This window comes from Pseudomonas sp. BN415 (assembly GCF_029871195.1).
GTDB classification, from domain to species: Bacteria; Pseudomonadota; Gammaproteobacteria; order Pseudomonadales; family Pseudomonadaceae; genus Metapseudomonas; species Metapseudomonas resinovorans.
Window position 1 is genome coordinate 111698 of record NZ_SSOK01000028.1, and the last position, 57671, is coordinate 169368.

Consider the following 57671-nt stretch of genomic DNA (forward strand, 5'->3'; position numbering starts at 1 on the left):
GAGCTGACGCGCCACGGTCGCAAGGACGTGCTGCACAGTGCCGCCCAACTCGCCGGGCAGCCGCTGGGCGCCATTTTGGCCAGCCCTTATGTGCGGGCGCAGCAGACCGCTGAACTGGTTCGTGATGCCCTGGCCTTCAGCGGTGCCGTTGGCACTGCGCCCTGGCTGACCCCGGACAGCGACCCGCGAGAGGCGCTCGACTTCCTCGCCGAACGCAGCGAGCAGGACCTGTTGCTGGTCACCCATAATCCCTTCGTCAGCGAACTGGCCGGTCTGCTGATCCACGGCCATCGCCAGGAGCCGCTGCCCATGGGCACTGCCAGTCTGGCCGAGTTGGAGGGTGACCTGCTGGTCCCCGGTCTCATGTCCCTGCGCGCCGTCCATCACGTTCGCCATCACTGACGATTCGCAACATTTCTTAACTTGCGCCTCCTCCCAGGTGCGTGGAATAGTCGACCAAGCAAGTGCTTGGTTGTCCCCTAAAAAAAGAACAAAGGAGGAGGCCCTGTGGCTGATGCAGTCCGTTTGCCGCTTGAAATGTTTTTCGAGCGTGAAGCCCGTCACCCGAATACGTGCTACCTGGTCCAGCCGCTTGGCGGCGGACGGATCGAGGAGCTGACCTGGGCCGATGTGGGCGAGCAGGCCCGTCGGGCCGCCAGCTGGCTGCGGGGGCGCGACCTGCCCCAGGGCAGCCGTATCGCAATCATTTCCAAGAATTGTGCCCACTGGATCGTTGCCGACCTCGCCATCTGGATGGCTGGCCACGTTTCCGTTCCCCTCTATCCCAACCTCACCGCCGAGTCGGTGCACCAGGTGCTGGAGCATTCCGAGTCGGCCCTTGCATTCATCGGCAAGCTCGATGACTGGGCAGCCATGGCCAGCGGTGTGCCCCAGGGCGTGCCGACCATCGCACTGCCAATTCACCCGGCGGGTGAGTTCGACTTCAGCTGGGCCGACCTGCAGGCCGTCAACCCAATCCAGGACAGCCCCAAGGGCGCCCCGGATCAGCTCGCCACCATCATCTATACCTCCGGGACCACCGGTACGCCCAAGGGCGTCATGCACAATTTCAGCAACTTCGCCTTCGCTGCCGGCCATGGCGTGGAACTGTTCCAGACCGGAGAGGACGACCGTTTGCTGTCCTACCTGCCGCTGTGCCACGTGGCTGAGCGGATGTTCGTGGAGATGGGGTCGCTCTACGCCGGGCAGACGGTGTTCTTCGCCGAGAGTCTGGAAACCTTCCTCGATGACCTGCGCCGTGCCCGTCCCACCGCGATCTTTGGTGTGCCGCGTATCTGGACCAAGTTCCAGATGGGCGTCTATTCGAAGATGCCGGCGGCAAAGCTCGATCGCCTGCTCCGGCTGCCTGTCATCGGTCGCATCGTCGGCCGCAAGGTGTTGGCTGGCCTCGGCCTGGATGCCGTGCGCAATGCCCTATGCGGCGCCGCGCCAGTGCCCGGTGCGCTGCTGAACTGGTACAAGCGCCTCGGCCTGGAGGTCGCGGAGGTGTATGGCATGACCGAGAACTGCGGTTATTCCCACCTGTGCCTCAAGGGTCGGCACAAGCCCGGCTGGATCGGCCAGAACAGCCCCGGCGTGGAGGTCCGGATCAGTGAGGAGGGCGAAGTGCAGGTGCGCAGCGGCGCCACCATGCAGGGTTACTACAAGGACCCGGAACGCACGGCCGAGACCATCACCGAAGACGGCTTCCTGCGTACCGGCGACAAGGGCGAGCAGGACGCCGACGGCAACCTGCGCCTGACCGGTCGCATCAAGGAAATCTTCAAGACCAGCAAGGGCAAGTACGTGGCGCCGGCGCCCATCGAAAATCGCCTCGCCGTGCATCCGCGCATCGAACAGGTCTGCGTGGTGGGTGATGGCCTGCCCCAGCCCATGGCCCTCTGCGTGCTGTCCGATGTTGGTCGGCAGGAGGCGGCGAACAGTGCCCGCGCCGAGCTGGAAGTCAGCCTGCGCAACCTGCTGGAGGAGGTCAACGGCGACCTCGACAAGCACGAACGCCTGCAGGGGCTGGTGCTGGTCAAGGAAGTCTGGGCGGTGGACAACGGCTTCCTCACCCCGACGCTGAAGATCAAACGAAACATGGTGGAAGATGCCTACGGCAAGCGCTTCCCAGAATGGCTCGAACGCCAGGAAGCGGTTGTCTGGCACGAATGATCCAGCCGGGCCGGGACGCTTCGTCCCGGCCTCCCACAAGGAGTGACCCCATGGGCCTGTGGCGACAAATCCCCGATCTCGCTCACCTCAACGAAACCCTGACGAACACCATTGGCGAAGGCCTGGACATCCGCTTCGAGGCCTTCGACGAAGAATCGCTGACCGCCAGCATGGTGGTCGACCCGCGCACCCATCAACCCTACGGCCTGCTTCACGGCGGCGCCTCAGTGGTGCTGGCGGAAACCCTGGGCTCCACCGCCAGTTACCTGTGCATCGATACCGCGCGTTTCTACTGCGTGGGGCTGGAGGTCAACGCCAACCACCTGCGAGGCCTGCGTAGTGGCCGCGTCACGGCTGTCGCCCGCCCGGTGCACCTGGGCCGGACAACCCATGTCTGGGACATCCGGCTCTCGGGCGAAGACGGCAAACCCAGCTGCATTTCCCGTCTGACCATGGCTATCGTGCCCCTCGGCGCCGAGCCGCCGCGGCGCGGCTGACATGTAGGAGCGAGCTTGCTCGCGAAAGATCGTGCTCGGGCTGTTCGCGAGCAAGCTCGCTCCTACAGAACTTCAGGCTTCATGCTGCTAATCGGTGCATTTCAATCGTCACAGCTACAACGGTGGATCACGCTTCACCGATCCCCCATCGGAGCATGGGCGGGCATCGGACGGTGGAAATGAAAAGCGATTTCCACCCTACGGCACTCGGGACCAATCCTTCCGCAATTTTGTCCAAGAAGCGCACGGCGTCGCGGAGTAAAGTGACGCCCATGGACCAGACCAACCACATCCCCAGCTGCCTGCCGGGCGTCCGCCTGATCGACGCCCAGTACCAGCACTTCGCCTTTCCCCGGCACTTCCATCTGGAGTACCACCTGGGGCTGGTGGTGCGTGGTCGGCAACGCTACCTGCACCAGGGTGAAAGCCATCAGGCCGACACCGGGGACGTGCTGTTGATGGCGCCGGAGCAGATCCACGATGGTGCCGGAGTCGATGGCCAGAGCTATCAGATCCGCGTGCTGGCTTTCGACCCGCAATGGCTGGACGACGCCAGCCGCAGTCTGAGTGATGAGCGCCAGGGCGCGCCGCGTCTGACCACCAGTATTCTTCGCGACGCCACACTGCGTGGACAGTTGCAAGCGTTGCACGGTGCGCTAGCCCAGGGCTCGCGGCTGGAGCAGGAAAGCCAGCTCTGGCCGACCCTGGCCAACCTGCTGGGGCAGGGTTCCACGCTACGCATCCGTGAGCCGGAGCATGGCTTCGATGCCCGCACCTGGGCGCGCTTGCGGGAGTGGCTGGAGTCGCGTCTCGATGCACCGCCCTCGCTGGAGGAGCTGGCCGCGTTCTGCGGCCTCAGCCCCTGGCAGGCGTTGCGCCGCTTCAACCGCCAATGCGGACTGCCGCCTCACCAGTGGCTGACGCAGTTGCGCCTGGAGCGCGCCCTGCCAAGGGTGCTGCGCGGCGAGGTTCTGAGCGAAGTGGCGCTGGACCTGGGCTTCTACGACCAGGCGCACTTCTCGCGGCTGTTCCGCCGCACCTACGGCGTGCCGCCGGCCAAGCTGCGCAACCGCTGATCTGTCATCACCGCTGAATCCTCACGATCCTGGAGAACATCCATGCAGGAGACTTCCGTCTTGCTGTCGCTGGCGGCCGTGTTCGCCGTCGCCCTGGTCAGTCCCGGCCCCGATGTCGCGCTAGTCGTTCGCACCGCCGTGCATCAAGGGCGTCGAGCCGGGCTAATCAGCGCACTGGGCCTGGCCTGCGGCATCCTCGTTCACGGTACCCTGGTGCTGACCGGCGTGGCGCTGTTGCTCAGTCGTTCGCCGCTGCTGTTCGATCTGCTGCAACTGCTCGGCGCCAGCTACCTCGGCTGGCTCGGCGTCGGTGCCGTGCGCAGCTGGTTCCAGCGCGGGGAGGGCGCCAATGGGCAACTGGCCAGTGCGCTGCCGCCCTCGGCCCTGGGGCCCTGGCTGCGCGGGCTGGCCACCAACTTGTTCAATCCGAAGGCGTTGGTGTTCTTTCTCGCGCTGCTATCTGGGCTGATTCCGGCGGATATGTCCGTTGCCGGCAAGCTCGGTGCCGCCGGCATCCTTTTCGGCATGGGGCTGGCCTGGTTCAGCGTGCTGGGCCTGGCGTTGACCCGTGGCAGCGCCCAGCAGCGCCTTCTGCGCGTCGCGCCGGCCATCGATCTGGCCTGCGGGCTGGTGTTCCTGCTGGTGGCGTTGGCCATAGTCGGGCGGCTGTTGGCACCGGGGTTATGGCAGTAGCGCCATCATCACTGGCGGTTACAGTCATTGCCGCGTGAACGAGGCTGCCGGAGAATCCTCCGCATTCCCCGACGAGCTGGACGCCATGTCGCACACTATCTTCTTCGCCCACGCCAACGGCTTTCCTTCGGCCACCTACGGCAAGCTCTTCGCCGCCCTGGCCCCGGACTACCGCGTCGAACACCTGGAACAGCACGGGCACGACCCGCGTTTCCCGGTGAACGACAATTGGGAGAATCTAGTGGGCGAATTGATCCACCACCTGGAAAGACGCAGCGATCCGGTCTGGGGCCTGGGTCATTCGCTCGGCGGCGTGCTGCACTACCATGCCGCGCTCCTTCGGCCCGACCTCTATCGCGGCGTGGTGATGCTGGACTCCCCGGTATTGACCCTTGCCGATCGCATCGTCATCCGTGCGGCCAAGCGCTTTGGCTTTATCGACCGCATCACCCCGGCCGGCCGCACCCTGGGCCGTCGCGAGGAGTTCGGTGACTTCAACGAGGCCCGTGATTACTTTGCCGGCAAGACCCTGTTCCGCCGTTTCGACCCCGAGTGCCTGGACGCCTATGTCCAGCATGGACTGGCACGCCAGGGCGAAAGCCTGCGGCTGAAATTCGACGCCGCCACGGAAATCAGCATCTACCGCAGCGTGCCGCACCGCACGCCGGGCCGTCCGCAGCAGCTCAAGGTGCCTTTGGCGCTGGTGCGCGGACGCCACAGCAAAGTGGTGTTGCCGCACCATGCGCGGTTGTTGAAGCGGGTACCGCAAGGGGAATACCTGTTGCTGCCCGGTGGGCATATGTTCCCTCTGGAACGCCCGCAGGAAACCGCCGAGCTACTCAAGTCCGTATTCGGCCGCTGGGACGGCCGCCGTCAGGAGGCCAGCGCATGACTGCCCAGGTCGAAGAAATCCGCCTCAACCTGCCCCACATCGAACTGGCGGCGCACCTCTACGGGCCCGAAGACGGCCAGCCGGTGATAGCCCTGCACGGCTGGCTGGACAACGCCAACAGCTTCGCCCGCTTGGCGCCGCGCTTGCCGGGGCTGCGCATCGTCGCCCTCGACTTCGCCGGCCACGGACTATCCGCCCACCGCGCACCGGGGGCCAGCTACCTGCTGTGGGACTATGCCGCTGATGTGCTGCTGGTGGCCGAGCAACTGGGCTGGGAGCGGTTTTCCCTGCTCGGCCACTCCATGGGCGCTATCGTCTCGGTGATGCTGGCCGGTGCCATGCCCGACAGGGTCGAGCGCCTGGCCCTGATCGATGGCTTGATGCCCTACACCGGCGAGGCCGAGCAGGCGCCGACCAAGCTGGGTGAGGCGCTGCGCGCGCAACTGGCGCTGGTGGGCAAGCGCAAGCCGGTCTACGCCGCTATCGACCGAGCCGTCGAGGCGCGCATGCGTGGCACTGGAGGGGTCAGCCGCGAGGCCGCTGAACTGCTTGCCGAGCGCGGCCTGATGCCGGTGCCTGGAGGCTACACCTGGCGCACCGACAGCCGACTCACCCTGCCGTCGCCGCTTCGCCTGACCCGTGCCCATGCGCTGGCCTTTGCCCACGCGGTGAAGTGCCCCTCCATGCTGGTGCTGGCGGAGGAAGGGCTGCTGCATATGGAGCCCAAGTTCGCCGGCCTGCTGGAGGGGTTGCCATTCGACGTGCATCGCTTGCCTGGCAAACATCACCTGCACCTGGATGACGAGGCCGGTGCCCAGGCGGTAGCAGACTGTTTCAATCCCTTCTTCGCGATTCCTTGACTTGAACCTGCCAACCGGGAAGGCTGGCGGTTTTTGATCAGCGAGCAGCGGGATGGTCGAAACCGTTGTGCGGCGCGGCTCAATCCGTGGCAATCGGCAGGAAAAGGCCCGAAAGCTGGTCCAGACTGCTCACTCCAGGAACTATCGATAAGGACGCGCATGCGCCTCACCCTTCTTGCCGGCTTGCTGCTGGCAGCATCCGCTCAGGCTGCTGATCCGCCTGGCAGCCACGACCTGGCAGCGCTGCCGCGCTTCCCCCACGCCGAAATCGTCGATTTCCAGGAGCGTCCGGACCAGGAGCGGGTCTTCCCGCAAAGCTCCATCCGCCGCATCAGCAACAGGTTGCGCATGGAGCGCAAGGTTGAAGTAGAAGGGCGGCAGACCTCGGTGACGTATCGCCTCCCCGCCGGCCACAGTTCGGCCGACGCCTTCGACCGCGCCCGAAAGGACCTGCTGGCCAATGGTGCCGAGCTGCTCTACTGGTGCCAGGGACGCGACTGCGGCTCCAGCAGCCTCTGGGCCAATTCAATCTTTGGAAACGCAAAACTGTATGGCCCTGATGAGCAACAGGCCTACCTGCTGCTGCGTCTGGCCGAACCGCACCAGGACAGCCTTCTGGCCCTCTACAGCATCACCCGGGGCAACCGCCGGGCCTACCTGTATGCCGAGCAACTGGATGCCGGCACGCCCCTGGGCGAACTGCTGCCCACACCCGATACCCTGATGCGTGAGCTCAAAAGCAGTGGCGAGCTGCACCTGGCGCGCCTACCAAGCGAGCCGTCGGTCGCCTGGGCCACACTGCTGGGGCGCTGCCTCAACCTCGACAGCACCTTGCGCATCAGCCTGGCCGGCGCGGGTGCAGAGGCCTGGCGCGAAGCGCTGGTGGGGCAGGGCGTGCGTGCTGCTCGGCTGGAACTGGGCGAAGGCAAGGACCCTGGCCTGCACCTGAACCTTCTGCGCTGAGAAACGGTCAGGATCAGTCTCTATGCTTGTGCTTGCCGGTCACGCAATGCGGTCTGGCAGGCACGGTCTTTCTTATCTGCTCGCCGGAGTGATTCAGGGATGCTGAACAACGATCGCCTATTGGTGCAGATACTCCTGCTGACCTTGCTCGGCGCCTGCCTCTGGGTGCTGGCGCCCTTTGTCTCGGCGCTGTTCTGGGCTGCCGTGCTGGCCTTTGCCAGCTGGCCGCTGATGCGCCTGCTGTGCAACCTGATGAAGGGCCACGAAACCGCCGCCGCGGGTGTGCTCACGGTGGGATGGATGGTGCTGGTGGCATTGCCCCTGGCCTGGCTGCTGGGCAATTTGGCCGAGCATGTGCGCGACGCCACCGAACTGGTGAAGAATGTGCAAATGGAAGGGTTGCCGCCGCCGCCGGATTGGCTGCTGGAGATCCCCCTGGTGGGTGAGCGTCTGGTGCGAGTCTGGCATTCCATCGATGCCCAGGGAGCGGCATTTTTCGCCAGTCTCAAGCCTTATATGGGGCAGGCCGGCAACTGGATACTGGCGCGTAGCGCGCAGATCGGTGGCGGCATCGTCGAGCTGGTGCTTAGCCTGGTGCTGGTGTTCTTCTTCTATCGCGATGGCCCGCGCATGGCCTTGTTCGTCGAACGTGGCCTGGAGCGGTTGATTGGCGACCGTGCCGAGCATTACCTGGCACTGGTGGCCGGCACTGTTCAGCGGGTGGTCAACGGCGTGATCGGTACGGCCGCAGCCCAGGCCGTGCTGGCGCTGATCGGCTTCTGGATTGTCGGCGTTCCCGGTGCGCTCGTGCTGGCTATCGTCACCTTCGCCCTCAGCCTTATCCCCATGGGGCCACCACTGGTGTGGGGGCCGGTCACCGCCTGGCTGGTCTGGCATGGCGATTATGGTTACGCCATATTCCTCGGTATCTGGGGCATGTTCGTCATCAGCGGCGTGGACAACGTGCTGAAGCCCTATCTCATCAGCCGGGGCGGCAATCTCCCGCTGGTGGTGGTACTGCTCGGGGTATTCGGCGGCATTCTTGCTTTCGGCTTCATGGGGCTGTTCCTCGGTCCCACCCTGCTGGCGGTGGCCTACAGCCTGATCTCGGACTGGATCGGCGATGCGCAGCCGCAGGTGGTGGTTCCGCCGACGACCAAGGTGCAGGAGGATCAGCCGTCCTGAGGGGGCGGTGGCCATGAGTCATCGGCTCTGCCTGTGACGATCGAACATCCCTGATGTACAGGATGAAGCCGGATTGTCAGTAGCCCGGCTGCATCCGCGATGTTCCCTGGTAGGGAGCCATGGTCAAGTCCACGTTCTACGAACGTGGGTGTTTACTCGGCAGGGGAAACCCAGTTGTCCCATGGCTCCGGAGAAGAAACTTTCCTACCCGAAATGGAGCGCGCGATGGGGGGCCGCAGTCATTGTCTTCCGATGCCGCGCCATCAACGGCGCGTCGTGATGAGCGAAGACCCGTTTTGGATCGTTGTCTGGCGAAGCGGTTCCTACGGCCTACGTTTGGGCAGAACGAATCAAATTGCCTTGGCATCTTGTTGTTCAATTTCATGAATCGACGCCCGCCGAGGGCCAGGCGCCGCTAGACAGGTATCAGACCTCTGGTTCGGGGTGGCGAACCATCGCTTCAGCCTCCCTGGCCAGTTCCTCGCGCACCGCGGCGCAAGCCAGTGCGAGATCCGCCAGCAGGTCGGCGGTGTCCTCGATGCCCACGGAGATCCGCACCAGCCCTTCGGATATTCCAAGGGCCAAGCGTTCCTCTAAGGTGTTCTCCACGTGACTGGTGGTGCGCGCCGGACCATAGATGGTTTCCACGGCCCCCAGATTGCCGGCCCGATGGGCGTACTTCAGGCGCGGCAGCAGCCGCACGACAGTCTCCATGCCGCCTTTGAGCACAAAGCTGACGATGGCGCCGAAGTTGCGCATTTGCGCACGGGCGATCGCATGTCCGGGGTGCTGGGGCAAACCGGGGTAGTTGACCGCCTCCACCAGCGGCTCACCGCATAGGTACTCAGCCAGCGCCTGGGCGCTCGCCTGCTGCTGGCGCACGCGCAATGCCAGTGTCTTGATCCCGCGAATGATCAAATAGGCCGAGAATGGATCCAGTGACGCGCCGTTGATTTCGCGATAGTGACGCACCTGCCCCATTAGCGATTCGGCGCCGCAAACGACGCCGCCAAGCACGTCGCCATGGCCGGACAGGAACTTGGTGGCGCTGTGCACCACAATGTCGACACCCAACGTCAGGGGATTCTGGTTCAGAGGCGTGGCGAAGGTGTTGTCGGCCACCACCAGAGCACCGGCCTTTTTGGCCACAGCGGCTAGGCGCTGGATGTCCAGCACCTTCAGGGTCGGATTGGTCGGTGTTTCCAGATAGAGCAGGTCACATCCAGTGGAGATTTCCCGCTCGATGGCCTCAGTGTCCAGGGTGTCACATAGACAGACCTGCACGCCTATGCGCGGCAGGAACTCCTCGAAGATCTTATTGGTGCCGCCGTAGCTGTCGCGGGTCGAGACCACGCGCATGCCGCTTGTCAGGAAAGTGTGCAGTACACCACTGATGGCTGCCATGCCACTGCTGAATGCGACCGCCGACTCCGCCTGCTCCAGATCGCAAAGCTTGGCCTCCAGCGTTGCTACCGTGGGGTTGCTCATGCGGCTGTAGATGTAGCCCGGCTGTTTGCCCAAGGCGACGTCGTACCAGACATCAATGTCCTGATAGCCATAGGCCGCGCTGACCACGATTGGAGTCTGGGTCGCATTGTACGGATGCTGGACCTGCTCACCGCCCCAAACTACTCGGGTCTCGACGCTGGCGATGCTATTCCGCTCGACTTCCACTTTCTTGTTCATATCCGGTTCCCGCAACACTGAGATGACTTCACTGACCCGTGGGTCGGTCTGCAGGGACTATAGGGAGACGGCAGCGAACTGAAAAACGATGTAATCAGGGGCTAAGTAGTATGTTTTTTAATGGCTCCTACACAGAGGGTGTGCAGAAATTTGTGTACCCGGGGTTTGGGTTACTGCTGCGGCAGACTGCCTTCGTCGCTGATCGTAAAGCGCGTCAACGCCGTCTTCCAGTCACGGATCGACATCGTCTATTTCTTTCTGAAGTTGCGTAGTGCCCAGTAGAACAGTTTCAGCAGCGCCTCGCCGCTGGGAAACGAGCCGCGATTCTTGGTGATTTTGCGCAGACTCATGTTCACCGATTCGATGGCGTTGGTGGTGTAGATCACCTTGCGAATCTCTGGCGGGAAGTCAAAGAGCGGCGTGATACGTGGCCAATTGCACCGCCAGGACTGGCCAATCGGCAGATAGCCATGCCGCGGGCATACAGCTAGAGGATCTTGTCGTCGAACCCCGCCCAGCGGGACTGGTGTTTCTCGACAATCTGCGGATCGAAGGGGCCATGTCGGTCGCGAGGCACTTCGATGGGCTGCTCGCCGAACTCGGCCTTTAGTTTCTTCTTGCGGAAACCGTTGCGGGTGTTGCCAGTTGGATTGCTGGCCGGCTGATGCTTGCTATGGCTCAGGTGGTGGGTCAGCTCGGCATCCAGTGCACGTTCGACTCGCTTCTTGGTCAGTTGCTTGAGGATGCCGTCGGCACCGATCAGGTCTTCAGGTTTCTGGTGGTTGGCTAGGAGCTGAGCCAGCAGCTCGCCGGTGATGGGGTGTGGCGTCTTGCTTATGGTGTCTACGGTTCAGAGCGATAGTGTGGCTCATTAGCCGGTTACACAACATCCGGACACCTTCAACAGGTTTGCAAGTACTCGAACATTTGGATTTGTCCAGCGAGTATGTCGAGTTGAATTATAGTCGGCAGGCAAGCAGGCACGCCATTGCAGTTATTCATAGTAAACTTCTCCACGTAGATCAGAGTAACGTCCGTTAGCGGCGCATAGGGATTTGCGTTTCGATACGTTGAAACAGATGATTAATGATGATGGCCACAAAGATGAAGAATGCAGTAACCACAAGTAATGGTTCGTAGACGAGCAAGGTATCCTGCCGCACTTTGTAAGCCACAGCGTATAAATCCATTACCGTTACAGTGAATGCGAGTGGCGTAGCTTTGAGCTGTAGAACCACTCCACCCGCTAGCACCGGAAGCACATTACGGATCGCACGTGGCAACCAAATACGACGAGTTACCTTTCCCTTCGGCATACCAAAGGCGCGCGCAGCCTCCAGTTCACCTTTTGGTACAGAACATAGGGCGCCGCGCAACACCTCAGCCTCATAAGCTGCATAGTTGAGGGTAAAACTAAGAGCGGCAAAGAAAAAACCTTCGGTTAGAACTGGCCAAATAAAGCTGCCGCGCAGACCGGGAATCATCGGGAGAAGCGAGCCGATACCGTAGTAAAGCAGCCAAAGCTGAATAAGCAGTGGGGTGCCGCGAAAAAAAGTGCAATAAGCATTAGCCAACATCCTAAGTGGACGATTCTGACCAACACGCAGAAGTGCAATGCCGATTGCCAACGGGAAGCCAAGACCAATTGAGATGACAAGTAAGGCAAGCGTTTGCCCAGCTCCCCACAGCAGAAGCGGCCAGTAGTCGAAAATCCACGAGACACTCATATAAGCCTCACGCAACGTGTGGCAGACCGCGCCGGAAACGACGGTCAGCAAGTCTAAAAACAAAACTCGAAACTAACGAGATGATTAGGTAAACAAACGCAGCTGCAAGGAAGAACAAAAAGTACTCCTTGGTATTTCCCGCCGCGATACGCGCTGACAGCGCTAGTTCCTGATAGCCGACTACCGCAATTAGCGCACTGTCCTTGGTTACGTTCATCCAAAGGTTTCCCATACCAGGTAGAGCGTTGGGTATCAGCGCCGGTAACACCACGCGACGAAACCTTAGCAAAGGCGCCATCCCCACGGCCTTGGCGGCCTCGATGCAGCCCACCGGTATAGCCAGAATTGCCGCTCGCAAAACTTCGGTCATGTAGGCCCCCTGCACAATGCCCAGTACGATGACCGCTGCTAGGAATCCGTTGATCTCTATAGGAGAGAAATTGGCCATCGCCAGTAATCGATTCAAGCCATCGGTTCCCGCATAAAAGAGCCCAACGATTAGGACCAATTCGGGAATGGCTCGTACCGCGGTTGTATAAACGTTCAAGCCTACTACCACGGGTTTAAAGCCCGAGAGCTTCCCAAGTGCACCAGCGAGCCCAATCAGCACACCAATAACGTAGGCTCCCCCTGAGATAGCGAGCGTCGCAAACGCGCCTTCCAGCAAGACCCCCCCCCATCCGGGGGGGGTAGGCGAGAGTAGTGCAAGTTTTTCTATCAACCCCGACATACGTAAACCTCTTCGTCCTGCTAGCAGGGATTACTGGCCATAGGGGTCGAATTCGAAGTACTTGGCAGATATTTTCTGATAGGTTCCATTTTCGCGCAGAGCGTGTATCGCTCCATTGATTCGCTCGGCCAACTTATCCTCGCCCTGCCGAATACCACCACCAATGCCATTACCTAGAATCACTGGATCATCAGCCACATTGCCCTTGTCTTCGCAGCAGGACTGACCAAAATTAGTCTTGAGGAACTCCATCAAGGGAATGGAATCCCCGAAGACATAGTCAATACGACCGGCAGAAAGATCCTGGAAAGCTTCATCCAAGGTCGCATAGGTTTTCTGTTCCGCTACGCTGCTGTAATGCTGCGCGAAATAGTTGGATTGGATTGAGGAAACCTGAACCCCGATTGTCTTATTGGCTACATCCTCCGGCGTGGTACCAAGTGAACTGTCACGATAGCCAATCAATTTGGCTGGCGTTTTGTAGTAAGGAGCCGTGAAATCGATGGTTTTTTCCCGTTCGTCAGTGATCGACATAGAAGACCAGATCACGTCGAAACGTTTAGAAAGAAGGCCGGGAATGAGTCCATCCCAAGACATTTCAACTATTGAGCAGTCTTCTTTCAATTCGGCACAGACAGCTTCCATCAACTCGATTTCCCAGCCTACCCATTTACCGCTGGAGTCTTTAGTAAAGAAAGGTGGATAGGGTTCATTCATAAGACCGAACCTGATATCGGCGTGCGCCGAAACAGAAACAATCATTAACGCCCCGGCGAGTGCCTTGGATATCGATTTCATTTTTATGATGCTCACTTTGGTGGATGTCAAACGGCAAGAGCGCCAGTGAACTCGCGTACTCTTTCAGTTGTTGGCGCCCCGAATATTTGATCGGGCGTTCCCTCTTCCTCAACTTGGCCACGATGAAGGAACATCACATGGTTTGAAACGTCACGAGCGAACCGCATTTCATGAGTCACCAGCAACATAGTCCGGCCCTCCTCAGCCAGATCGCGGATGACTTTTAGCACTTCACCTACTAGCTCTGGATCAAGCGCCGAAGTCGGCTCATCGAAAAGCATAACCGCAGGGTTAACGCACAAAGCGCGCGCGATGGATGCGCGCTGCTGCTGCCCCCCTGACATAAACGCCGGGTAGGAATGTCGCTTTTCAAAGAGACCGACTTTGTGGAGAATCGCCTCTGCCTGCTCGGTAGCTTCAGCGCGCGAGCGTTTTAGGACATGGACCGGCGCCTCTATGACATTTTCCAGCACCGTCATGTGGGGCCAAAGGTTAAAGCTTTGGAACACCATGCCGAGTCCGGTTCGAATGCGTTCAATCTGACGAATATCTGCTGGATGCGCGCTTCCATCCCGACCAGTCTTAAGTTGAATTGTCTCGCCATTGACGACGAATCGGCCGCTGTCTGGCGTCTCCAGGAAGTTGATACAGCGCAGAAAAGTGCTTTTGCCCGAGCCTGAAGAGCCAATAAGCGATATCACATCGCCTTTGCGAGCCTTCAACGAAACACCTCTGAGAACTTCGAGATTGCCGTACCTCTTGTGGACGTTCTCTACCTCTAACGCGAATGCTGCCTCTTGATTCATGCGACGCCCCCCCCTAAATGGTTCTCACGCATTCTGTGCGCGGCAGGAAATCCTCGAAGATCTTGTTGGTGCCGCCGTAGCTGTCGCGGGTCGAGGCCACGCGCATGCCGCTTGTCAGGAAAGTGTGCAGTGCACCACTGATGGCAGCCATGCCACTGCTGAATGCGACCGCCGACTCCGCCTGCTCCAGATCGCAGAGCTTGGCCTCCAGCGTTGCTACCGTGGGGTTGCTCCTGCGGCTGTAGATGTGGCCCGGCTGTTTGCCCAAGGCGACGTCGTACCAGACATCGATGTCCTGATAACCGCAGGCCGCGCTGACCACGATCGGAGTCTGGGTCGCATGGTACGGATGCTGGACCTGCTCACCGCTCCAATGCACTCGGGTCTCGACACTGGCGATGCGACCCCGCTGGACTTCCACTTTCTTGTTCATACCCGGTTCCCGCAACGCTGAGATGACTTCACTGACCCGTGGGTCGGTCTGCAGGGACTATAGGAAGACGGCAACGAACTGAAAAACGATGTAATCCGGGGCTAAGTAGTGCTTTTTTTAATGGCTGAATCGCCACGGCTTTTGTAGACACTCGATGACCGCTTTTGGCCGATTCTGTTGAAAAAGTCGGCCTCTGAAAGAGCCGCTTCTTGGCAGCTCAAAAATCGCTCAACTCTGGCGTTGCCACGTAAAAACCAAGACAGCTCCGTCTTTTGAGTGACTCAGATTTCAACGTCGCTAACGCTCATTCATTGGCAAAAATCGCGACAGGACTTTTTCAACAGAATCGGCCGGTAGCTGCCAGTGCTGGGCTTAAGGAGAAAGCGAATTGCTGGTCGCGTTGGAGGATGTCGTTGGGGAAGTGGTGGAAAGAGTTGAGGCGCTGGAAAAGGCTTCACAGTCCTGCGTCAACGAGTAGATCAGAAGGTCTGCACTGCATGGCGCCCGCGATACGCGCAATGTTCAGGAACGTGACATTTCGCTTGCCGCGCTCGATGCGGACTTGCGGCCTGCCTTCGTGGACGAGTGTCAGGCCGGGTTCTATCAACTCGACCCGTTCCACCTGGCCTGCCAGTTCGGTCAGACCGATGGGTTGTACAGCATGCGGCGGCTGGCGCCTGAGCGCTTTCATACCACTGAGTATTTCCGCAGCTATTACCGCTATCTGGAGTTGGCCGAGAAGCTGGGTCTGATCATCACAGTGGGTAAGGGGAGCAGGGCCGTGCTGTCGCTGTTGCGGCGCAGAGGCGCGTCGCCTTCCACTGAGGAGGAGAGGCAGTTGCTACGTAACGCGGCGCCGGTGGCGGAGCAGGTGGTGCGCTTGGCCTGGGAGGCGCATCGGCGGGGTGAGCGGTGCGTTGTGGATGATCTGGACGACTGGATGGATGAAGCGTTTGAGCAGTTCGGCCGGAATGTGCTGACCAGACGGGAGCGCGAGGTAGCGCGGTTGCTGCTGGAGGGACACTCCAGCATCTCGGCGTCGCAGTGCCTGCAAATCAGTCCGGGTACGGTGAAGGTGCACCGGCGCAGCCTCTACGAGAAGTTGAGCATCGGCAGCCAATCACAATTGCTGGCGCTGTTCGTGCGGCGGCTTAAGAGACGGGATGAGGCATGAATCGCGGCGCGTTTTGTGAGCGCGGCGAATTAGCCTGGCTGCAACCCTTCGCCGCCCGTCACGGAGCGATCCACGAGGCGGATGCTGTCTCGTCCGTCCCGCTTGGACTCGTAGAGCGCGGCGTCGCCTTGCTCGATCAATGCCGCCAGGCTGGTCGGTGGCTGGTCGAACAGGCTGGCGCCGATGCTCAGGGTTACAGCCTCGGGGGTGTCGAAGGTCCGCGAGGCGGTTGCGTGGAACTGCTCCCGCAGTTGGTTGCCCAGCTCGAAGATGCATTCACGTGAGGCACGGCTCAGCAGGACGACGAATTCGTCGCCGCCCAGCCGGGCGGCGAGCGCATGCTCGGGCAGTAGCGAGCGGATCATCTCGCTGAGCGCCACCAGCAACCGGTCGCCTGCACCATGGCCATGCAGGTCGTTGACCAGTTTGAAGTTGTCGATATCGATTAGCAGCAATGCGCCCGGCTGAGTCTCACAGACCTCTTCCAGCAGGCGCGGTGCGCGTGCTTCGAGGGCGCGGCGGTTGTAGAGGGCGGTCAGGGGATCGCGCGCGGCCAGCCGGGCGATGCGTTTTTCACGCCGATGGCGCTCTGTGCCGGTCATTGAAAGGGCGATCAGCATGATCGCCATCGCACCTTCCACGAGCGAAATCTGGATGATCTCGCCCCGGAAGGCTGCCAGATCCACCAGCGTGCCGGGAACCACGGCCGTCATGGACTTGACCAGGTAGAAAAGGCCGTGGGCCAGCAGCACGTAGCGCAGTTGCACCGCGCCCACGCTCAGTGATTTGCCGTGGGGGCGCAGGAGGGCGCTGGCCCTGAGCGCCAGCAGGGCGACCAACAGCGAGTTGGCGAGGAACATGACCTTCGACCAATGCGGCCCGTCCGGCAGCAGCAATAGGGCCGCCCAGGCGACGAAGATCAGGTACCAGGCCCGGGACAGCCGCGTCCCGGTGAAGCGCGCGACCCCTAGCAGGAACAACCAGTGGGCTATCACCAGCAGGCCGTTGGCGAACCAGATGCCGATGAACAGAAGGCCGTTCCCGCGCAGCAGGGCCAGTGTCGAGCCGACGGTGATGGTGGCGAAGCCGGCGCTCCAGTACAACAGCGAGGGTTCACGAATGCTGCCCCATTCGACCGCCAGGTACAGGGCGGCGGCGGCCGCGAGCGCAATGGAAAGGGTCAGCATCGTGGGCGGATCGAGCGGCATATCCGAATTGGGCTGTATTGCGGCTGAAGTTAAGGATTGTATGCGCTCGGGGGGATCTTTCGCAGCGCCCGCCGGGCTTTTACGAACGCGGGTGAGGACGGGCCAATGAGTCGCCCGGGATTCCTTGCCGGATGGAATGGGTGAGCCGGCCACCCCGGAGGTGGCCGGCGCCTTCAGGCTGACAGGCTCAACTGGCTGCCCACGCGGCTGCTGCAGCCGGCTCCCGTTTCGTACTGCTTGAGCAAGGCCGCCATTAGGCGGCCGTACCCTGGTCTTCGGTGCTGCTCGCCGCCTCGTCGGTTTGGCCGAACGGCAGGCCTTCCGCGCCCTGGCCGGGCGGCGGTGGCGGGGTCTGGCCCGTCAGCGGCGGGGCAACGTCAATTGCGCCAACAGACCGCCGCCTTCCGGCGCGAGCAGTCACGCCCACCGCCTCGATATTGAAACGCGCCAGATAGCCGCAGAGCAGTTCACGGATGGGCGCGTCATCGTCCACGATCAGGGCGCGGACGCTCCAGCGGTTCCGGGGAAAGGGCGTGTCCGAAGCGGAAGTCGATTGCATGGCGAAGCTCGTGCCGAGGAGGAGGGCGTTTGGCGGCCCAGGAACTGCACGCGGGCGTGCTTCGGGTGGAGGCGCTACTTGGCGATGGACGTTGCGAGGCGCGGTGGGCTTTCTCACCTCCAGCCCTTCCCCATTCGGAGAAGGGCTGGGAGTGGGGGGATGCCTCAGCCTGCCCGAGCGAGAATGGCGCGCGCCACCCTCGATCCGTTCTCCTTGCCCAGCACCGCGCAGATGCGTTGCCCGGCGCTCACCAGCTTGTTCATATCGATACCGGTCTCGATGCCCATGCCGTTGAGCAGGTAGAGGACGTCTTCGGTTGCGACGTTGCCGGTGGCACCCTTGGCGTAGGGGCAGCCGCCGAGGCCGGCGACCGAGCTGTCGAACACGGTGATGCCTTCCAGCAGGCTGGCGTGGATGTTCGCCACGGCCTGGCCGTAGGTGTCGTGGAAGTGGCCGGCGAGGCGGTCGCGCGGCACACGGGTGCCCACCACGTTGAACAGGTGGCGGGTGGCGCCGGCCGTGCCGGTACCGATGGTGTCGCCCAGGGACACTTCATAGCAGCCCATGGCGTAGAGCTCAGCGGCAACGCTGGTGACCTGTTCGGCGGGCACCTCGCCCTCGTAGGGGCAGCCCAGCACGCAGGACACATAGCCACGCACGCTGATGCCGTGGGCCTTGGCCGCGTCCATTACCGGCACGAAGCGCGCCAGGCTCTCGGCGATGGAGCAGTTGATGTTCTTCTGCGAAAAGGACTCGGACGCGGCAGCGAACACCGCCACCTCCTTCACCCCGGCTTCCACGGCGGCTTCGAAGCCCTTGAGGTTCGGCGCCAGGGCTGCGTAGGTCACGCCGGCCTTGCGCTGGATCTGCGCGAAGACTTCGGCGGAGCCTGCCATCTGCGGCACCCACTTGGGCGAAACGAAACTGCCCACCTCCACATAGCCGAGGCCGGCGGCGGTGAGATCGTCCACCAGGCGCACCTTGTCGGCGACGCTGATAGGTTGTTTCTCGTTCTGCAGGCCATCGCGCGGGCCGACTTCGACCAGGCGAACCTTGCTGGGAATAGTCATTGCGTCATCTCTCGATTCGGGTGCTGGACCGTAGGATGGGTCGGGCGGCGTTCCGCGAGCGGAGCGATACCCATCAACTCCGCGATGGGTATCGCAGGCTCCACCCATCCTACAGAAGCGTCATGGCAAAGCCTCAGGCCTCTTCCAGGTCGACGAGGGCGGTGCCTTCGTTGACCAGCTCGCCTTCGCTGCAATACAGCGCCTTGACCACGCCGGCGTGGGGTGCGCGGATGCTGTGCTCCATCTTCATGGCTTCGAGCACCACCAGGGCGGTGCCGGCTTCCACTGTCTGCCCGGCTTCCACCAGGACGCGCACGATACTGCCGTTCATGGGCGCCGTCAGCCCGCCGTGGTGGGCGTGGCTGGCTTCGACTTCCTCGATCGGGTCGACGCGGCCGACGCTGCGCAGCTCGCCATCCCACTCCAGGTAGAGAGTTTCGCCCCGGCGGATCGCCAGGTGCTGGCGGCGCAGGCCGTCCTGCTCCAGGGTGACGAATTCGCCCTTGAGCTGGATCGGGCTGGCGGCCGCACCGCGCAGGCGTATGACCTGGCGCTCGTCGTCGCAGGTCAGGTGCAGGTCGGTCGCGCTCGGCAGGCCGGCACGCCAGCCGCTGTTGCGGCTCCAGGGGGAGTGCGGGTCGTCGCCGCGCACGCGCTCGGCCTCGCTCTGGCGGAAGGTTTCGCCAGCCACCTGCCAGAAGACCGGGGGCAGGGCGGCCGGGGCGGGCAGCAACTGCTCCTGGTGACGGGCAATGAAACCGGTGTCCAGCTCGGCAGCGGCGAAGGCCGGGTGGGCCAGCACGCGACGCAGGAACGCCAGGTTGGTCTTGAAGCCGCCCACGGCGGTTTCATCCAGCATGGCCAGCAGGCGTTGGCGGGCTTCTTCGCGGTTCTCGCCCCAGGCGATCAGCTTGGCCAGCATGGGGTCGTAGAAGGGCGATACCTCGTCACCTTCGGCCACCCCGCTGTCCACGCGGCGGCCGGGGCCGGCATTGGCTTCGCGGTAGAGGGCGAGGCGGCCGCTGGCGGGCAGGAAGTCCTGATCCGGGTCTTCGGCGTAGAGGCGCACTTCGATGGCGTGGCCGATCAGCGGCACCTGCTCCTGGGTAATGGGCAGGGCCTCGCCACGGGCAACGCGAATCTGCCAGGCCACCAGGTCCAGGCCGGTAATGGCTTCGGTAACCGGGTGCTCCACCTGCAGGCGGGTGTTCATCTCCATGAAGAAGAAGTCGCCGCGCTCATCCAGCAGGAATTCCACGGTGCCGGCGCCCACATAGCCGATGGCCTGGGCAGCACGTACGGCCGACTCACCCATGGCCTTGCGGATTTCCGGCGAGAGGCCGGGGGCGGGTGCTTCTTCCACAACCTTCTGGTGGCGGCGCTGGATGGAGCAGTCGCGCTCGTTCAGGTACAGGCAGTTGCCGTGGCTGTCGGCGAACACCTGGATTTCCACGTGGCGCGGCTTGAGGACGTACTTCTCCACCAGCATGCGCGAGTCGCCGAAGGCGGACTGCGCTTCGCGCTGGGCGGAAGCCAGGGCCTCGGCCAGCTCGCTTTCGCGCTCCACGACCTTCATGCCCTTGCCACCGCCACCAGCGGCGGCTTTCAGCAGCACCGGGTAGCCAATGCGCTCGGCGGCGGTGCGGAAGGTGTCCAGGTCCTGGGCTTCGCCGTGATAGCCGGGCACCAGGGGCACGCCGGCGGCTTCCATCAGCGCCTTGGCGGCGGACTTGCTGCCCATGGCGTCGATGGCGGTGGCCGGCGGGCCGAGGAAGATCAGCCCGGCATCAGCGATGGCGCGGGCGAAGCCGGCGTTCTCGGAGAGGAAGCCGTAACCGGGGTGGATGGCCTGGGCGCCGCTGGCTTTGGCAGCGGCGATGAGCTTGTCCACCAGCAGGTAGCTTTCCGCTGGCTTGGCGCCGCCCAGGTCCACGGCCACGTCAGCCTCGCGCACGTGGCGAGCGTTGCGGTCGATGGCGCTATGCACGGCCACGGTACGGATGCCCAGCGCCTTGGCAGTGCGCATGACGCGGCAGGCGATTTCGCCGCGGTTGGCGATCAGCAGGGTGGTGATCATTGTTATTGCTCCTGCCAGGACGGTTTGCGTTTCTCCAGGAAGGCGCGCAGGCCCTCCTGGCCTTCGGGGCTCACGCGGATGCGGGCGATGGCGCTTTCGGTGTAGCGGCGCAGGTTGGGGCTGAGGGCTCCGCTACCGACTTCGCGCAGCAGGTCCTTGGTGGCGCTCATGCCCTGCGGGCTGTTCTGCAGCAGGTTGGCCGTCCAGGCTTCCACGGCCTGGTCCAGTTCCTCGGATGGATAGCACTCGGCGAGCAGGCCCAGTTCACGGGCGCGTTCACCGCTGAAGCGTTCGGCGGTCAGGGCGTAGCGGCGCGCGGCGCGCTCACCGATGGCCTGGACAACGAAGGGGCTGATCACCGCGGGGGCCAGACCAATGCGCACTTCCGACAGGCAGAACTGCGCGTCCACCGCGCCGATGGCCATGTCGCAGCAACTGATCAGGCCCAGCGCGCCACCGAAGGCCGCGCCCTGCACCACTGCAAGGGTTGGCACCTTGAGGTGGTAGAGGTTGTACATCAGCTCGGCCAGCTCGCGGGCATCGTCGAGGTTGGCGGCGTAGTCGAGCTGGGCGGATTCCTGCATCCAGGCCAGATCCGCGCCGGCGGAGAAGTGCCGGCCGCGGCCGCGCAGGACCAGGAAGCGCACCTTTCCATGCGCCTTGACGGCATCCAGGGCGAGGATCAGCTCGCGGATCATCCCGGCGTTGAAGGCGTTGTTCTTGTCCGGACGGTTCAGCCAGAGGGTGGCGATGCCGTTGTCGGCGAAGTCCAGTTGCAGCGTGTTGAAGTCGGTCATCCTGCTCTCCTGTAGGAGCGAGCTTGCTCGCGATCAGCGGTGGTACCCGGGTTCGCCAGCAAGCTGGCTCCTACGATGGCTCCACCGGTCGCAAGCAGGGTTTACATGCGGAACACGCCGAAGGTGGTTCGCTCGATCGGGGCGTTGAGGCTGGCCGAGAGCGCCAGGCCGAGCACGTCGCGGGTCTGCGCCGGGTCGATCACGCCGTCGTCCCACAGCCGTGCGCTGGAGTAATACGCATGCGCCTGGCGCTCGTACTGCTCGAGGATCGGCTGCTTGATGCGGGCTTCGTCTTCGGCGCTCAGGCTGTGGCCGGCGCGTTCGCTCTGCTCGCGCTTGACCTGGGTGAGCACGCCGGCGGCCTGCTCGGCACCCATCACGCCGATGCGGGCGTTGGGCCACATCCACAGGAATCGCGGGTCGTAGGCGCGACCGCACATGCCGTAGTTACCCGCACCGAAGCTGCCGCCGATGATCACGGTGAATTTCGGCACCTTGGCGCAGGCCACGGCGGTCACCAGCTTGGCACCGTGCTTGGCGATGCCGCCTTCTTCGTACTTCTTGCCCACCATGAAGCCGGTGATGTTCTGCAGGAACAGCAGCGGGATGCCACGTTGGCAGGCCAGTTCGATGAAATGCGCGCCTTTCTGCGCGGCCTCGGCGAAGAGGATGCCGTTGTTGGCGAGGATGGCGATGGGGTAGCCGTGCAGGTGAGCGAAGCCGCACACCAGGGTGGTCCCGAACAGCGCCTTGAATTCGTCGAACTCGGAGTCGTCCACCAGGCGGGCGATGACTTCGCGCACGTCGAAGGGCTGCTTGGCATCAGCCGGGATCACCCCGTACAGCTCATCGCTGGCGTAGCGCGGAGCGAGCGGGGCGCGCAGGTTCAGCTCGCCGGCCTTGCGCCAGTTGAGGTTGGCGATGCTGCGACGGGCCAGGGCCAGGGCGTGCTCGTCACTCTCGGCGTAGTGGTCGGCCACGCCGGACACCTTGCAGTGCACGTCGGCACCGCCCAGCTCTTCGGCGGTCACCACTTCACCGGTGGCGGCCTTCACCAGCGGCGGGCCGGCGAGGAAGATGGTGGCCTGGTTGCGCACCATGATGGTCTCGTCGGACATGGCCGGCACATAGGCGCCGCCGGCGGTGCAGGAGCCCATGACCACGGCGATCTGCGGGATGCCCATGGCACTCATGTTGGCCTGGTTGAAGAAGATGCGGCCAAAGTGTTCGCGGTCGGGGAACACGTCTTCCTGGCGCGGCAGGTTGGCGCCGCCGGAGTCCACCAGGTAGATGCAGGGCAGGCGGTTCTGCTGGGCAATGGTCTGGGCGCGCAGGTGCTTCTTCACAGTCAGCGGGTAGTAGGAGCCGCCTTTCACCGTGGCGTCGTTGGCCACGATCATGCATTCCACGCCTTCCACGCGACCGATGCCGGCCACCACGCCGGCGGCGGGTACGTCTTCGCCGTACACCTCATGGGCGGCGAGCTGGCCGATTTCGAGGAAGGGCGAGCCGGGGTCCAGCAGGCGATTGATGCGCTCGCGAGGCAGCAGCTTGCCGCGCGAGGTGTGGCGTTCCTGGGCCTTGGCGCCGCCGCCTTCATGGATGCGGCCGAGCAGGCTGTGCAGGGCGCCGACCTGTTCGAGCATCGCCGCGCTGTTGCGGGCGAACTCCGGGGAACGGGTGTTGATCTGGGTGTGCAGGATGGCCATCTGGCGCGCTCCGTCGAGTGTGGTGCCCAGTGCTCTCTTGTAGGAGCCAGCTTGCTGGCGAAGGCTTGTCCGCGTGCAAGCTCGCTCCTACAGGGGCTCGGTGTGGCGATCAGCGGGTTTCGTTGTAGAGCTCGCGGCCGATCAGCATGCGGCGGATTTCGCTGGTGCCGGCGCCGATCTCGTAGAGCTTGGCGTCGCGCAGCAGACGGCCCGCCGGGTACTCGTTGGTGTAGCCGTTGCCGCCCAGCAGCTGGATGGTGTCCAGAGCCATCTTGGTGGCCATTTCGGCGGTATAGAGAATTACCGCAGCGGCGTCCTTGCGTGATTCCTCGCCGCGGTCGCAGGCCTTGGCCACGGTGTACAGGTAGGACTTGGACGCGTTCATGCCGGCGTACATGTCAGCCAGCTTGCCCTGCACCAGTTGGAATTCGCCGATGGACTGCTTGAACTGCTGGCGCTCGTGCACATAGGGCAGCACCACGTCCATGCAGGCGCTCATGATCCCGGTCGGGCCGCCGGAGAGCACGGTACGCTCGTAGTCCAGGCCGCTCATCAGTACGGCCACGCCTCGGCCTTCCGCACCGAGGATGTTTTCTTCCGGCACCTCAACGTCTTCGAACACCAGCTCGCAGGTGTTGGAACCGCGCATCCCCAGCTTGTCCAGCTTCTGGTGGCGGGAGAAGCCCTTGAAGTCGCGCTCGACGATGAAGGCAGTCATGCCGCGCGAGCCAGCGTTGACGTCGGTCTTGGCGTAGATCACGTAGGTGTTGGCGTCCGGGCCGTTAGTGATCCACATCTTGTTGCCGTTGAGTACGTAGCGGTCGCCTTTCTTATCGGCGCGCAGCTTCATCGACACCACGTCGGAGCCGGCGTTGGGCTCGCTCATGGCCAGTGCGCCGACATGTTCGCCGGAGCACAGCTTGGGCAGATACTTGAGTTTCTGCTCGTGGGTGCCGTTCTTGCGGATCTGGTTGAGGCAAAGGTTGGAGTGGGCACCGTAGGACAGGCCGACCGAAGCGGACGCGCGGCTGATTTCTTCCATCGCCACCACGTGTGCCAGGTAGCCCATGTTGGTGCCGCCATATTCCTCTTCCACGGTCATGCCGAGCAGGCCCATGTCGCCGAACTTGCGCCACATGTCCATGGGGAACTCGTTATCACGGTCGATCTGCGCGGCACGCGGGGCCAGTTCGGCTTGAGCGAACTGATGGACGGAGTCGCGCAGCATGTCGATGGTCTCGCCGAGACCGAAGTTGAGAGTGGGGTAGCTCATCGTTACACCTGTGCTTGTCATTGTCGGAGGATGAGTGAATCAGGCGTTGACGCCCTGTTTGCGTTCGGTTTCGGCCATTGCCGCCAGGCAGCGTTCTTCGGCCGTATCCAGTTCCAGCTGCATCTGCTGGATATCCAGCAGTTGCTGTTCAAGCTGCGCGCGGCGCGCGGCGATCTTGTCCATGAAGGTCTGCAGCTGCTTGCGGTTGCCGCTGCTGGGGTCGTAGAGGTCGATCAGTTCCTTGCATTCGGCCAGCGAGAAACCGATGCGCTTGCCCCGCAGGATGAGCTTGAGTGCCACCAGATCCTTCGGGCTGTAGATACGTTCCTGGCCACGGCGCTCGGGGCTGAGCATGCCTTGCTCCTCATAGAAGCGGATGGCGCGGGTGGTGACGTCCAGTTCGCGGGCCAAGTCGGAAATGCTGTAGGTGGTGGGCATGGTCGGGGCTCGTGGCTGTGTTTACCTTTACGTTAACGTAAACCTGTGCCAACCTGACTGTCAACTACGCTTCGCAAGAGCAGGCGACGGCCGGAATGGCTTGATACTTGCTGCCTGCAGGGGAGTTGGCCCGCTCTTTACGGACGTGGGCCGGGGGTGTAGACATTCAAGGCGAGCGACTTGACCGCCGGCCCATGCCGGGGCGCACGCTGGAGCGAGAGATGGCGCAAGACATTCGAATAAAAACCGCTGCCGATCCATTGCACGAGTCGCGTCAGGCTCGTTTGAAACTGGCCAGCGAAGGCGAACTGCCCCAGGGCGTGCTACGCGACGAGATCGATGCCTCGTGGCGGCGCAGTCTCGGCCACGGCCTCAATTGCCTGGAAGGCGAGCAGGTCGAGCAGCGGCACGACCTGCAATTGCTGCTGGACAGCAACCGCCTGCTGATCGATGCCGCCACGCCGGAGCTGGAGTACCTGGTCAGCCAGCAGGGCAAGGGCGGGCTGATCATCCTCGGCGATGCCCAGGCCAACGTTCTGGCCATCGAAGGCCAGACCGAATTCCTCAAGAGCTTCGGCCTGCGCGACCTGCGTCCCGGTAGCTGCTGGAGCGAGTCCCTGCGCGGCACCAACGCCATCGGCACCGCCGTGGTCGAAGGGCGACCGACCCTGATCAACTGCGGCGAACACTACCTGGATCGCCTCAGCCCGTTCTCCTGCACCTCGGTGCCCTTGCGCGATCCCCAGGGCCGGGTGGTCGGCGTGATCGACCTGACCCGAGAAGGGGTCATGGCCCAGCCCCAGGACAACCTCGCCACCCTGATGCTGGCCGCCGGTAACATCGAGAGCCGCATGTTCGGCCTCTGCTACCCGGATCATCTGGTGCTGGCCTTCCACAGCCGTCCGCAATACCTCGGCAGTGCCTGGCACGGCCTGCTGGCCGTCAGCCTGGACGGCGAAGTACTCGCGGCCAACGAGCGCGCCTGCGACCTGTTGCAGATGCGCCGCGAAGCGCTGGTGGGCCGCCGTTCGAGCGACCTCATCGGTGAACGCTCGCCGCAATTCATCACCCGTCTGTTGCAGGGCGGGGTGAGCAGCGTGCAGACCGCCAAGGGCGAGTTCTTCTTCCGCGCCCTTCAGGTGCCGCGTCACACCAGCCTTGGCGGCCCGGCACCTGCTGCCAAGGCGCCGGCCTCGCAGAAAGCCTTGCTACTTGATGAGCTGGCCGGACGCGACAGCCGTTTCGCCCGCGCTCTGCGCATGGCGCGCCAGGGCCTGGCCAACGAACTCCCGGTGCTGCTGCTGGGCGAGACCGGCACCGGCAAGGAAGTGGTGGCCCGCGCGTTGCACCAGTCCAGCCCGCGTGCCGACAAGCCTTTCGTGGCGGTGAACTGCGCCGCCATCCCGGAAGGCCTGATCGAGTCCGAACTCTTCGGCTACCGCGAAGGCGCATTTACCGGTTCGCGTCGCGGCGGCATGGTTGGACGGCTGATGCAGGCCCACGGCGGCACCCTGTTCCTTGACGAAATCGGCGACATGCCGCTGAGCCTGCAGGCGCGCCTGCTGCGGGTGCTGCAGGAGCGCAAGGTAGCGCCGCTCGGTGCTGGCGAAGAACAGGACATTGACGTCGCCGTGATCTGCGCCACCCACCGCGACCTCAAACGCCTGGTGCAGGAAAAGCACTTCCGCGAAGACCTCTACTACCGCATCAACGGCGTCAGCCTGCGTCTGCCGGCCCTGCGTGAGCGGGATGACCTGGGCGGAATGATCAGCGGCGTGCTGCACAAGTTCGGCGCGTCCAATGTGAGCCTCGACAAGGACCTCACCGAGTTGCTGTCCGGCTACGACTGGCCGGGCAACATCCGCCAGCTGGAAATGGTCCTGCGCTCGGCGCTGGCCATGCGCGAGGCGGGCGAGAAAGTGCTGGGGCTGGATCACCTCACCGACAGCCTGCTGGACGAACTCACCGCCAGTTGCCGCCAGCCCGGCAGCATCCGCGAGAACGAGCTGGAGCTGATCCGCGGCGCTCTGGACCGCCACCAGGGCAATGTCTCGGCCGCCGCCGACGCCCTCGGCATCAGCCGCGCGACCCTGTATCGCAAGCTGAAGCAGCTCAGGGGATGAAATGGCCTCCTTCGAAATGTGTGGCAGGAACCTTGTGGGGGCGAATTCATTCGCCAAGCAGACCGCAGGTCTGCCCTGAAAGACCCAAGGGGGCTGCGTTGCAGCCCATCGCGAATGAATTCGCCCCCACAGTGAAACTGCAGATCCTGGCCGTAACCTGATGACTCGTCTGCTCCTCAAACTGGTGGAAACCAGCGACCCCGACCTGCTGCGCCGTGCCCTGGCCTGGCTTTATGGCTTCGTCCGCCCGCAGCTGCGCGCCATCCTTGTGCTGCTGGGCCTGTCCCTCGGCGCCTCCCTGCTGGTGCTGGCCCAACCCTGGCTGACCAAGACCCTGATCGACGACGGCCTGCTCGCCAAGGACTTCGGCCTGCTGGTGCAGGTAGCGGTGACGATGATCGCCGTCGGCATCCTCGGCACCGTGCTGTCGGGCATCAACCGTTACCTGCACACCCGGCTCTCGGGCCGCATCCTCTTCGCCCTGCGTGATGACCTCTATCGCCACCTGCAGCAACTCTCGCCGGCCTTCTATGGCCGCAAGCGCATCGGCGACATCCTTTCCCGGCTGGATGGCGACGTGGCGGAAATCCAGCGCTTCGCCGTGGATTCGCTGTTCTCCGCCGTCTCCAGCGTCATCGGCCTGATTGGCGCGGTGACCCTGATGTTGCTGCTGTCCTGGCAGCTTTCCCTGCTGCTGGCGCTGCTGATCCCCATAGAAGTGCTCTGGCTGCGCTGGATGCGGCGCAAGGTCGAGCGCGAAGTGCGCAGCCTGCGCGAGCGCTCGGCGGATGTGTCGTCCTTCCTGGTGGAAACCCTGCCGGCGATGAAATTCATCCAGGCCGCCGGTCAGCAGAAACGCGAATCGGACCGCCTGGAAAGGCTCGGGCAGGGCTATATGAGCCAGTTGCTGCGTGTGCAAATCACCGAGTTCTTCACCCATGCCGTGCCCGGCACCCTGACCTCGCTGTCCCGCGCCTGTGCTTTCCTCATCGGCGGCTATTGGGTGATCCAGGGCACCTGGCAGTTGGGCGCGCTGATCGCCTTTTCCACCTACCTCGGCATGGCCGTTGGGCCGGTGCAGAGCCTGCTGGGCCTCTACGTGGCGTTGCAACGGATGACCGTGAGCCTCGGCCGGGTGATGGAGCTGCAGCAGGAACCGGTACCCGTGCGCCAGCCCGAAGCGCCCAAACCCATGCCGGAGGGCAGGGGAGAACTGCGCCTGGAGCGCGTTCATTTTGCCCACGAGCAACGTGCCGGTGCCGTGCTGCGCGACGTAGACGCCTGCATTCCCGCTGGCCTCAAAGTCGCCATCAGCGGCGCCTCGGGTGTCGGCAAATCCACCCTGATCGACCTGCTGCAACGCTTCTACGACCCGGACCAGGGGCGCGTCCTGCTGGACGGCGTCGACCTGCGCGAACTGGACCTCTTTGCCCTGCGCCGGCGCATCGCCGTGGTCAGCCAGGACATCGTCCTGTTCCGTGGCACCCTGGCCGAGAACCTTGTCTACAGCGCCCCCGACGCCACCCGCGAGGCCCTGGAACAGGTAGCGCGGCTGGCCCGCCTGGACAGCCTGATCGAATCCCTGCCGCTGGGCCTGGACAATCCACTGGGCGAGCGCGGCCAGCAACTTTCCGGCGGGCAGAAACAACGCATCGCCATCGCCCGCGCGCTGCTGCAGGACCCGCTGATCCTGGTGCTGGATGAAGCCACTTCGGCGGTGGACGAAGCCACCGAGCGCGAAGTGATCGCCGCCATCGACCAGCTCTTCGCCGGGCGTACGCGCATTCTTATCAGCCACAGGCCATCCACCCTGGCCCAGGCCGACATCGCCTTCCGCCTGGAGCACGGCCAGTTGCACAGCCAGGAACCCGAGCAGGTGAGCCATGGCCAGTGAGCTTGCCGTCGGCATCATCGACAGCGGTTTCGCGCCGGAGCAGGGGAGCCGCGTCGTCTTGGCCCGGCGCTTCTGGCTGGAAGGCGGTGAGTTGCTCGATGGCGAAACCCAACCCGATGCCCTCGGCCACGGCAGCGTGGTGCTGGACACCCTGACGCGCCCGTGCGGCCCGGTCCGCCTCTGTGTCGCCCAGGTTTTCGCCGAGCGCTGGCAGACCAGCCCGCTGCAGATTGCCGCTGCCCTTCACTGGCTGATCGAGCAGAACGTGGCCCTGGTCAACCTGAGCCTCGGCCTGCGCAACGACCGCCCGGTGCTGCGTGAGGCCTGTGTGCTGGCCCATACCGCCGGCATCCTGCTCTGCGCCTCCAGCCCGGCCCAGGGCGAGCCGGTGTACCCGGCGGCCTATCCGGGCGTGATCCGCGTGACCGGCGATGCCCGCTGCGCGCCGGGGCAATGGTCCTGGCTGAACAGCCCGCAAGCCGACTTCGGCGCCCATGTCGCAGCGGCCAATGGCGTGGCGGGTTCCAGCATCGGTTGCGCGGCCCTTTCCGGCATCATCGCCGGCTTCCTGCAAGCCCATCCCGGCGCCGGCCGCGAGGCTGTGCTCCAGTGGCTACGCGAGGGTGCGGCCTTTACCGGACGGGAGCGCCGTGGCCATGACTGAGATCGTCGTGCTCGGTGCCGGCCCGGCCGGAGCGGCGGCGGCTCTCGGGCTGCGTCGGCTGGGCTACTCCGTGCGGGTGGTCAGCGAATGGCGCCGCTTTGCGGCAGTGGAGGGCGTGTCCCAACGGGTGCTGGATGGGCTGCGGCAAGCCGGCCTTGATCGTGCGCTGGCCTGCGCCGCCGCTCCCTCGCCGCGGCGGGTGCAGTGGAACGGCGACGGCCAGTCGATCAATCAGGAATGCCTGTTGGATCGCCCGCAGTTCGATGCTGCCATTCGCGAAGACCTGCGCGCTGCTGGCATCGAGGTGCTGGAGGCGCGGGTGCTGAAAGTGGAAAGCACCGGAGACGGCCAACTGATCCATCTCGAACCGGGCGACCCCCTGCGCGCGGACTTTCTTGTCGAAGCCCGTGGTCGCCAGGCGCCGCTGGCCGGTGGTCGCCTGCGCGGACCGGAAACCTTGAGCCTGCTCAACCAGTGGCAGGGCGCCCCCGGTCAACCGGCCTCGGCGGTGGAAAGCCTGCCCGATGGCTGGGCCTGGATGGCGCGCCTGACGGACGGCCGCTGCTACTGGCAGATCACCCTGGACGCCCGCGGCCTGCCGCCCAAGGAGCAACTTCCCGACTACTGTGCCCATCGCCGCCGCGACTCCGCGCTGGTGCGCGAGCTGTTCGGCGCCCAGGCCCTGCAGCCGGCCCGCCTGCACGCCCGCAGCAGCACGGCGATTCTCTTCCACGAGGCCAGCGGCCCCAACTGGCTACGGGTAGGGGATGCCGCGATGGCGGTGGACCCACTCTCCGGCAACGGCATCTTCCAGTCGCTGTCGTCGGCCCTGCAGGCATCGGCAGTGATCAACACCATGATTCAACGCCCCGCGTGCGCCGAACTGGCCCGGCGTTTCCACCAGCGCCGGGTGGAACACCTGTTCCTGCGCTTCGCCCGCACCGGGCGGGACTTCTACGCTCTGGAGCAACGCTGGCCAGACGCAGCCTTCTGGCGTGAGCGCCGTGACTGGCCCGACGCCGAGCCCATGCACGCGTCGGCGGACTTCAGCCGGGTGCGCGTGGAGCGTGCACCGGTGATCCATGGCGACCTGATCGAAGAGGCCGATGTGGTCGTAACGGCGGACCAGCCGCTGGGCATCTGGCACCTGCAAGGCATCGAACTCGCCCCCATCGTTTCCGCCCTGCATCGGGGTGAGCTGACCCAGGCCCTGGCCACCCTCCCGGAGCAGCCTCGTCGACTGGTGCAAGGCTGGCTGCTGGTCCAGGGCTATAGGCCCTGAACCCGCTCAGGCCGCTGCTTTTTCTGTGGGGGCGAGTTCATTCTGCTTGGCAATTGAGATGGCTATGTCTGCGTTACGTGTTGTCGGGAACTGCATTGCCCGTAGGAGCTGGCTTGCCAGCGAATGGCCGCGTTTCGCTGGCAAGCCAGCTCCTACAAGGCTCTTGGCCCGATGGTCAATCTCTCGCAACAGCTAACGCAGACAAAGCGATTGAAATCGCCCCTACAACGGCAACGCCTGGCCGACCGGCTTGGAGAGCCTTGTCCATGGAAAGTCTGCTGGTCGCTGCCGGGGTGTTCATCTGCCTGAGCGTTGCCTCGCTCACGATTCCGATACCTGGACGAACTTGGCGACGAATTCGCCGCCATCAGTCCGACTGGGGAGATCGTCTCCAAGCCAAACCACCCGCCGGCAATCGATGGGTGTGCATGCACTTTTCGTTTAAACAGCACGTCAAACCAATCGTTTCTGGAAAAAGAAGCGCTTGTGCTCTGGAGGGAAATCATCGAGGTGGCCGAACTCGGTGAAACCGTGCTTTTGATAGAACTCGGGTGCCTGGAAATCGAAGGTGTCCAGCCAGATGCCGACGCAGCCTTTTTCACGTGCAACATCTTCTGCCATGTTCATCAGGCGTGAGCCTGTGCCTTGCCCTCTTGCTTGCTCAGGTATGGCTAGCAGCTCGATGAACAGCCAACGATAAAAGATCTCGCCATAAAGGCCCCCAATGATTTCGTTGGTGTGCTCATCGCGGACTAGCAGGGCGATTGCTTCTCGCTTTGGGTCACCCGCTTGAGAAACGTTATAGGCCCGCAAGGGCTTGAGGATTGCTGCGCGCTGATCTTCGCCTGGATTTACCGTCAGTTCGATACGAGTACTCATTCGCTAGTCCTTTAGATGTTTACTGATATGAAGAGGCGCCACTTGCTCGATTGGCTGGGCTGAACCGCTTGCGCCCGCTTTCTTGTAGTTGGCTACGGCTGCCCGCTGATCAGTGTGCCGGTTCTTCTCTTGGCGATCGATTTGCGATCAGGAGATTAATTCTTCTCCGAGCAGGGGGCAGCGCTTTCGGGCGATGGCTTCAAGCGTTTGGGGTTGTGCGGCGGCAGGTCAATGCGGTGAGCAAGACCCCTCGTTGGGTTTTGCCTCGCTCGTACCAACAAAGCGCGCAAGGCTTTTTGCCCAGGCAAGAAAAAGCGATTGAGGCGGGGTCGCCGCACGTCAGCGTCGTGGTCTCCCCTGGCCTTCGTTCGCTATCGCAACCCGCTATGGCCGGCATGCGCCTCTGGTATTGGCGCGGGGTGGCGGGCCTCCCTAGAGTCGCGGAGGGACCGCGTGTCCGTTCATACCAACAAGACCAGAACGAGCCTTTACATGCCCAGCTTCCGCCTCAGCGCCATCGCCCTGGCGCTTTTCCTGTCCGGCGGCGCCCATGCCGACCAGCCCGCTGCCGGCAAACCTGCCACCGAGTTCACCCGCACCCTTAACCAGGACTGGCTCGAGCGCCTGCCCTTCGCCGACAGGGCCGATTTCGATAACGCCCGCCGGGGGCTGCTCGAGCCCTTCAAGGGTGTCGTCGAGAATGCCGACGGGCTGCCGGTGTGGAACCGCAAGGCCTACGACTTCCTGGACGGCAGGGATGCCCCGGCCAGCGTCAACCCCAGCCTCTGGCGCATGGCGCAGTTGAACAACATCGCCGGTCTGTTCCAGGTACGCGAACGCGTTTACCAGGTGCGCGGGCTGGACCTGTCGAACATGACGATCATTGAGGGCGACAGCGGGTTGATCCTCATCGACCCGCTGATCAGTACCGAAACCGCCCGTGCCGGCCTGGAGATGTACTACCGGCATCGCCCACGCAAGCCGGTGCTGGCCGTGATCTACAGCCATTCCCACGTCGACCATTTTGGCGGTGTTCGCGGGGTGATCGAGGAGGCTGACGTGAAGGCTGGCAAGGTGCGGGTGATCGCGCCGGAGGGCTTCTACGAGCACGCTGTCAGCGAGAACGTGCTGGCCGGCCCGGCGATGATGCGCCGGGCCCAGTACATGTACGGTTCGCTGCTGCCTAGGGGCGAGCGGGGGCAGGTGGATGCCGGCTTGGGCAAGAGCACGCCGATCAATGCCACGGTGACGCTGATCCCCCCCACCGAGCTGATTGCCAAGCCCCTGGAGACGCGTACCATCGACGGGGTGGAGATCGAGTTCCAGCTCACCCCTGGCACGGAGGCGCCGGCGGAGATGAATCTCTATTTCCCGCAGTTCCGCACCCTTTGCATGGCCGAGAACGCCACCCATACCCAGCACAACGTGCTGACCTTGCGGGGTGCCCTGGTGCGTGACGCCAAGGTCTGGGCGCACTACCTGGACGATGCGCTGGTGCGCTACGGCGACAAGGCCGATGTGCTCTTCGCCCAGCACCATTGGCCCACCTGGGGAGGCGCCGAGATCCGTGACTATCTGGCGGACCAGCGTGACATGTACGCCTTCCTCGACAGCCAGACGCTGCGCCTGATCAACCAGGGCCTGACGCCCACCGAGATCGCCGCGCAACTGTCGTCGCTGCCGCCGCGTCTGGCCAGCAAGTGGTACAGCCGCGACTACTACGGCTCCCTCAGCCACAACGTGCGTGCCGTCTACCAGCGTTACATGGGCTTCTACGACGGCAACCCGGCCAACCTCGACCCCTTGCCGCCGGAAGTCGCCGGCACGCGCTACGTCGAAGCCATGGGCGGCGCCGACTCGGTACTGGCCAGCGCCCGCAAGGCATTCGCTGCCGGGGAGTATCGCTGGGCTGCGCAGTTGCTTAACCATCTGGTCTTCGCCGAGCCCGGCAACCAGGCAGCGCGGGACCTGCAGGCCGACACCCTGGAGCAGTTGGGCTACCAGAGCGAGAACGCCACCTGGCGCAACGTCTACCTGAGCGGCGCCCAGGAACTGCGCCAGGGCGTGGCGCAGCCCCGTGGCCGCAACGGTGCGCCAGACATGATCCGCGCCCTGACGCCGGGCATGTTCTTCGACTACCTGGCGGTGCGCATCGACGCCATGAAGGCCGCCGGGGAGGACCTGCGTATCAACTGGCGCTTCAGCGACCTGGGCGAGGATTACGCCCTGACCCTGCGCAACGGCGTGCTGACCTACCGCAAGGGCATGCGCCACCCCGAGGCCGAGGTGGACCTGAGCATGACCAAGGTGCTGCTGGATCGCATCGCGCTGAAGGAAACCGGCTTCCTCAAGGAGGCCACCGTGGGTGGCATCGAGTTCGAGAGCGGTCGCGTCAAGCTGCTCAAGCTTCTCGGTGGGCTGGACGAGGCCAATCCGCAATTCAACCTGGTGGAACCCTGATTCCACACCAAGGCTCCGGCCGCGCCCCGAGGCGGCGGCGCGCCGGGGCGCTCTTGCCGAAGTAAGTCAGGCCGTCGGTCGCCTACGCGGCGCCGTCGACTTCCTGGCTTCGGCGCGGCTTTTTATCGAGGGGCTGGGGCTGTTGTGTTCCCGTGTTGGGTAGCCGGCGTGCGGACAGTCATCGTTGTCGCTTCCTTGTGAAGGGCAGTGGGCTGCGCCGAGCGCCAGGCGCCCTGGAGAGCCACCAGCGTCATTGCCACCAGGGCCAGGCTGGTTCCGATCACCAGGACCGGTCGTGCGCGACCGCATTCGTCCTGCAGCATGGCCAGGCTGATCCGGTAGCGACCGCCCTGGCAGGCCCACAGCAGACCCGCGGATACCAGGGCGACGATCATCACTAGGGGCGACTGGCCACGTAGCGCCAGGCAAGCGATCACCAGCAGAGACACTTGGGTGCGACGCCAGGCCAGCTCGGTGCGCTCGGCCTGCAGGCCCCGGTCGGTGTTGCGGGTGGTCATCTCAGCGGGGCCAGAACAGGCTGGCGAGGATCAGCGCCGCCAGGCAGCAGCCCAGGGTCAACAGCGGCACCAGCACCGGTAGCGGCAGGGCGCGGCCGTGGCGCAGCGCCCGTTCCACGGCCAGCCAGCGCAGGCAGGCGCCGATGCTGACCAACAGGCTCAGGGCCAGCAAGCAGAGGGTGATGGTCAATCGCAGCCAGGGCTCGAAAGCCTGGCCCGCGAAGGTTTCCACGGCGATGCCGCCGCCCATCAGGGCGAGCGCCGTGCGGACCCAGGCCAGGAAGGTGCGCTCGTTGGCCAGGGTGAAGCGCGGGTCGGGTTCGTCGCCGCCAAGCAGCGTGTCGCTGAGCGACTTTCGGGGGGATGGGGTGGGCATGGTGTACCGGCCAGGAAGGGCCGCCATCGGCATGTCGCACAATGGCGGCAGGAGAGTCGCTCAGCGCAATCCCTTGCTGCGCAGGGCACCGGGTGAGTAGTCAGAGGTGCTGGCCTGATAGCTGAAGTCGAACGGATGGCGCTGCTCGCTGGTCAGGCCGGAAGCCAGGTAGCGGCCGTTGTTGAGGTCGTAGGTGATCTCCATGGCGTTGACCGCCGACTGTCCGCTGTAGTGGTAGTAACTGTGGGCCTCGCCGATGCGCCAGAGTTCGCCACGGTTGTCGTAGTGGTCTGCCTCGAGGATGGCCCAGGTGTCCTCGTCGATGAAGTAGTGGCGCTTGCTGTAGATATGCCGCATGCCGGGCTTGAGGGTGGCAACCACCTCCCATACACGGTGCAGCTCGTAGCGGGTGGCGTTGGGGTTGACGTGGCCGGGTTGCAACAGGTCGTCGTAGTGCTGGTCGGGGGAGGCCAGCCGGTAACTGTTGTAGGGCACGTAGAGGGTCTTCTTGCCCACCAGTTTCCAGTCGTAGCGGTCCGGCGCACCGTTGAACATGTCTCGGCTATCGGCGGTACGCAGGCCTGCGGTGGTGGGGCCAGCCGTGTCATAGGCGATGCTGGGGGCACGCCGTACCCGTCGCTGACCGGCGCTGTAGACCCAGGACAGGCGCGGTTCGGCCACCTGGTCGAGGGTTTCATGCACCAGCACCACTTCGCCCACCATGCGTGAAGGAGCGGTAAGCAGGTGGCTGTAGTAGTAGAGGATGTTGCGCGCTTGCTCCGGTGCCATGCCCTTCACCGCGTCGCGGCGGGTGAAGTACTGCTGGGTCGTCATGATGGTGTAGGCGCCGTCCTTCTGGGGCGCCGCGCTGTCGGAGGTCAGGCTGAAGCTGGCGTTGCGATTGCGGGTCAGATGGTTCCAGAGCACCTCCAGGCCATTCTGCGGAATGGGGAAGGCGACCATTCCAGAGAACCCTTCCACGCCGTTACCGTCGTTCACCAGGCGGGCGCTGGTGGCGTTGCGTGCGGCAGATTCACGGAGGGCGTCGGGTACGGCCGCCGAGCGGTGGCTGGGGTAGACCGGCAGGTGGAAGCTGTTCGGGTAGCGCTTGAGCAGGGCGATCTGCCCGGGGCTCAGATGCTCCTGGTGCTCGGTGTAGTTGCGCGCATCGATAGTGAACAGTGGTTGCTCACCGCGAAAGGGATCGGCCGGCGTGCCATTGGCCGTCAGCTCGGGCTTGGCGGGTTGCAAGCCGCCGTCCCAGGCTGGAATACGGCCGTCGGCGCTGCCGGCGCGTTCGGCACCGATCGGGGTCAGGGGGCCTTGCAGTTTGGCTGCGTCCTCCGGCGAGACAGCGGCCAGAACCTGGCCGGACAGGAGGAGCGTGCAGAAGAGTGCGCCGCCACGCACCAGGCTGTGGGTGTTGATCATGAGGGACTCCACTTAGAAATTGACGCCCAGGCTGATGGACAGGTAATCGCGGTCACCACGGGTGCCGTAGTCGCCGTCGATGAAATCGGTGTATGCCAGGCTGGCGCTGTAGGTGTTGTTGAGGGAGGCGTCGAGGCCGACGCTGATGGCCTTGGAACCTTCACTGAAGGCCGAGCCTTCGCCGGGGCCGTTGCCGTCCACATCGTGCTGCCAGGAGAGGTTGGGGCGCAGGTCGATACCGGCGATGGCGTTGGGGTAGCTCAGGTTGGTGCGCACCCGGTAACCCCAGGAGAAGCGCGTGAGAAACCCCTGGTCGTTACAGTGCTCCGGCGTTTTCGAGATACCCGCGCAGGCGCCACTGGCGAGGATGCCGCTGCCATAGGTGCCGCTGCGGCCATAGCGCGGACCGAAGGTGCCTTCCAGGCCTCCGACCCAGGTGGCTCCGACTTCGCCCACCACCACCAGTTGATCGGCCCCCAGCATCTGGGCGAAAGAGTGAGTGGCGGTGACCTGCGCCTGGGTGACTTCCTTGCGCCGGTAGCCGTTGAACAGCGTGCTGTCCGCGTCGGGGCGGATGTCTTCGGCCACCAGGGGCGAGCGTGCGGCGTTGTTCAGCAGCGATTGGATGACGTCTGTACCGTTGAGCTGAATCGGCATGTTCGGCCGGTAGCTGATCTCGCCCTGCAGCGCGGTACCGGTGCTGAGGTTGGTGGAGAACGACAGGCCATACAGGCGGATGTCTTCCGGGTACTGGGCCAGGTATTGGGAGGTACCCAGGCGCAGGGCACCGGCCAGGCTCTGGCCGTTGGCGCTGCGAAGGAAAGCACCGCAGTTGGCCAGGGGCACGCCGAGGTTGGCGCACAGCTGCGGGGCGAAGGTGCTGTTGGTGTAGTAGGGACTGCTGATGGTGCCCATGTAAGGCACGCGGCTGTGGTAGTTGGCGATATAGGCACCGAACTCCGTGTCCAGGTTGGCGGCGAACCAGCGCAGGGACATCCCCCACTGACCACCGTTGCGGGCATCCTCATCGCCGGCACGGGGAATACGGATGCCCTCGTCAGTCAGGTTGACGCCGAACGGGGTAAGGCCAGCCACTGCCGCCGGGTTGCCGGTGAGCACGTTGCCCACGTCGAGGCCGTCGCAGCCATCGGCGAGGAAGTCGTTGCTGGAGAAAAAGGTGCCGCAGTTGTCCAGCTGGGTCTGTTCCCAATCCAGCTGGTAGAAGAAGTCCCCGGAGATCGCTTCAGTCAGGTTCTGCGACACGTAGAACATGTTTACCGGAACCAGGCCTTCCTTCACCTCCGAACCCGGACGGCGCAAAGCCGAAAGATTGAAGGGGTTGACCACGTTGAGACCGCCCTGGATGAACGTGCTTTCGCCCCAGTTCACCACCTGCTTGCCCAGGCGCGCCGAGCCCGGTTGATCGGCGATGGCGTAGTTGTAGTAGACGAAGGCGTCCAGCAACTCGGTGCCCGCAGTCTTCGCTGAGCGCTTGCGGTTGTTGTCTTCCACATTCTTGAAACGCTGGTCTTGGTCCCGCAGGACGTAGTCGTACCAGTAGCTGCCCCGCACGAAGACGCCGACGTCACCGTGGCTCAACTGCAGGTCATGGGTGCCTTTGAAAATGCCGGAGAAGGCGTCGCCGGAGCGGAAGTTGCGCCTGCCGTCGTCGCCGGTGGCGCTATTGAGCTGCTTCGGATCGGGGTTGGCGGTAGAGATGCTGGTGCCGATGGAGAGCGAGGAATCCAGTTGGCCCTCGATCTGGCCGATCTGGAAATCGGCTGCCAGTGCATGACTGACAAGGCAACTCAGGGGCAATAGGAGAAACGGCGGACGAACAATGCCGCGCATATTGAATCTCATCACTCATTATCCTCTTTGTTTTCGAGTGTGAACCAAGTTTCAGGCGCAGGCACAACAAGTTTGGGTATATCCAGGCAATAGGAATCCCGGCCGCTTGAGCGACAAATCGACACTATTCGGCAGAATGGATATCGAGGTGGGAAGTTGGCTCTGGTTGCCCTTTACTTATTGTTCTGCGTAGTTAGGTGAAGTTGCGGATACTCCCTTCTATCTGATGTTTAAGCGATACTAGGGGCGCCCCGGAACCCCGACAAATAGTGTCTTCCGATAGTTGCCATATCACTTCGGCATAGCCAGCGAGACCCCTATGACCCTCAAGCAGCTCCGCTACCTGATCGCCATCGCCGAGGCTGGAAGCTTCTCCGCCGCCGCGCGCCGCTCCTTCATCGCGCAGCCGGCCCTGAGCCGGCAGATCGGTCTGCTGGAAAGCGAGCTGGAAATACAGCTGCTGGAGCGCCAACACGATGGCGTAGCCCTGACCGATGCCGGCCGGCGCCTCTATGAGGTGGCGCGTTCGGTGGTGCAGAAGCTGGACTCGGTGAAGGACGAACTGACCTCGACACGCGGTGATCCCAAGGGGCATGTGTCCGTTTCCATTCCTGCCACCGCCTCGGCGTTGCTGCTGCCGGAAATCATCTCGCGGGCGGCGGAGAAGTTCCCCAGCATCACCCTGACGGTGTGCGACGGCCTCACCCGCGAAGGCGGCCAGGCCATCGAGCTGGGCAAGGTGGACTTTGGCGTGGTGCCCAATGCCGAGGAGCTGGAGCACGTAGCCGCCGAACCCATCTTCAGCGAGGACCTGTATTGGGTGGGGCCGGCCAGCGAGGCCGAGAAGAACACCCCCATCACCCTGGCCGAGGCGGCCGCCACGCGGCTGGTGGTGGCGCCGCGGGCCTTGCACCTGCGACGGCGCATCGAGCAGGCGGCGATGGAGGCGGGGGTGGTGCTCAACGTGGCCTACGAACAGCAGTCAGCCCCGGGGATTGCCAGCCTGGTCCGCAGTGGGTTGGCGGCGACCATCTGCAACTGGCCGCCGCTGGTGGAGCTGTTCGAACCGACGGGTGCGCGGCTGGTGGTGGAACCGCGCATCACGCGCACCGTGTCCATCGCCCACTCGATCCACAAACCGCTGTCCTTCGCCGCGTCCTGCATGCAGGACCTGGTGCGCACGATCCTGCTGGATGCGGTGCGGGAAGGCCGCTGGCGCGGCAGCCTGATCGAGCGCGTCGACGAGGAGGAGGCTCAGGCCCTGGAGCCGAGCGCGGGCGAGTCGTCCTGAGCCAGTCGCTCGCGGGAGCGCTGCGGGTTCATGCTCACCAGGCCGATCAGGCCCGCCACGATCAGCACGCCGCCGCACACCAGGAAGCCCTGGGCGTAGCCCTGCGGATGCCCGGCACCGGCGCCATGCACCAGCAGGCCGGTGACCACAGGGGCCGAGAGCCCGGCCAGCGAGGCCACCGCATTGCCGATAGCGAGGATGCCGCCGCGCTGGCTGCTGGGCGTGAACTCCGCCAGCATCGCCGGCCCCACCGAGTACATCACCAGTGCCAGGCCGCCGCTCAGGGTCAGGGTGATGATGCGCGTGGTGACCGAAAGCTCCTGAAGGATCAGCGAGGCGGAGAACAGCCCGGCGACGATCAGGCAGCTCGAGACGAAAGCGCCACGGGCCAGGCGTGACGGCACGCCGCGATGCAGCAGGCGCTGGGACAGCCAGGCCATGAACAGGCTGAGCGGTGTGGTCACCACCACGAAGAGGACGAACATGCGGCCGGTGTTCAGCGGGTCGATGCCCAGTCCCACTTCCAGGTAGCTCGGCACCCAGGTCAGGGTCAGCGCCAGGGACCAGTTGGCAGCGAAGTGGCAGGCGTAGTTGCCCAGCACGCTGCCATCGGTCAGCAGGCGGCGGTAGGGCACTCGATGGGTATCCGGGGTCACCTGGCCGGCGCGCAGGTTGTCGAGGGTGCCTTCCCGGCCCAGCAGCAGCCAGAGGGCACACCAGACCACGCCGATGGCCGCCAGCACGGCGAAGTTGGTGCGCCAGCCGTAGTGCAGGCTGATCCAGGGGATCATGGCGCCGGCTACCAGCAGGCCCATGGCGCTACCGGAGTGCAACAGCGCGACTGGCAGGCTGCGGCGATCATCGGGAAACCACTTGTACAGGGCGTGGGTCGCCACCGGGGAGGCGGGGCCTTCACCGATGCCCAGCAGCACACGGCAGGCGACGATCATCCAGAGGGAACTGGCGAACAGCATGGGCAGCTGGATCAGCGCCCAGAAAAGCCCCATGCCCAGCAACAGGGTTCGGGTTGGCCGGCGGTTGGCGAGAAAACCGCCGACCACAGCGGAGACGGCGAAGAGCCAATGCAGGGCTCCGCCGATCAGGCCGAATTCAGTGGGGGTCAGGCCCAGTTCCTCGGTCATGGGCACGGCGACCAGGCCGATCACCACCTTGTCGAGGAAATTGACCAGCATCATGAAGGCCAGCAGGACCGCGATGGTCCAGGCGCTGGCAGGGCGGAAGGCAGTGTTGTCTCGGTTCATGGGGATGCTCTTGTTGTCGTTGTAGAAGACCCCGTCCGGCTTCCCCGGCCAGACGGGTACTGCAGGGCGCTTCAACCGGGCATCAGGATGCCCTTGGCGATGGTGTTGCGCTGGATCTCACTGGTGCCGGTCAGGATGCGCATCATGCGCGTTGCGCGGAATAGCCATTCGACGGGATGGCCCGCAACAAGCCCCGTACCGCCGTGGATCTGCACCGCACGGTCGGCGATGCGGAAGGCGGTTTCCGAGGCGTACAGCTTGCACATCGATGCCTCGACCTTGATATCGCCGCCGGCGTCGTTGCTGAGGGCGGTGGCGAACATCATGCTGCGTGCCGCATGGAGCTCGGTGGCCATGTCGGCGAGCATGTGGCTGATGGACTGGAACAGCGCGATGGGCTGGCCGAACTGCTTGCGCGTGCGGGCGTGGTCCATTGACAGGTTCAGGGCCAGGCCCGCCATGCCGAGCATGGTTGGGCAGTGCAGCAGGCGGTTCAGCGTGATGCGCCCCATGGCCAGCTTGAAGCCAGCGCCTTCGTCACCGATGCGGTTCTCCACGGGGACGCGGACGTTTTCCAGCAGGATGTTGCCGTGGGCGCCGCCGCCGGACATCACCGAGTAGTCGCTGTCCACCTGAACCCCTTCGGCAGTGAGGTCGACGAAGAATGCCGAAATGCCCTGGGGGCCGCGTCCCGGCTCGGTCACCGCCAGCAGCACGGCGATGTCGGCGTAGGTAGCGCCGGAGATGTAGCGCTTGGCGCCGTTGAGTACGTAATGGTCACCCTCGCGGCGGGCTTGGGTACGGATGGCGGTGGCGTCGGAACCGGCTTCTGCCTCGGTCAGGGCGAAGCACACGGCCTTATCCGCCCGGCACACCGGCTTCAGGAAAGCGTCCACCTGGAAGTCGCTGGCGACCCGGAACAAATGGCCGATACGGGGTGGCCCGGAGAGTTCGCCCAGCACGTGCGGGGCGAGGGGCGAGCCGGTCAGCACCGCCGCTTCCTTCACTGCGCAGAGTTCGGCAATGCTGAGTCCGGCGCCGCCCAGGTTTTCCGGTAGCAGGGCGTTGTAGAAGCCCAGCTCGCAGGAGCGCTTCCAGATATCCCGCAGCAGGGGCCGGGCGACCGGTTGGCCCCAGGTGATACCTTCCCGCTGCACCAGCGGGTCGAGTTCGTCGCGGACGAATGTGTTGATGCCGTCGATGACGCGGCTGGCCTTCTCGCTTGGTTTGAGCATCTGCCTGTCTCCCTTAAATCCGTCGTTCGCTGTTCTGCCAGTACGCTTCGCGGATCAGGCGGCGCACGACCTTGCCGTTTGGGTTCTTCGGCAGTTCCTTGACGAAATCCACCGCGCGGGGCTTCTTGAAACCCGCCAGGGAACGCCCGCAATACTCGATGATGGCTTCGGCGCTCAGGCTCTCGCCCGGTTTCAGTACCACCACCGCGCGGACTGCCTCACCCCATTGCTCGTCCGGTACGCCCACCACGGCCGCCTCGAACACCTGGGGCAGGCTGTAGAGCACTTGTTCCACTTCGGTGGGGTAGATGTTGAAACCGCCGGAAATGATCATTTCCTTCTTGCGGTCAACGATGAACACGTAGCCGCGCTCGTCCACCGTGGCCAGGTCGCCGGTGAGGTAATAGCCGTCGCGCATGACCTCGGCGGTCAGCTCCGGCGCCTGCCAGTAGCCCTTCATGATGTCCGGACCCTTGACCACGATTTCGCCGATCTCGCCGGGGCCCACGTCCTCGAAGGCATCGTTCACCACCCGCAGGGTGGTCTCGAAATAGCAGCGGCCGCAGGAGGCCAGGCGGCGCTGGTCGTCGCCCTCGATCAGGTGGTCCTGTTCGGTCAGCACCGTCACCAGGGAGCACGTCTCGCCCGCACCGTAGCCCTGGGCCAGGATCGGTCCGAATACGTCGATGGCGCGCTTCACCAGGGCCGGAGCCATGGGAGCGGCGCCGTACATCACCAGGCGCAGGCTGGAAAGGTCGAAACGCTCCACCTCCGGAACGTTCACCAGGCGGTTGATCATGGCCGGCACCAGGAACAAACGGGTAACCCGCTCGCGCTGGATGGTTTCCAGCAGCAGATGGTCGTCGTAGCGCTCCAGAAGCAGGTTGCAGGCGCCCACGGCCAGCAACGGCATGATCTGCATGCCACTGGCATGAGTGATGGGGCCCACATGGGCCATCACATCGCCCGGGGCAGCACGCCGGGTAGGGCTGGCGATGCTCTTGCGGATCAGCGCCTTGCGGTTGCCGAAACTGAGCATGGCGGCCTTGAGTACGCCGGAGCTACCAGAGGTGTAGTGCAGCACCGCCAGGTCATCGTCGTCTGGATCACAGTGCACCGGTGCCTCGCTGCCACGTTCCAGCACGTCCGGGTAGCGGGCGTCGCCAGCTTCGTCGTCGAGGGAGATGATCCAGCGCAGGCGCGGCACTTCACTGCGACGGGCGTGGAGGGCAGCGGCGAAACGGCCGTCGGCCAGCACTGCCTGGCTGTGGGAGTCGTCAAGGACCTGGAGGATTTCGTCCAGGGAGAGGCGGGCGTTGATCGGCACCTTGACCATGCCGGTCTTGTAGAAGGCGATTTCCGCTTCCACCAGCTCCACCCGGTTCAGCGCCAGAATCGCCACATGGGCGCCCCGGGTCAGCTCCAGGGCCTGGAGCCCGGAGGCAAGACGATTGGTGCGAGCCTCCAGCTGCGCGAAAGTGATCCGTTTCCGGCTATCGACAACCGCCTCGTAGTCGGGCCAGTACAGGGCACTCCGACTGATGATCTTTCCTAAGTTCATTTATTGTTCTCATCGGCAGGACAACTTCGCCGATGCTAGCCAAGCGAACTTCGCGGCAACTAATACAACAGTACGATGCAGGCCATAGCGATATGGAATAGCTGCAACAACGCAGTGAATTCGCCCAACTTTCCTGTGGCGGCGATTTCAGTTGCCCCGGCCGCCGTGCCCAATCACCTGCAGCGCACGGCCAACCCCCTCTCCCTCTGGGAGAGGGCAGGGGTGAGGGAAATCAATCCTGGCTCGAACGTTGGGCCCGGTCCTGTGGGGGGACTTCAGTCGCGAAGCAACAACCCCCACACCACCGAGCCCCCAAGTCACAGCACACGCCGCCCAATCGGCAACTTCACCATCTCCACCAATCGGCAGAAGTCCTCATGGCTACTGCGGGACAAGTGAATCACCGCATCCAGGAGGGCGCCTTCCCGGTACTCGTTGAGGTAAGGCCCCGGATCGCCGTCGCGCAGTGCCGCGTTATCCATCAACACCTCGGCAATTACCTGAGTGGTATGCAGCCGCGCCTCCAACCGCTGCACCAACTGCCGGACCCGCCGCTCTTCATGGGAAGCACTCATGGCGATACCTCCACGCCGTCCACAATGAATGCCGGCAAATCTCGCCAGGCCACCCACAGCTCCCGCTGCCAACGCACCACACCCACTTGCCGGTTGGCCCAACTGATAAAAGCCCGTCGCGGCTCGGCACTCGGGTCACGGTGATAGTCATGCAGCGTCGGCACCAGCACCTCGCTCAGCCAGCGACTGATCTCGGCATGCGCGGGGCGCGCGAAGCGAAACAGCGCCTTGTAGGCCCCGGCATCGCTGATGGCTTCCACTTCTTCATGAAAGCCGCAAACGTTCGCGAGCAGGAGGGTGCGCCTTTCAAAACGCTCCAGGGCATCAAGCAAACGGCGGGCATTGCGAACACCCATCAACTGGGCAAAGTCATGGGCGACGAACCAGGGCTGGTTGTCGATCATCACGGCGCGCAGGCGGTGGGTGTGGTGATGGAAAACGATGGGGGTGTATGCGTCGTGCATGGTGGAGCTCCTAGCTCTAGTCCTTGGAGTCGTCACCGTCCGCTGTCAGTCGAAGGGTGACGGACCACGCGGGGTTGACAGACCGGAGCTAGGACCCGGCAGACCCGAGGGCCTCCCCGCGCGATCCGCCATAGAGCAGTGCAGTTCAAAAACTGCATACGCGTGGAGGCCTGCAAAAAACGTCCGCCGTTTTTCGCATGCACCTTGTGGCGCAATCGCGCCTAGCTAACAGGCTGTCAAACCCGGCCACGAGATTGACCGTGGCCGGGGCAGGATAGGGATAGAGGAGGGGGAGGGCAAGGGGATACGGAAGGGGCTGCCATCGGCCAGAAGCTGTCGATCGATAAGGGCAAAGATCGGCCAATTACATTTACCCAAGTAGCGGTGGGCAGTTTGTTGCAATGTCAGACGGAAAGACTTTCGGGCGCTGCCCCACCAGGGCGTGCCAGGTGGCACCTTGACCCCGGTGATGGGCTTGGTGTCAGTCTGGTTGATCCAGAATAGCAAGCCGCATGTACCGCTCAGCCAACAGCTCCCCCTTGATTGCCATCACCGTCCTGGCCACCCTCGATCAACCGCAAGCTCTGCGGAGACGAAAGCGCGATTTTCTGTTCCCGCAGGGCCTCAAGGATGGTGAACAGCAGGTCGCTGCGGGTGTCGGAAACCAGACGAGGGCCGCTGACATAGCCAGTGACGGTCAAGATGATGCCGTTGCTGGCGAGGTCGTTGAGGCGCACCGAGGGTGCAGGAGTCTCGAGGATGGCGGCATGTTCGCCATAGACCTTCAGCAGGAGGTCCCGCACCTGACGCATGTCAGTGTCCAACGGGAGGGTCAGGTGAATACCGACCACCCCCAGGGCGCTTTCCATGGTCACGTTCCTTACTTTCAGCGAGATGAATTGCGAATTCGGGACTATGACCGTGGAGTGGTCCGACATCTGGATTTCGGTGGCCCGCACATTGATGCGTCGAATGTCGCCCTCGACCCCGTCAAGACTGACCCAATCCCCGACCTTCACCGGCCGCTCGGTGAGCAGGATCAGGCCCGAAATGAAATTCTGCACGATGGCCTGCAGGCCGAAGCCAATGCCCACCGACAAGGCGCTGATCACCCAAGTCAGGCTACTAAGGTCGATGTGCACGGTCGACAAGACCACCACCGCCAGCAGGATGAAGCCGAGGTAACCAACCAGGGTTACCAGTGAGGCCCGCATGCCGGTGTCCAGGTTGGTATCAGGCAGCAATTCGTCACTCAACCAGCGCTTGAGGACACGAATACCCTGCAGCCCGACCAGGAAAAAGCCGACTGCAAGCAGGATGTCCTGCGGAAGGATATTCAGCCCCCATAGCGGTTTGTCCAATCCTCTCCAATGATTGACACCCAGGAAATCTCCCGGGCTGGATCCGGACGGCAACAAAGCAAGCATCACGGCGATGAACAACAACAGACTGCGCCCTAGACCGGTCAACAGCGTACTGAGCTGTGCCTGGTGCCGTTGTGGGAGCCCAAAGGCGGAGGCCAGCGCCAGGCCGCCGGGAAGACGTGGTGAAAACAGGGCTTCACAGAAATCCCCGTAGAAAGCGATAACCAGATAGGCACTGGCCGCCACTACGCTGATCCACAGCAGCTTCACGGTCAGGAAGTAGGCCAGACTGAGGTATCCAATGAACAACGCAGCCAGGATGAACCCCACCCACGCACTGGCCACGAAGGCCATCAATCCAGCGATGCCCTGTGGCTGCCCCAGTCCGGAACGTCGACGCACATACTGGTAACGCAACAAGGCAACAGCGAACAGCAGTGCAGTGACGAACGCGGTCAAGCCATAGGTAGCCACGGTCAAGGCCAGGCTACTGGCAATCACGCTGTTGATCCGATCCTGGGTGACCACGATCACCAAGGCTAGCGCCAACAGCGGCGGGAACCAGGCCAGGGCACTGGCTACCGGGTTCGGGACCGGCGGAAGGCGCCAGGACGGTCTGGACGGCATCAGCAGTGCGCGGCCGAGCCCGGTGACGCAGGCGCAGAACACCACCACTGACATCAACTGGCTCCCCAACGTAGCAATGCTCGGTGGCAGCTGAGCGCTGCTCTCCAACCCCCAGAGCGATAGCGATACCGCCCCACCAATGGTGATCAGAGAGATCAGGCCAACGCCCAGCGCGAAGCCTGTCCGACGCATGCGCCCTTCCGGCAGCCAGCGGATCATTGACCAGGCCAGTAGGCGTTCAAGCAAGTACCGACCCACGCTCCACAGCAGCCCGGAAGCGACCAGGCTGGCGATGAACAGCCCGTTGCGCTCCGAGGAAAATGCGTCGTGCAGCATTGATGAAGCGTCCGCCCAGAGGCCACGCAGGCGGCTGAGATCGTCCCCGGAAAGAGGAACAAGTTGCGACCAGAACTTGGGACTCAAAGGGCTGGCCACACGGGTGCTGATCTGCGAGTTGAACAGGCTGCGACGAAGATTGCTGATCTGCGCCGACAAATCAGCGGCCGACTGCACCAGCTGGTTGGCCTGACGCTGCTCATCGAGCAGGGCCACTCTGTCCTGCATCAGCTGCTGCCGCTGACTGGCCAGGTTCTCTGCCTCGCCGGCTTGCTCCGGCCCCAGCACCTTCAGTTGGTCGTCCACACGTTCAATATCGGCGCTACGCAGGTCGCTGAAGGCATCGGCGAGGCGTTGCACCTGCATCGCCGCCTGACGCAGTGCCAACAGAAAATCGTCATTGGAGTCACCTGCCACCTTCTGGCGGATCAGGTCCAACTGATCGCTCATGCGCCCGAGCCCAGACCCTTCTGCCAGCACCGGCAGCTCACTGGGCATCGCTGCAGGCTCCGCCTGGGCAAAAGGAACACAAACCACGGCAAGTATCCAGAACGTCAAGGCCAACAGTAGGCCATTCGGACTGACGCGCTGCATCGTGGCTCCCCCTCTGCTTTCCTGCTTATCGATCATAGACGGCCAGAGGGCGCTGGGAGCTTGCATGGGTGGGATGGCCAGGTCGATCCACGCAAGGTGACTTGGGCAGACGCCTATCGCCAGGCAACCTGTGATGCCATTTAGCTTACTGCCCAGATGCTTGCAGTTGACGCACCGATGACACTTCCTATGCTTATTTTCGGGGCTGGACTTGGGTCTTGATCGGAAGATTCCAGCGCAAGTGCAGTCGATGTATCTCAAATGGCAGATGGACCGGCTCAATTTGCCAAAGCAGTTGCGCCGCATGATGAGTCGGCGTGGACGTCACTCGACGTTCACCAAGGAGATACTCCATGTACTTCACCGACGGTTCGCTGTTTCCCGAGAACATACCGTCGACAATCATCACAGCGGGGCAACGCGTTTCGGGCGACTGACGGAACGGTTGGACGTCAATATGAAACGCGAGGCCAAAACCAATCCCAAGGAACGGGTGCTCGAGGAGTTCAGGCTGTTCTGGATCATCGTCCTTTACCTGTGGGTATTCCTGGGCTCGTTCACGATCTATCGCAGGCTGATCATCGAGGAAACCGGTGCGGCCTACCTGCACTACGGAATATCTCTGATCGAGGCGCTCGTCATCGCCAAGGTCATCCTCATCGGCAAGATGTTCGGGTTCAGCAGACACTTCGAAGACAAGCCGCTGATCGTACCGATGCTCTACAAAACGATCCTGTTCGGCATCTTTGTGCTGCTGTTCGGCGTCGTCGAGCACCTGGTCGAGGGATGGTTCCACAGTCAGGGGTTAGTGGGTGGTTTGCACGATATCAGTGACCTCGGCGCCGACGAACTGGGGGCGCGCGTGCTGGTAATCATCGTTGCCTTCGTTCCGTTCTTCGCCTTCTACGAGATCGGCCGCGTTATCGGGATGCGCAAACTTGCCGAGATGTTCTTTTCAAAACGGGGAACCGGCGAGTGATGCCGCCGGGGTCGTGACACTGCGGGTTCTGCCTGATCTCTCCAACTTCCGCCACTCATTAATCTGTTCTCTTTTACGCTTCTTCTTCCCACTTTCCCGCCCCGGTTAATTCTATTGGTCAGGACATTGTCCGGCGGAATGCGCGCGACCAGTCCGAAAATGCAAGCTGCGTTTATGCAAGCTACAGTGGAGTGGGCGCGACAACTTTCCATCTGCAGTCCCTTCTCCTGTCCTATTAGGGACCCGGCTGTTTCAAGTTTCTGTCGGTTCACCGGAACTCGCATTTAGAGGGTCGCGCTAGCGCTACAAGGTGCCAACCTTGTCAAGGATAACGAGATGAACCCACGTCTTTATGCCGCAGCGTCCACGGCCCTTCTGGTTTTGCCTGGTCAATTGCTGGCGGGCGGGCTGATGCTCTATGAGATCGGCACGGACAATGTGGGGCTGGCGAATGCCGGAGCCGCAGCCAGGGCACAGGGCCCCGCGACCCTCGCCAGCAACGTCGCGGGCATGGCCTGGTTGCCCGGTACACAGATCTCCGCGGGTGCTCAGGTGCTGCACGGCCACCTGGAGTTCGATCGGGACGAAAGCACCAACGTCGCCGGGTCAGGCAGCGGCAATGCGTTGGAGTGGCTGCCTGGAGGGAGTCTTTTCGTTACCCGGGAGATCGGTGATGGCTGGTCGGTCGGGTTTGCCAGCTACGGCGACTTCGGCCTCGATCTCGATTATGAGAACGACTGGAGCGGTCGCTACTTCCTGCAGAACGGTGAGTTGGGTGGTCTGTCTCTATTGCCGGCACTGGCCTATCGCCTCAATGAGCAGTGGGCGTTCGGCGTTGGCCTGCGTGCTGTCTATGCAACCCTGGATAGCGAGTTGGCGGTCAACAATGATCCGCTCGGGATACTCCAGCGCGAGGATGGCCAACTGAATTACAAGGACCATGATTGGGGCTATGGCGCCAATCTGGGGGCTATTTATTCCCCTACTCCAGGAACGCGATATGGCTTGAGCTACACCAGCGAGGTCGACATCACGTTCGAGGATGGTCTGGACCTTCAGGGTGTTGGCCCCGCGAAGGCTCAGTTGTTGCGCAATCGCGGACTGCTCGACGCCAATACCCGCATCGACATGTACGTGCCGCAGACCCTGACCCTCAGCCTGTACCACCAGCTCAATGAACGCTGGGCACTGCTGGCCAGCGCCAATTGGCAGGACTGGTCCAGGTTCGGTGAGGTGGGTGTCGACCTGGACAGCAGCAATCCCCGCTCAGCGACGCTTGATGCGAATTATCGGGATACCTGGCATCTCTCCGTGGGCACCCAGTTCCGCTTCGATCCGCGCTGGATGTGGAGCGTTGGCGTTGGCTACGACAGCTCACCGGTGGATGACGACGATCGCACGCTCACGGTGCCAATGGCAGAGAGCTGGCGCCTCGGCACAGGGATGACGTATGCCCTGAATGCCCAGACCGAGATGAACCTGAGTTATGAACTGGTCTGGCTCGGAGATATGCCGGTCAGTCAGGAAAAGCCGCTACCACTCAATGCCCCCCAACGGGTGTCTGGCGAGTTCGACAATGCCTGGATCCAGGCACTCGCCGCCAGCGCTACCTGGAGGTTTTGAGTAGCCGGTAGCGCACCGGATCAGGCGAAAAGGGCTGATCGCCTGCGCTGTGCTGTAGCAGTGACGTGGTGGTTTCGTGGGCAACCTGTCTGCAGCGGCCCCTCGCTTGTAGCGATAGTCGATATCCAACCCGCGCTGGGCCCCGCCGCGCATAAGCCATCTCTTGACCAAGGAGAAGCATATGAAACTCGCGTCAACAGCCATTCTGGCTGCCGCTATCAGCCTGGGGCTGACCGGCCACGTGTCGGCCGCTGATCAGGATGAGCCCCTGCAGATTGCCAAGGACGCCTACGTCTACGGTTACTCGCTGATCACCACCGAGGTCACCCGCGTGCAGATGACCAACGTAGATAAGGTGAGCGGACTGCATGGACCCATGGGGCAGTTCATCAACGTCCATCGCTATCCGCCCGCCGAGTACCGTGGCGTGTCGGCACCGAATGCCGACACACTTTATTCGGCCGCCTGGGTGGACCTGAGCGAGCCGCAGGTGTTCAGCTATCCCGACATGGGTACCCGCTTTTACCTGATGCCGATGTACGACCTGTGGATGACCGTCTTCCACTCGCCCGGAGCGCGCACCACCGGTGGTAGCGCGTCCAACTACCTACTCACAGGTCCGGGCTGGAAGGGCGAAGTTCCCAAGGGCATGGTCCAGATAAACTCCGCCACCACAAAGATGCTCATTCTGGGCCGCACCTACGCCAATGGTAGCGATCAGGACTACAAGGCGGTCAATGCCTTGCAGGCGCAGCTGAAAATCACGCCCTTGTCGGCCTGGGGCAAGGCTTATACGCCCAAGGCCCCTACGGTGGACCCGAACCCGGGTTTCAGCATGACCGCCAAGCCGCAGGACGTGATTCTTGGGATGAGCACCGAGGCCTACTTCAACAAGCTCGCCTCATTGATGTGCAAGGACGCTCCCCCGGCTGCCGAAGATGGTCCCATCCTGGCTCGTATGGCCAAGTTGGGCATCGAGCCTTGCAAGCCATTCGAACTCGGCAAGCTGGACCCGGGGTTGCAGAAGGCGTTGGCAGATCTGCCCACGGTTGCCTTGAAGGAAATCGGCGCGAACCAGCACTCCATTGGCAACGAGGTGAACGGCTGGGTCTTTTCAAAAGGGCTCGGTGTCTACGGCACGCAATACATGAAGCGCGCTGTGGTCGCCGCCTTTGGCTGGCCGGCGAACTTAGAGCAGGATGCTGTCTATCCCTATACCACCGTCGATAGCGGCGGCCAGACACTCAATGGCGCCAATCGCTACACCCTGACCTTCCCCAAGGGACAGACGCCCCCGGTGAATGGTTTCTGGTCCATCACCATGTATCAGATCGATCAGGGCTGGTGGTTCGTAGCCAATCCGTTGAACAAGTTCACCGTCAGTCCCCGCAACGATCTGAAGTACAACGCCGACGGCTCTCTGACCCTGTACTTCCAGAATGAATCGCCCGGCAAGGACAAGGAGGCCAACTGGCTGCCAGCACCAAAAGGAGATTTCCTGCCGATGATGCGCATGTACTGGCCGAAGGAGCAGAGTCCGTCGATTCTCGACGCCAGCTGGATCCCGCCGAAGATCGTCAAGGCCGACTAGTCGCCCCGCCGCAATGGCCCCGATGCTGGTCGCGTCGGGGCCTGCTTGTTATACACGACTGAAGCCAGGAGTTACTCAAGGCTCGACTCCAGCACATGGTTATGGTGCTGGTTCCCCGCGAATGGCTAACCGCGCCACCTCCCGACTCGGCCAATTGAATCCACAGCCGAAAGCAACCGTTTGAATCGGCCCTGGCTTTGTAGATATCTACGAACGACTGGAGAGGAGTGGCAGCGGGCTTCGGCGAGCGAATGCTTCTGGCCGACAGCAGTACTACATCCCCCCACCTACGCACTTCAAAGCCGGGAAACCGACAACGATGTGCTTTGGCCGTCCAAGCCGACACCGCTTGCAGGTCCGTCTGTTGGGTTTCGCTTCGCTCTAGCGGAACGCCGCCCGCACCAACCTACGTCGCTTTTCTCGCGCACAAAAAAAGCCCGCCATGAAGGCGGGCACAAGCCGTCCAGCATAAAACTCAGTAGGCGTCGTCCATGCCGTCGTCGATGGCGATGCCTTGTTCGCGCATCTGTTTGATCAGGCCTGCGCGGGTATCGGGCAGGTTGAGCAGGGCGACTTTGCGGACTGCGGCCACTTCGGCCTCGGTGTAGGGCTGGTAGTTGTCCGGCACGCTCGTGCCGGCCATACCGTCCTTGCGCATCAGCCAGTTGAGCAGGTCGGCCAGTTGGGCGTTGTTCAGCGCCGACTGGGACATGCCCGGCACTCGCACCAGGAATTCACGGCCGCCTTCTACCTTGAGGAAGTTACCGACGAAGTCCTTCATCTTCGGTGTGTCGTTGGCCTTCGAGCCGGTGCCGTCGCCCAGGTGGCAGCCGGCGCATTGCAGTTGGTAGTTCACCGGGGTGCTGTAGCCCGCCTGGGCGATGGGCTTTTGCAGCTCTTCGTTGCCCGGTGCGTGTTTCTGGTTCGGGTCCGGAATGGCACGGGCCAGGGCCAGCGGGGCCGCCATGGCGCACATCAGTCCAGCAATCAACAGGTAACGCATGGCGGCCCTCCGGGGTCAGATCGCGACGCCGCGGATGATGGAGACGGTGCAGTGGTAGATGTGCGATTTAGCCGCCAGGCACCAGTTCACGTCGTTGTTGTTGAACGGACGGTACATCGGCTCTTCGCTGTCGTTGCGGGTACAGGCGCACTGGGCACAGCTGTGCTTACCGCAGCAGTCGTTGTAGGAAATGATGTAGTCCTTGTTGTCGGCCGGGTTGCGGCAGGTACCGATCCAGGTCACCTGGGAGGCCTCGGTGCCGGGCGGGCAGGAGGTCACCGAGCCGCCGCAGCAGCTGCACAGGAAGCCGTCGATGGAGCAGTAGCGCCAGTAGTCGCAGCTGTTGGGGTCACCCGGATCGCCGGCTTTCGGGGCTTCGGCGGCCAGGGCCTTGCTGGTGCGGTCGATGGGCAGCAGCACCGGCAGGGCGGCGCCGGCGACCATCAGCGAGCCCAGGCGGGCGAGGAGTTTGCGTCGCGAAGTGGTGTCGGCGACGTGGCGCGTGGAGCGCTCGAACAGGCGGTCTAGCAGTTTCATGGAGAGCTCCCTTCCTCAGTGGTTGTGTGCGCCGTGGGCGTGCGAGTGGTTGTGCAGGTACTGCTGCAGGGTGGGGCTGCCCAGGTGCTCGGCTTCGAACAGGCTGTCGAGGTGCTCGCGGGAGTTCACCAGGCCCTTGGAGCGCAGCACGCCGGCGTTGTCGATCAATGCGGCGTAGGGGAGCTTGCCGATCTGGTAGGTCATGCCCACTTCCGGGCCGACTACGTAGGTGGCGTCTTCCAGCTTGTGCTCGGCGATCAGCGCCTTCTGGGCATCCATGTCGCCATCGCTGACGTAGATCACGTCGAGGCGGTCGGCCTGGTCCTTGGCGATGGACTTGATGGCCGGCAGCAGGGATTTGCAGATCGGGCAGGTGGGCGAGAGGAAGAACAGCAGTTGGGCTTTCTCGCCGGCATAGCCGAAGTTGACCGGGCGGCCGTTACGGTCGGCGGCGGTAACCTTGGGGGCGGGTTCGTTGACGGCCACGCCTTTGTCGACCATCAGCGCGCCGGCCGGGGCCAGGCGGCCGTGGAGTACGCCGATCTGGCGAACCAGGCCCATCACGGCGAAGGCCAGGGCAATCAAGAGGCACCAGAGCAGGACGTTGGAAACGATAAGGGCTTCCATAATTCACCTTCCAATAAGTTTGAGCAGACGGGGAGCGTTGGCCATCAGGCCATCGGCAGCGGCATAGATGAGCAGGGCCACGGCGCTGGAGGCGATCACGACGAAGCTGTCGAAAACGCCCAGCTCGCGGCTGAGGGGGGCGAGACTGGCGATCAGCGCCAGGCCCACCAATACGGCGTTGCGGGCCAGCAGCACCGGACGGATCGGCTGGGCCTGTTCGGGGCCAGCGCAACCGCAGTCGATGTCGCGGCGGCCGCGCCACAGGTTGATCGCGATGGCCCCGGCGTAACCGGCCAGCAGGGCGGCGGCGACCCATGCGGCAACCGGGCGGCTGGCGGGTACCAGCAGGGCGAAGGCCACGGCCACTTCGATGAAGGGCAGTACCCGTGCTACCGGGCGTACCAGGCCGCGCGGCAGCAACTGGTAATCCTCCACCTGGTTGGCGAAGCGCGCCGGCGCACGCAGCTTGTGGGTCGCTGCGCTGGCCAGGATCACCGCAACCGCAACGGCGGCGGCGATGACGAAGATAGGATCAGGTTGCATGGCTGCACCTCGTCAGTGGCTGAGGACCTGGATCGGCGTTTTGGCGATGCGTTCCATGGTGCCGGTGTGCTTGCCGCTCTTCAGGTCGAAGACTTCCAGGCCGCCGCTGATGTTGGTGCCCAGCAGCAGGGGCTGGTCATCGCTGGTGGCGTGCAGGCTCCAGATCGGGTTGGGTGCTTCCAGGGTGCCGATGCGCTTGTGAGTCTTGAGGTCGTAGACCCAGACGAAGGGGCTCGGGTCTTCCCACTTCATCGGCTCATGGGCGTCATGCATCAACACGTAGAGGCGGTTCAGCTTGGGTGCGACGGTGATCAGCTGCCAGCCGCCCGGGGCCCAGCCGGCTTTCTTCTCGGCGGCATCGCTCACCAGCTCCCAGGCCTCGAGGATTTTCGGCGACTTGCCGGAGAAATCCACGCCGCGCACGGTGCCGGTGGTGGTGACGAAGTAGTAGGTGTCACCCACGGCGTAGGCGCGCTCGACCAGCTTCTCGGCGTTGGGGTCGAAGAAGGCGGTGTGGGTACGGGAGATTTCCTTGCCTTCGTCGTTCAGCGTCACCAGTTGCAGGTTGCCGTCGCCACACAGGGAGGCGAAGGAGCGCAGGCCCACCGGGTAGTTGAGCACGCAGCCGGGGATGGCGATCTCGGTGGTGACGGCTTTCGCCTTGGTATCGACCACGGTCACCGAGGTGGACGGGGTGAAGTTGTAGACGTAGACGAAGCGGTCATCCGCGCTGGTGCCCAGGGCGTAGCGCTGGGTCAGGGTTTCGGCACGCTTGGTGGGGATCAGCACTTCCCAGGACGGCGACAGGGTGCTGGTGTCCCAGGCGGTCAGCACGTCGGTGCGGGTGCCACGGGTGCCTCGGGAGTAGAACAGGTCGGCGGTGAACAGCAGCTTGCCGTCGCGGCTCAGGGTGGAGGGCGCGGCAAAACCGGTGCTCACCATGCCGAGCATTTTCTTCTTCTCCGGGTCGACCACGGTCACGCGGCCGGCGACGAAGTTCTCGAACTCCACGTCGACGATGTAGGCGCGGTGCGGTTCCGGTGGGAAGGGCAAGGTGGTCTGGCCGATGCCTGGATCAGCCGGCAGCTCGGCACTTGCGTTGCCGAGGCCGATGAGCGAGACGCCCAGGGCCAGCGTTGATTGGGCGAGGATCCTGGTTATTCGCATAGGGGCGGCTCCCTGAATTATTGGTCTTTATCGCGGGTGCAGGGCAGAAATCTGCAGTCCTAGTCTGCCTCTGGCTGTCGGCGGGGAGCTTGTTGTCCGTGCCAACCCCTTGTGTGCCTGTGCCACTTCTTTGGGCAGGCTGCCAACGCATTGGAGAACGCGTCAGAAAGCATAGACCCGGTGGGAGGAAGCTCAGGCGGGGGGAATGAGTGGTGGAATTACATGGGGGGGCAGTTGCGCCGCCCTTGGCGCTTGAAATCGCCCCTTCTACAGGGCTCGGTGTTGCGGGGGAAACCTTGTGGGGGCGACTTCAGTCGCTGAGCAGGCCGAAGGCCTGCCATTTGGAATCACTTGAGGGCAGCTGCGCTGCCCTTAGCGATTGAAATCGCCCCCACAGGTATTCATACGGAGCCGCGTGTCCGTCAGGTCCCCGACTTCAACTTCGTCCAGGCACGGGTACGGGCGCGTTCGGCGTTGCGCTCCAGCGGTATCAGGGTGAAGAGCGTGGCCTGGGCTTCGGCGGTGGGGTAGAGGTTGGGGTTGTTGCGGATTTCCGGGCTGACCAGGGCGGTGGCGTCCTTGTTCGGGTTCGGGTAACCGACGAAGTCGCTGACCGGGGCGATCACTTGGGGCTGCAGCAGATAGTTGATGAACGCATGGGCGTCTTCGGGGTTCTGCGCGCCCTTGGGAATGGCCAGCATGTCGAACCATACCGGTGCGCCTTCCTTGGGCAGGCGCATGTCCACCACGACCCCGTTGCCGGCTTCCTTGGCGCGGTTAGCCGCCTGGGAGAAGCTGCCGGAGTAACCCACGGCCACGCAGATGTCACCATTGGCGATATCGGCCATGTATTTGGAGGAGTGGAAGTAGGCGACGTTGGGGCGGATCTTCTGCAGCAGCTCGCCGGCCTTGTCGTAGTCCTTCGGTTCGTTGCTGTTGGGCGGCAGGCCCAGGTAGTGCAGGGCGATGGGCAGGATCTCCGACGGCGAGTCCAGCAGGGCTACGCCGCACTGCTTGAGCTTGGCGATGTTCTCTTCCTTGAAGATCAGGTCCCAGCTGTCCACCGGGGCGTTCTCGCCCAGGGCTGCCTTGACCTTGGCCGGGTTGAAGCCGATCAGCACCGTTCCGTACATGTAAGGCACGGCGAAGCGGTTGCCCGGGTCGTTGGCCTCGATCAGCTTCATCAGCTGCGGGTCCAGGTGGTTCCAGTTGGGCAGCTTGCTGCGGTCGAGCGGCTGGAATACACCCGCCTCGATCTGCTTGGCGAGGAAGACGTTGGACGGCACCACCACGTCATAGCCCGAATTGCCGGTGAGCAGCTTGGCTTCCAGGGCCTCGTTGGTGTCGAAGATGTCGTAGATCAGCTTGGCGCCGTTCTCCTTCTTGAAGGTGTCCAGGGTCTGCGGGGTGATGTAGTCGAACCAGTTGTAGACGCGCAGGGTGCGCTCTTCGGCCAGGGAATGGGTGGCGAGCAGGCCGCACAAGGCGGCGCCCAGAAGGCGTGGGAGTGTGTGTTTGATCAATTGCGGCAACCTTTGGGTGAGCTGAGTTGGGCCTAAATCGATATCTATCCGTTCAGGTCGCAATTCTTTAAGCAAATGCCGCGCCATGTGTGCTGGAAGGCCGATATACATCGATAAATCCCCAAAAAAGACTGGGCGCACGGGGAAACGGGGATTACCGGGCGTAACGGCCGATGGCACCGGGCTACCCAAGTGAGTGCAAACGAACCCGTTGCAGGAGCGAATTCGCTCTTACACGATCACCCGCGCCAGTTGCCAGGCAGCGAAGCCCAGCAGAAAGACCCCGGCGGTGCGGTCGATCCATTGCATGGCGCCCACGCCCAACCGATGGCGAATCGTAGAGACGCCAAGGCTGAGGGCCAGCCACCAGAGCGCCGAACCGCAGAACACTCCCAGCACCATCAGTAGGCCGTCCGCTCCGGATAAGGCCTCGCCGCCGGACAGGGTGGCGAAGATGGCGATGAA

Annotated in this window: 48 protein-coding genes and 5 pseudogenes (2 of these 53 running past the window's edge); 19 read left to right on the forward strand and 34 right to left on the reverse strand. The window is 63.4% G+C overall.

Features of this window, described 5'->3' with window-relative positions; all coding sequences use genetic code 11:
* The 9 genes from sixA to E8F20_RS08105 form a co-directional block, all read left to right on the forward strand.
* Positions 1-402, forward strand: partial view of a phosphohistidine phosphatase SixA gene (gene sixA, locus E8F20_RS08065; RefSeq protein WP_280283291.1) — the 3' portion only. It extends 63 nt beyond the left edge of the window; the window shows 402 of its 465 coding nt (coding positions 64-465); its start codon lies off the left edge, out of view; its stop codon occupies positions 400-402.
* 105 nt (positions 403-507) lie between these two features.
* Positions 508-2175 carry an AMP-binding protein gene (locus tag E8F20_RS08070; protein WP_280283292.1) on the forward strand — a complete coding sequence of 556 codons (1668 nt, stop codon included), beginning with the start codon at positions 508-510 and terminating at the stop codon, positions 2173-2175.
* Positions 2176-2225: 50 nt separating this feature from the next.
* A complete protein-coding gene (locus tag E8F20_RS08075; protein ID WP_280283293.1) occupies positions 2226-2672 on the forward strand; it encodes a hotdog fold thioesterase in 447 nt (148 codons plus the stop codon).
* Between the two features lie 272 nt (positions 2673-2944).
* Positions 2945-3748 carry an AraC family transcriptional regulator gene (locus E8F20_RS08080; RefSeq protein ID WP_280283294.1) on the forward strand — a complete coding sequence of 268 codons (804 nt, stop codon included), beginning with the start codon at positions 2945-2947 and terminating at the stop codon, positions 3746-3748.
* 42 nt (positions 3749-3790) lie between these two features.
* The gene (locus E8F20_RS08085; protein WP_280283295.1) at positions 3791-4441 is read left to right on the forward strand and encodes a LysE family translocator; all 651 of its coding nucleotides are present in this window, start codon (positions 3791-3793) and stop codon (positions 4439-4441) included.
* 85 nt (positions 4442-4526) lie between these two features.
* Complete coding sequence (locus E8F20_RS08090) at positions 4527-5333, forward strand: alpha/beta hydrolase (RefSeq protein ID WP_280283296.1); 807 nt, start codon at positions 4527-4529, stop codon at positions 5331-5333.
* Complete coding sequence (locus E8F20_RS08095; protein ID WP_280283297.1) at positions 5330-6193, forward strand: alpha/beta fold hydrolase; 864 nt, start codon at positions 5330-5332, stop codon at positions 6191-6193. The genes E8F20_RS08090 and E8F20_RS08095 overlap by 4 nt, the downstream gene beginning before the upstream one ends.
* 159 nt (positions 6194-6352) lie before the next feature.
* Positions 6353-7156: a DUF4892 domain-containing protein gene (locus E8F20_RS08100; RefSeq protein ID WP_280283298.1), complete on the forward strand. Its 804-nt coding sequence runs from the start codon at positions 6353-6355 to the stop codon at positions 7154-7156.
* A 99-nt stretch (positions 7157-7255) separates the two neighbouring features.
* Complete coding sequence (locus E8F20_RS08105; protein ID WP_280283299.1) at positions 7256-8341, forward strand: AI-2E family transporter; 1086 nt, start codon at positions 7256-7258, stop codon at positions 8339-8341.
* A 426-nt stretch (positions 8342-8767) separates the two neighbouring features.
* Here the strand turns inward: E8F20_RS08105 and E8F20_RS08110 are convergent, their stop codons facing one another.
* From E8F20_RS08110 to E8F20_RS08145, 8 genes and pseudogenes are all read right to left on the reverse strand, one after another.
* Complete coding sequence (locus tag E8F20_RS08110) at positions 8768-10027, reverse strand: cystathionine gamma-synthase family protein (RefSeq protein ID WP_280283300.1); 1260 nt, start codon at positions 10025-10027, stop codon at positions 8768-8770.
* A gap of 170 nt (positions 10028-10197) precedes the next feature.
* A pseudogene (locus tag E8F20_RS08115) lies at positions 10198-10865 on the reverse strand (transposase).
* Positions 10866-11064: 199 nt separating this feature from the next.
* Positions 11065-11754 (reverse strand): ABC transporter permease subunit, encoded by a 690-nt coding sequence (locus tag E8F20_RS08120; protein WP_280283301.1) that lies wholly within the window; start codon positions 11752-11754, stop codon positions 11065-11067.
* Positions 11755-11761: 7 nt separating this feature from the next.
* Entirely contained in the window at positions 11762-12421 is a 660-nt protein-coding gene (locus E8F20_RS08125) for an ABC transporter permease subunit (RefSeq protein ID WP_348529615.1), read from the reverse strand.
* A 93-nt stretch (positions 12422-12514) separates the two neighbouring features.
* A complete protein-coding gene (locus E8F20_RS08130) occupies positions 12515-13282 on the reverse strand; it encodes a transporter substrate-binding domain-containing protein (protein ID WP_280283303.1) in 768 nt (255 codons plus the stop codon).
* 26 nt (positions 13283-13308) lie between these two features.
* Positions 13309-14064: pseudogene (locus E8F20_RS08135) on the reverse strand (ABC transporter ATP-binding protein); the annotation flags it as partial.
* A gap of 61 nt (positions 14065-14125) precedes the next feature.
* Positions 14126-14521: pseudogene (locus E8F20_RS08140) on the reverse strand (PLP-dependent transferase); the annotation flags it as partial.
* A gap of 454 nt (positions 14522-14975) precedes the next feature.
* Positions 14976-15080 (reverse strand): annotated as a pseudogene (locus E8F20_RS08145) (XRE family transcriptional regulator); the annotation flags it as partial.
* A gap of 18 nt (positions 15081-15098) precedes the next feature.
* On the opposite strand from E8F20_RS08145, the gene E8F20_RS08150 reads away from it, so the two are divergent.
* The gene (locus E8F20_RS08150) at positions 15099-15695 is read left to right on the forward strand and encodes a helix-turn-helix transcriptional regulator (protein WP_280283304.1); all 597 of its coding nucleotides are present in this window, start codon (positions 15099-15101) and stop codon (positions 15693-15695) included.
* 29 nt (positions 15696-15724) lie between these two features.
* Here E8F20_RS08150 and E8F20_RS08155 read toward each other — a convergent pair whose 3' ends face one another.
* The 8 genes and pseudogenes from E8F20_RS08155 to E8F20_RS08190 form a co-directional block, all read right to left on the reverse strand.
* Positions 15725-16903, reverse strand: a complete 1179-nt coding sequence (locus tag E8F20_RS08155; RefSeq protein ID WP_280283305.1) for a GGDEF domain-containing protein — start codon at positions 16901-16903, stop codon at positions 15725-15727.
* Between the two features lie 415 nt (positions 16904-17318).
* A pseudogene (locus E8F20_RS08160) lies at positions 17319-17462 on the reverse strand (DNA-binding response regulator); the annotation flags it as partial.
* Between the two features lie 164 nt (positions 17463-17626).
* Complete coding sequence (locus tag E8F20_RS08165; RefSeq protein ID WP_280283306.1) at positions 17627-18532, reverse strand: hydroxymethylglutaryl-CoA lyase; 906 nt, start codon at positions 18530-18532, stop codon at positions 17627-17629.
* A 133-nt stretch (positions 18533-18665) separates the two neighbouring features.
* Positions 18666-20609, reverse strand: a complete 1944-nt coding sequence (locus tag E8F20_RS08170; protein ID WP_280283307.1) for an acetyl/propionyl/methylcrotonyl-CoA carboxylase subunit alpha — start codon at positions 20607-20609, stop codon at positions 18666-18668.
* A gap of 2 nt (positions 20610-20611) precedes the next feature.
* The gene (locus E8F20_RS08175) at positions 20612-21406 is read right to left on the reverse strand and encodes a gamma-carboxygeranoyl-CoA hydratase (protein ID WP_280283308.1); all 795 of its coding nucleotides are present in this window, start codon (positions 21404-21406) and stop codon (positions 20612-20614) included.
* 101 nt (positions 21407-21507) lie between these two features.
* Entirely contained in the window at positions 21508-23115 is a 1608-nt protein-coding gene (locus E8F20_RS08180; RefSeq protein WP_280283309.1) for a carboxyl transferase domain-containing protein, read from the reverse strand.
* 109 nt (positions 23116-23224) lie between these two features.
* Entirely contained in the window at positions 23225-24388 is a 1164-nt protein-coding gene (locus E8F20_RS08185; RefSeq protein ID WP_028630062.1) for an isovaleryl-CoA dehydrogenase, read from the reverse strand.
* 39 nt (positions 24389-24427) lie between these two features.
* A complete protein-coding gene (locus E8F20_RS08190; protein ID WP_028630063.1) occupies positions 24428-24826 on the reverse strand; it encodes a MerR family DNA-binding transcriptional regulator in 399 nt (132 codons plus the stop codon).
* Between the two features lie 221 nt (positions 24827-25047).
* Between E8F20_RS08190 and E8F20_RS08195 the strand changes: the two genes are divergently transcribed.
* The 4 genes from E8F20_RS08195 to E8F20_RS08210 all read left to right on the forward strand — a co-directional run bounded on the left by E8F20_RS08195 (position 25048) and on the right by E8F20_RS08210 (position 30789).
* The gene (locus E8F20_RS08195) at positions 25048-26949 is read left to right on the forward strand and encodes a sigma-54-dependent Fis family transcriptional regulator (protein WP_280283310.1); all 1902 of its coding nucleotides are present in this window, start codon (positions 25048-25050) and stop codon (positions 26947-26949) included.
* Between the two features lie 160 nt (positions 26950-27109).
* The gene (locus E8F20_RS08200) at positions 27110-28843 is read left to right on the forward strand and encodes an ABC transporter ATP-binding protein (protein ID WP_280283311.1); all 1734 of its coding nucleotides are present in this window, start codon (positions 27110-27112) and stop codon (positions 28841-28843) included.
* Complete coding sequence (locus E8F20_RS08205) at positions 28833-29507, forward strand: peptidase S8 and S53 subtilisin kexin sedolisin (RefSeq protein WP_280283312.1); 675 nt, start codon at positions 28833-28835, stop codon at positions 29505-29507. Before E8F20_RS08200 ends, E8F20_RS08205 begins: the two co-directional genes overlap by 11 nt.
* A complete protein-coding gene (locus tag E8F20_RS08210) occupies positions 29500-30789 on the forward strand; it encodes an FAD-dependent monooxygenase (protein WP_280283313.1) in 1290 nt (429 codons plus the stop codon). The genes E8F20_RS08205 and E8F20_RS08210 overlap by 8 nt, the downstream gene beginning before the upstream one ends.
* 453 nt (positions 30790-31242) lie before the next feature.
* Here the strand turns inward: E8F20_RS08210 and E8F20_RS08215 are convergent, their stop codons facing one another.
* Entirely contained in the window at positions 31243-31668 is a 426-nt protein-coding gene (locus E8F20_RS08215) for a GNAT family N-acetyltransferase (RefSeq protein WP_280283314.1), read from the reverse strand.
* Between the two features lie 492 nt (positions 31669-32160).
* Here E8F20_RS08215 and E8F20_RS08220 point away from each other — a divergent pair, with 492 nt between their 5' ends.
* A complete protein-coding gene (locus E8F20_RS08220) occupies positions 32161-34128 on the forward strand; it encodes an alkyl sulfatase dimerization domain-containing protein (RefSeq protein ID WP_280283315.1) in 1968 nt (655 codons plus the stop codon).
* 122 nt (positions 34129-34250) lie between these two features.
* Here E8F20_RS08220 and E8F20_RS08225 read toward each other — a convergent pair whose 3' ends face one another.
* The 4 genes from E8F20_RS08225 to E8F20_RS08240 are packed head-to-tail and all read right to left on the reverse strand — an operon-like array spanning position 34251 to position 38304.
* The gene (locus E8F20_RS08225) at positions 34251-34646 is read right to left on the reverse strand and encodes a DUF202 domain-containing protein (protein WP_280283316.1); all 396 of its coding nucleotides are present in this window, start codon (positions 34644-34646) and stop codon (positions 34251-34253) included.
* A gap of 1 nt (position 34647) precedes the next feature.
* Positions 34648-35022 (reverse strand): DUF202 domain-containing protein, encoded by a 375-nt coding sequence (locus E8F20_RS08230; protein WP_028630079.1) that lies wholly within the window; start codon positions 35020-35022, stop codon positions 34648-34650.
* Between the two features lie 60 nt (positions 35023-35082).
* A complete protein-coding gene (locus E8F20_RS08235; RefSeq protein WP_280283317.1) occupies positions 35083-36453 on the reverse strand; it encodes a DUF1329 domain-containing protein in 1371 nt (456 codons plus the stop codon).
* Positions 36454-36465: 12 nt separating this feature from the next.
* A complete protein-coding gene (locus tag E8F20_RS08240) occupies positions 36466-38304 on the reverse strand; it encodes a DUF1302 domain-containing protein (RefSeq protein ID WP_280283349.1) in 1839 nt (612 codons plus the stop codon).
* Between the two features lie 319 nt (positions 38305-38623).
* On the opposite strand from E8F20_RS08240, the gene E8F20_RS08245 reads away from it, so the two are divergent.
* Entirely contained in the window at positions 38624-39595 is a 972-nt protein-coding gene (locus E8F20_RS08245) for a LysR family transcriptional regulator (protein WP_280283318.1), read from the forward strand.
* On the opposite strand, the gene E8F20_RS08250 is transcribed toward E8F20_RS08245, so the two are convergent.
* The 6 genes from E8F20_RS08250 to E8F20_RS08275 all read right to left on the reverse strand — a co-directional run bounded on the left by E8F20_RS08250 (position 39559) and on the right by E8F20_RS08275 (position 47613).
* Positions 39559-40857 (reverse strand): MFS transporter, encoded by a 1299-nt coding sequence (locus tag E8F20_RS08250; protein ID WP_280283319.1) that lies wholly within the window; start codon positions 40855-40857, stop codon positions 39559-39561. The genes E8F20_RS08245 and E8F20_RS08250 overlap by 37 nt on opposite strands.
* A gap of 71 nt (positions 40858-40928) precedes the next feature.
* Complete coding sequence (locus tag E8F20_RS08255; RefSeq protein WP_280283320.1) at positions 40929-42092, reverse strand: acyl-CoA dehydrogenase family protein; 1164 nt, start codon at positions 42090-42092, stop codon at positions 40929-40931.
* Positions 42093-42105: 13 nt separating this feature from the next.
* Positions 42106-43653 carry an AMP-binding protein gene (locus E8F20_RS08260; RefSeq protein WP_280283321.1) on the reverse strand — a complete coding sequence of 516 codons (1548 nt, stop codon included), beginning with the start codon at positions 43651-43653 and terminating at the stop codon, positions 42106-42108.
* Positions 43654-43970: 317 nt separating this feature from the next.
* Positions 43971-44228 (reverse strand): hypothetical protein, encoded by a 258-nt coding sequence (locus tag E8F20_RS08265; RefSeq protein ID WP_280283322.1) that lies wholly within the window; start codon positions 44226-44228, stop codon positions 43971-43973.
* The gene (locus E8F20_RS08270; RefSeq protein WP_280283323.1) at positions 44225-44692 is read right to left on the reverse strand and encodes a BRO family protein; all 468 of its coding nucleotides are present in this window, start codon (positions 44690-44692) and stop codon (positions 44225-44227) included. Before E8F20_RS08270 ends, E8F20_RS08265 begins: the two co-directional genes overlap by 4 nt.
* 521 nt (positions 44693-45213) lie before the next feature.
* Entirely contained in the window at positions 45214-47613 is a 2400-nt protein-coding gene (locus E8F20_RS08275; RefSeq protein WP_348529616.1) for a DUF3772 domain-containing protein, read from the reverse strand.
* Between the two features lie 250 nt (positions 47614-47863).
* Between E8F20_RS08275 and E8F20_RS08280 the strand changes: the two genes are divergently transcribed.
* The 3 genes from E8F20_RS08280 (at position 47864) to E8F20_RS08290 (ending at position 51806) form a co-directional block, all read left to right on the forward strand.
* The gene (locus E8F20_RS08280) at positions 47864-48592 is read left to right on the forward strand and encodes a hypothetical protein (RefSeq protein ID WP_280283325.1); all 729 of its coding nucleotides are present in this window, start codon (positions 47864-47866) and stop codon (positions 48590-48592) included.
* Positions 48593-48928: 336 nt separating this feature from the next.
* Entirely contained in the window at positions 48929-50215 is a 1287-nt protein-coding gene (locus E8F20_RS08285) for an OmpP1/FadL family transporter (protein ID WP_280283326.1), read from the forward strand.
* 181 nt (positions 50216-50396) lie between these two features.
* Entirely contained in the window at positions 50397-51806 is a 1410-nt protein-coding gene (locus tag E8F20_RS08290; RefSeq protein ID WP_280283327.1) for a DUF1254 domain-containing protein, read from the forward strand.
* A 475-nt stretch (positions 51807-52281) separates the two neighbouring features.
* On the opposite strand, the gene E8F20_RS08295 is transcribed toward E8F20_RS08290, so the two are convergent.
* The 7 genes from E8F20_RS08295 to E8F20_RS08325 all read right to left on the reverse strand — a co-directional run.
* A complete protein-coding gene (locus E8F20_RS08295) occupies positions 52282-52809 on the reverse strand; it encodes a cytochrome C (protein WP_280283328.1) in 528 nt (175 codons plus the stop codon).
* A gap of 15 nt (positions 52810-52824) precedes the next feature.
* Positions 52825-53346, reverse strand: a complete 522-nt coding sequence (locus tag E8F20_RS08300; RefSeq protein WP_028630094.1) for a methylamine dehydrogenase light chain — start codon at positions 53344-53346, stop codon at positions 52825-52827.
* Between the two features lie 15 nt (positions 53347-53361).
* Positions 53362-53973 carry a methylamine dehydrogenase accessory protein MauD gene (gene mauD / locus E8F20_RS08305; RefSeq protein ID WP_280283329.1) on the reverse strand — a complete coding sequence of 204 codons (612 nt, stop codon included), beginning with the start codon at positions 53971-53973 and terminating at the stop codon, positions 53362-53364.
* Between the two features lie 3 nt (positions 53974-53976).
* Positions 53977-54516 carry a MauE/DoxX family redox-associated membrane protein gene (locus E8F20_RS08310; protein WP_028630096.1) on the reverse strand — a complete coding sequence of 180 codons (540 nt, stop codon included), beginning with the start codon at positions 54514-54516 and terminating at the stop codon, positions 53977-53979.
* A gap of 12 nt (positions 54517-54528) precedes the next feature.
* On the reverse strand, positions 54529-55683 hold the full coding sequence (locus E8F20_RS08315) for an amine dehydrogenase large subunit (protein ID WP_280283330.1): 1155 nt from the start codon (positions 55681-55683) through the stop codon (positions 54529-54531).
* Positions 55684-56105: 422 nt separating this feature from the next.
* The gene (locus E8F20_RS08320; protein ID WP_280283331.1) at positions 56106-57206 is read right to left on the reverse strand and encodes a polyamine ABC transporter substrate-binding protein; all 1101 of its coding nucleotides are present in this window, start codon (positions 57204-57206) and stop codon (positions 56106-56108) included.
* A 231-nt stretch (positions 57207-57437) separates the two neighbouring features.
* Positions 57438-57671: the 3' end of a LysE family transporter gene (locus E8F20_RS08325; protein ID WP_280283332.1), read on the reverse strand. It continues 384 nt past the right edge of the window; 234 of the gene's 618 nt are visible here — the last part of the coding sequence; the start codon falls outside the window, past its right edge; its stop codon occupies positions 57438-57440.

Excerpts from the sequence above, each read along its gene's own strand:
- E8F20_RS08075 (WP_280283293.1), top strand. The coding sequence starts at position 2,226 with ATGGGCCTGTGGCGACAAATCCCCGATCTCGCTCACCTCAACGAAACC.
- E8F20_RS08080 (WP_280283294.1), top strand. The coding sequence starts at position 2,945 with ATGGACCAGACCAACCACATCCCCAGCTGCCTGCCGGGCGTCCGCCTG.
- E8F20_RS08085 (WP_280283295.1), top strand. The coding sequence starts at position 3,791 with ATGCAGGAGACTTCCGTCTTGCTGTCGCTGGCGGCCGTGTTCGCCGTC.
- E8F20_RS08090 (WP_280283296.1), top strand. The coding sequence starts at position 4,527 with ATGTCGCACACTATCTTCTTCGCCCACGCCAACGGCTTTCCTTCGGCC.
- E8F20_RS08095 (WP_280283297.1), top strand. The coding sequence starts at position 5,330 with ATGACTGCCCAGGTCGAAGAAATCCGCCTCAACCTGCCCCACATCGAA.
- E8F20_RS08100 (WP_280283298.1), top strand. The coding sequence starts at position 6,353 with ATGCGCCTCACCCTTCTTGCCGGCTTGCTGCTGGCAGCATCCGCTCAG.
- E8F20_RS08105 (WP_280283299.1), top strand. The coding sequence starts at position 7,256 with ATGCTGAACAACGATCGCCTATTGGTGCAGATACTCCTGCTGACCTTG.
- E8F20_RS08110 (WP_280283300.1), bottom strand. The coding sequence starts at position 10,027 with ATGAACAAGAAAGTGGAAGTCGAGCGGAATAGCATCGCCAGCGTCGAG.
- E8F20_RS08120 (WP_280283301.1), bottom strand. The coding sequence starts at position 11,754 with ATGAGTGTCTCGTGGATTTTCGACTACTGGCCGCTTCTGCTGTGGGGA.
- E8F20_RS08130 (WP_280283303.1), bottom strand. The coding sequence starts at position 13,282 with ATGAAATCGATATCCAAGGCACTCGCCGGGGCGTTAATGATTGTTTCT.
- E8F20_RS08155 (WP_280283305.1), bottom strand. The coding sequence starts at position 16,903 with ATGCCGCTCGATCCGCCCACGATGCTGACCCTTTCCATTGCGCTCGCG.
- E8F20_RS08165 (WP_280283306.1), bottom strand. The coding sequence starts at position 18,532 with ATGACTATTCCCAGCAAGGTTCGCCTGGTCGAAGTCGGCCCGCGCGAT.
- E8F20_RS08170 (WP_280283307.1), bottom strand. The coding sequence starts at position 20,609 with ATGATCACCACCCTGCTGATCGCCAACCGCGGCGAAATCGCCTGCCGC.
- E8F20_RS08175 (WP_280283308.1), bottom strand. The coding sequence starts at position 21,406 with ATGACCGACTTCAACACGCTGCAACTGGACTTCGCCGACAACGGCATC.
- E8F20_RS08180 (WP_280283309.1), bottom strand. The coding sequence starts at position 23,115 with ATGGCCATCCTGCACACCCAGATCAACACCCGTTCCCCGGAGTTCGCC.
- E8F20_RS08185 (WP_028630062.1), bottom strand. The coding sequence starts at position 24,388 with ATGAGCTACCCCACTCTCAACTTCGGTCTCGGCGAGACCATCGACATG.
- E8F20_RS08190 (WP_028630063.1), bottom strand. The coding sequence starts at position 24,826 with ATGCCCACCACCTACAGCATTTCCGACTTGGCCCGCGAACTGGACGTC.
- E8F20_RS08195 (WP_280283310.1), top strand. The coding sequence starts at position 25,048 with ATGGCGCAAGACATTCGAATAAAAACCGCTGCCGATCCATTGCACGAG.
- E8F20_RS08200 (WP_280283311.1), top strand. The coding sequence starts at position 27,110 with ATGACTCGTCTGCTCCTCAAACTGGTGGAAACCAGCGACCCCGACCTG.
- E8F20_RS08205 (WP_280283312.1), top strand. The coding sequence starts at position 28,833 with ATGGCCAGTGAGCTTGCCGTCGGCATCATCGACAGCGGTTTCGCGCCG.
- E8F20_RS08210 (WP_280283313.1), top strand. The coding sequence starts at position 29,500 with ATGACTGAGATCGTCGTGCTCGGTGCCGGCCCGGCCGGAGCGGCGGCG.
- E8F20_RS08215 (WP_280283314.1), bottom strand. The coding sequence starts at position 31,668 with ATGAGTACTCGTATCGAACTGACGGTAAATCCAGGCGAAGATCAGCGC.
- E8F20_RS08220 (WP_280283315.1), top strand. The coding sequence starts at position 32,161 with ATGCCCAGCTTCCGCCTCAGCGCCATCGCCCTGGCGCTTTTCCTGTCC.
- E8F20_RS08225 (WP_280283316.1), bottom strand. The coding sequence starts at position 34,646 with ATGACCACCCGCAACACCGACCGGGGCCTGCAGGCCGAGCGCACCGAG.
- E8F20_RS08230 (WP_028630079.1), bottom strand. The coding sequence starts at position 35,022 with ATGCCCACCCCATCCCCCCGAAAGTCGCTCAGCGACACGCTGCTTGGC.
- E8F20_RS08235 (WP_280283317.1), bottom strand. The coding sequence starts at position 36,453 with ATGATCAACACCCACAGCCTGGTGCGTGGCGGCGCACTCTTCTGCACG.
- E8F20_RS08240 (WP_280283349.1), bottom strand. The coding sequence starts at position 38,304 with ATGCGCGGCATTGTTCGTCCGCCGTTTCTCCTATTGCCCCTGAGTTGC.
- E8F20_RS08245 (WP_280283318.1), top strand. The coding sequence starts at position 38,624 with ATGACCCTCAAGCAGCTCCGCTACCTGATCGCCATCGCCGAGGCTGGA.
- E8F20_RS08250 (WP_280283319.1), bottom strand. The coding sequence starts at position 40,857 with ATGAACCGAGACAACACTGCCTTCCGCCCTGCCAGCGCCTGGACCATC.
- E8F20_RS08255 (WP_280283320.1), bottom strand. The coding sequence starts at position 42,092 with ATGCTCAAACCAAGCGAGAAGGCCAGCCGCGTCATCGACGGCATCAAC.
- E8F20_RS08260 (WP_280283321.1), bottom strand. The coding sequence starts at position 43,653 with ATGAACTTAGGAAAGATCATCAGTCGGAGTGCCCTGTACTGGCCCGAC.
- E8F20_RS08265 (WP_280283322.1), bottom strand. The coding sequence starts at position 44,228 with ATGAGTGCTTCCCATGAAGAGCGGCGGGTCCGGCAGTTGGTGCAGCGG.
- E8F20_RS08270 (WP_280283323.1), bottom strand. The coding sequence starts at position 44,692 with ATGCACGACGCATACACCCCCATCGTTTTCCATCACCACACCCACCGC.
- E8F20_RS08275 (WP_348529616.1), bottom strand. The coding sequence starts at position 47,613 with ATGCAGCGCGTCAGTCCGAATGGCCTACTGTTGGCCTTGACGTTCTGG.
- E8F20_RS08280 (WP_280283325.1), top strand. The coding sequence starts at position 47,864 with ATGTATCTCAAATGGCAGATGGACCGGCTCAATTTGCCAAAGCAGTTG.
- E8F20_RS08285 (WP_280283326.1), top strand. The coding sequence starts at position 48,929 with ATGAACCCACGTCTTTATGCCGCAGCGTCCACGGCCCTTCTGGTTTTG.
- E8F20_RS08290 (WP_280283327.1), top strand. The coding sequence starts at position 50,397 with ATGAAACTCGCGTCAACAGCCATTCTGGCTGCCGCTATCAGCCTGGGG.
- E8F20_RS08295 (WP_280283328.1), bottom strand. The coding sequence starts at position 52,809 with ATGCGTTACCTGTTGATTGCTGGACTGATGTGCGCCATGGCGGCCCCG.
- E8F20_RS08300 (WP_028630094.1), bottom strand. The coding sequence starts at position 53,346 with ATGAAACTGCTAGACCGCCTGTTCGAGCGCTCCACGCGCCACGTCGCC.
- mauD (WP_280283329.1), bottom strand. The coding sequence starts at position 53,973 with ATGGAAGCCCTTATCGTTTCCAACGTCCTGCTCTGGTGCCTCTTGATT.
- E8F20_RS08310 (WP_028630096.1), bottom strand. The coding sequence starts at position 54,516 with ATGCAACCTGATCCTATCTTCGTCATCGCCGCCGCCGTTGCGGTTGCG.
- E8F20_RS08315 (WP_280283330.1), bottom strand. The coding sequence starts at position 55,683 with ATGCGAATAACCAGGATCCTCGCCCAATCAACGCTGGCCCTGGGCGTC.